A 57671-nucleotide genomic window follows, 5' to 3' on the forward strand; every position below is an offset into this window, starting at 1 on the left:
CCGCTTGTCGTTATTATGGACAGAATGGAACGAACTGTCATCCTTCTTGAAGCTGGATCAGCAAGCCTGAAAACCTACCTCCCCTCCTGCCAAGAGGTGCGCCGCATCGTGTTCGTACAAGGACAGGGAGTGAGTGAATCGATTGATTTCGACGGGAAGGATGAAACGTGCGATCACCTTCTGCTCCTGATCGACCGTGAACCGGTAGGGACTTTGAGAATACGGAAAACCGAGGAAGGGACCAAGTTGGAACGGATAGCCATCCTTCCGTCTTTTCGGAAGCAGGGTTTGGGCGAACTGATGGTTCGCTGTGCCCTCAGCATGGTTTCAGGTCCTTTGTACATCCACGCCCAGGTTCGAAGCATGGGCTTCTATGAACGCCTGGGATTCATTGTCCAAGACCCTTCCGTCTTTTTCGAAGCTGACATTCCCCATAAAACCATGATTTGGCCGCATGGCCAAGGAGAACAGCCTTGCAACATTATAAGACCATCGTAATCGCCGGCGCCGGTGTGTTCGGCACCGCCATGGCGGAACGACTTTCCTGGAATACCACCAATACCGTCATCCTCTGGTCCATTGAGGAGGAAGTGGTTGATGACATCAACAAGAACCACCGCAACACCAAGTATTTTCCCACCCATTTTTTGAATACCAGCATCAGGGCGACGACCGACAAGCAGATCTTCCGTCATGCAGACTGCATTTTGTTGGTCATTCCTTCCAAGGTGATCGTGCCGTTCACCGAGGAAATCAAGAGCCTAACCAAGAGCTCCTGCATGGTCATCAATCTGGCCAAGGGAATGAGCGACGACGGAGCGTTCATCACCGAGCAAATCCCGTTTTCCCATACAGCCAGCATGAAAGGCCCCACCTTTGCCATCGAGGTGCTGCACGGCCTTCCCTCCTCCTTCACCTTTGGAGGCAAACGGGAAGACTATGAGGTATTCAAGCACGAAGTACTCAAGGACACCGGTCTGTATCTGGATTATACGTCCGATATCCGTTCGGTGGAGTTGATGAGCATCCTCAAGAATATGTATGCCATCGCCATAGGCTTGGTGAGCGGACGGTTCAATTCACCCAACGTCGACTTTTTGATCTATACCAAGGCGGTCGGTGAGATGCGCCGCTTCCTCTCGCTCTTCGAGTGCGATACCGAAACCATTTTCTGTTATTGCGGACTCGGAGATCTCGGGCTTACCAGCCTCAACGACCTGTCGCGCAACCGTACCCTGGGCTTGTTGATGGGAAAAGGGTTTTCCATCGAAAACAGCGGTGGATCGGCCACCGTCATCGAAGGCAGCAGAACTGTAAAGCTGATGGGTGAGATGACCCGGGAAAAAGGGGTGGCCGATTCATTCCCCTTGGTCCAGGCGCTGTACCGCATCATGTATGAAGGCGCAAGTCTGAACGACTATATGGCATCGGTGTTTGCATAACGGAAGATACCGGTCGATCTTTACCGCTCCTGTATGCCAGGCAACCAATCATGACTCCATATGGGATACGCCAACCCGGTCATCAAAGTCTATCACAGCTCATATCAAGAGGATCTTCCCTCTCGATATGAGCCGGAAAGGAATAATCGTCACACAGATAATCCAAAGATCCTGACACAACTATTCTTTCCTAGAACAGCCTGGTCCTTGTATGCTGATGCGAGAAACCATGATGAACGAATTCTCTTGTGGTTTCCCAAACGTCCGATTACTGCATTCTGGATGATTCGTCGGTCTGGAAGATCACCTCATATCCCGTATCGGTGACTTTGTAGATGATCTCCAGATCCTTCATGACAAATCCAGTATCCCAACCATCTCCTGAAAAATGGGCACAGGTACCGCAGGAAGAAGAGAGAAACCTTGGTACCGGTGCCAATCTGCAAGGAATGTGGTTTTTCTTTGCAAGCTTGAGAAATTGCACCGCCCCATACTGACTAAAGAACGTGGCGATGAAATGGTTCATAGTTTCTGCAAATCCAATTTCCAACCATAATCGGTGACATTCACTACGACATCGTATTGCATCGCTTTGGCAAAACGACTCACATTTTCCTTGGCTGCTATGTTGTCAACAAGAACTGACAGGCCCGCCACTTTCTTGTCGATGACTTTCTTGGTTTCAAGAACCGGTTGCGGACAGGATAATCCCCGTGCATCAATTTCCATATACTACCCCCTTCTTCTGGATTTGGATGACCACCAATGCAATTGTTGTGATCACGATAAAACCGAGAATGGTTGCAATTCTGCCACCGACCGTTGGCCCTTGCGTGGAAGAAGCAAGACCAAAATTGTGAGACATTGCGGCTCCTGCCAGCATTCCAAGTACACTCATGGCACTATCACTGTTTCCTTCCCCTGCCAGAATCGTCTGTCTGAGAGGACAACCACCAAGCAGCACAGACCCATAGCCAACCAAGGCCATCCCCAGAAAATTCCACACCCAATTGGTATGGGCGACACTCTGTCCGACAAACCCAAATTTGAAGAGTCCTGTTGCGAGGTTCATTACCAATGCTGCGACAAATACCATAACCAATCCGATCAGCAAGGTTGTGTCCCGAAACAAGAATACATCCCGGATGCCTCCAGCCATACAGAAGCGATTACGTTGAGCAAGAGATCCTACAATCAAACCCCCAGCCAGAGAGAGAATAATCGGAGCCCGCAAGCTGCCAGGACCGGAAGTACTGAACTTGAGCAGAGAGGGAATAAAAATCAGTATCAACAGGAGTACGAAGAAGACAATGCTGATTGCACCTCCTTCAATCGGAGACTGTTTGATGCTCCGCCCGAGGGTGAACCCCCGATTCAGCAACAACGAACCTGCAATGATTCCTGCAATGAACCCAAACAGTGCAACCAATGCATTCAGGTCCCCCCCGGCAAGCCGGAGTATCATCCTGAACGGACACCCCAGGAACACCAATGCCCCAATCATCACGAAGAAAGAAATGACAAAGCGCAAGACTGGGCTGGATCCCCCTCTTGGCTTAAACTCCTTGCGGGCCATGCTGATGAGCAAGGAGCCAAGAAGCAATCCGATGATTTCAGGCCTTGCATACTGAACCGCTGCAGCACTGTGCAAAGAAAGCGAACCGGCAATATCCCGATAGAAACAGGCAATACAGAACCCCATGTTCGTGGGATTCCCGAACAGAACCAGAGCTACGGAAATTATTCCCGTAATCGTTCCGGCAATAGCAAGCGATTTCTTTTCCTTTAGGATGTCCATAATCCCCCCTTATGGGTATAGATTGTAACCGTTGTGTATTTGAAAATACAATGGGAATTTCAACTTTTTTATGATAGGCTTGCAGTATGAAGACCATATACTTGGACAACGGGGCCACTTCATGGCCCAAGGCTCCGCCTGTTGCATCTGCAATGTTGACATTCATCACCGACCACGCGGTCAACATCGGAAGAGGCGGATATGACCGCGCATACGAAACTGCCGGACTCATTGATGAATGCAGGGATAAACTGGGAACATTTTTCGGGGCTTCCAACAGTCGTAACGTCACCTTCACGCTCAATGTTACGCACGCACTGAACACACTCATTGCAGGATTGTTTACCACTGACGACCATGTACTGGTCAGCGGGATGGAACACAATGCAGTCATGCGGCCGCTCACTCGTCTGGGCATTCCGTATTCCATCATTCCGTGCAACCAAGAAGGGAAGGTACAACTTGAATACATACCTTCGCTCGTCAATAGGAAAACCAAAGCCATCATCATGACCCAAGCGTCCAATGTCACCGGCACCATCCAGCCGGTACAGGAAGCTGCCTTCATAGCCAAGCAATATGGATTACTGATTCTGATAGATGCCGCCCAATTACCCCTATCAAGTACGCTTTCCATACATGAAGATGGTCTTGATGCAATCGCGTTCACCGGCCACAAAAGCCTGCTCGGGCCCCAAGGAGTCGGCGGATTGGTTCTCTCAGATCAACTGGCGCATCTACTTAAACCCTGGGCATGCGGAGGTACGGGAAGTAAAAGCGACCTGCTCGAGATGCCTGAGTTTCTTCCCGATAAATTCGAGGCAGGAACGCAGAATCTTCCGGGAATCATTGGTCTTTCGGCTGCTTTGGACTATATCCAAGAAAACAAGGAATCAATCATCAAGACTGAACACTCCCTAACCCAGTCATTATTAACCTACTTCCTCTCAGATTCACGCATGCAAGTCGTTGGTCCCAAGAATATGGTTGCACGTACGAGTGTAATCAGCGTTGATCTTCCTTCCTTGGACAACGCCCAGTTTGCTGATGCACTGTTTTTGGATGCCGGGATTGAAACAAGGGTCGGACTTCACTGTGCCCCCATAGCGCACAGGACAATAGGTACATTCCCCCGGGGAACCGTACGTTTCAGCCTTGGGCATGCAACTACTGAACAGGAAATCCTGACGACCATTGAGTCATGCAAACGGGTGCTCGATACGCTGCATGCCGAATAAGCAGAATACAAAAGGAACCCATGATGGGTATCATATGAGCACAGAAGAACGCACCGGGGCGAATTACACCAGCGGTTGTGCAACGAAAGCATCAGCATTGTTGCATCAAGTATTGGACAGCCTTCCTATCCTGCACAAAGCTGATGTGTTGGATCAGAGGCCCTACACAGAAATTGATTTGAGCCAAAAAAAAACTCCCTCAAGCTTGCACCCTTGAAGGAGTTCCGCTATAGCGCGGGTCTGTCCCATTCGTTACCTCAGAACTGAGGGGGAAAAAACGAGCAGGACGTACGGTGGGAGGATTCATGACATAAGTCTTTCGCCCATCCGTTCGGACATATACACTATAACAGTAAATAATGTTTCTGTTAAGCCCTTTTTCCGAAAAAGTCTAATTTCTTATACAAAATACAGATAAGCATATTTTCACCGTGATTTCCCATACATTTGGAATACCATGGAGACCGAAGACGTAACTTCCATGCTTCCAGTAGGAATTTCGGTAGCCATGACATATGCGGCGTCATTTGCCAGAGCCATTTTCGGTCGTGGGCTATACGGATTGGAAGCAGTCGAATATTCACTGATGGTAATCGGTTCAGCTACGACCATACCCGCTTCCCGGGCATACAGGGATGCCTTGTCCCGTGCATTCTGCACCGCTTGGGCCCTGGCTTGCTCCAGCGCCTCACGCTTGTCTTCCTTATCCAGGTTGACGGAATTCAGATAGATGCCGCTGACCTGACCCATCTGGTCGATCACCGACCCTAGATCGGAAAGATTGCGGTAGGTCACCGTCAGGCTCTGGCTGGCAACCTGACCGTTGAGAATCTGCTTGCCGTCAATCCAATCGTAACTGGGCCGCAGGCTGACCATCGTGGTCTTGATATCCTTCTCTGCAACGTTGTGGGTGCGCAGCACCGAAAGCAACTGGGCCATCTTCTCATTGGCCAGCTGCTGGGCTTCGCTGGTCGTCTTACCCAGCTCCGACACCTCGATGGAGAATGATGCGATATCGGGCGTCAGCTTCACTGAGGCGGAAGCCGACACCTCGATCGTCCGAACCACATCCTGGGTGGACATGCAAGACGTGAAAAGCAGGGAGGAAACCACCAATACGATACCGATTACCAGACGAATTCGTTTCATTGCATTACTCCTTCTGCGTGGCGATCAAAGAAGGTCGCTTTCGGGCTTCCCTGAGGAAAAATCCCAAGGCGATCATCATGATGCCGTTATCATAGATGCCCGTACCCATCTGCTCCACCACCGTTGCAACCGGAACGGAAAGCACTTCCAGCTGCTCGTTGGCATCCAGCGCCTGAGAATGGACATGTTCTGCCCTTTCAGCAAGATAAAAATAGGAACGATTGGTCATGAATGCAGAATTGGGACTTACATTTCCCAACTCAGTCAAGCGTTGTACGGCCAGACCGGTTTCTTCCTGCAGCTCACGAAGCGCAGCATTACGCGGCAGTTCACCCTTTTCCACCACCCCTGCGGGAAATTCGCGGGTGATGGTGGCAGAGCCATGGCGGAACTGCTCCACCATGACAAAATGGGGAACTCCGTTCGCATCCCTGAACCAAGGAATGACCGTGACCCAATTGGGGCTTTCCACCTCGATGAAGACCGATTGTCTTCCATCGCTGCTTGCCCGATCGATCGTACACACATCGAAGATGGGACCGTGGAACACCGTCTTTCGGGTACCTGATTTCCAAATCAGATGGTCGTTGGTCTTCCCAGAATCCTGGGCGAACGGATCAAACATGCTCAGTCTCCTTTGCGTGAGGCACATGCAGAGCTGCCACAGGTGCTGCATGCCGAGGGGGCACAGGAAGCGGTCCCCGCAAAATCGGTACTCCGGTGGGATGACACCGCCGTACCACTGTTGATCAAGCGTGCTATCTGCTTCATAGCCACAGAAGAAGGACTGTCGGGATTGGTGTGCAGATAACTCTTGCCTGCATCCTCAGCCTCCATCAAGGGTACCTCAAGCGGAACCCTTCCCAAGAAGGGTACGCTCATGTCCTGGGCCATCTTCTTGCCGCCGCCGATCCCGAAAATGGGAATCTCGGTGCTGCAGTGGGGACAGATCAAACCACTCATGTTCTCCACGACCCCAAGGATTGCAACTCCCATCTTGCGGGAGAAGTTCACACTGCGCCGGGCATCAAGAATGGCGACTTCCTGGGGAGTGGTCACAATGATGGTCCCGGTCAATTCAGGAATGGTCTGACAAACGGTAAGCTGTTCATCTCCGGTTCCCGGAGGAGAATCGATCAACAGATAATCCAATTCCCCCCAATCGGCCTGTGCAAGAAACTGACGGATGGCGGCCATCTTCATCGGACCTCGCCAGACGATCGGGCTGTCCCGGTCGGGAATGGCGAATGCCAGGCTCATCACTTTCAAACCGGGTCGTGCTTCGACCGGATAGAAGGTATCGCCGCCATCCTCGGTGGTCAGGATTCCCGCCTCGCAGCCAAGCATCTTCGCTACGTTCGGGCCGTGCAGGTCGGTATCCAGAACGCCGACGGTACAGCCGCTGTCAACCAAGGCATTCGCCAGATTGACCGTGACGGTGGTCTTTCCCACCCCGCCTTTTCCGCTCATGATCAGAATTTTCCGTCCGATCTTATCCATATGGTTCCTGATCGCCTTATCCTCGGCGATCCGTTGTGCAAAATCAACACCTTCAGACATCGATTGTTCTTTCTCCTTGGGCATATCAGCCATCCGGTACCATACGACAAAGCGTAAAAACAGACAAGATAAGGACAAGAAAAGCGCTCTTTGCGGTCTGGGTTGGGATCGAGTTTTCGTACTATACCAAGAGCACCCCAATTTGTTGAAAGTTACATACAAGACGCGGAAAAACGAACACAACTGCTTAAGACAGCTGAAAAAACCTGAATCGCCCGCCTCTAAGAAATTGAGGGGTAACGCATTGATTTGCTTTCCGGACTGAAAGATACCATAATCTTTTGTATTGGAATTACTTGAAACATCCATGGGTATTCCGATATACTTGGTCGAGTGTGTCTCTCGCAGTCTTGGACTGCGGTCACGATAAAAGTATTAGGAGTTCGTATGGTATTCTTAGCGCAACTACCGAAAGAGCAACTTATTACCCAGCTGGAGAACGGAGTCATCCTGATGCTCCTGGGCATGGGAACGGTGTTTGTGTTTCTTACGTTGCTGGTGTTCCTTTCCAAAGGGATGAGTGCCCTTGTCAAGAAATTCGCACCTCAGAAACCTGCTACCGTCGTTAGCAGCCACCCAGCTGCCACCTCTTCTGCAGTACCCTCCGTAAGCGAGGGAGAAATTGCTGCAGCTATTGTGGCCGCGTTCGCCAAGTCGAAAGAATAAGTAACCACCCGGAGGTCATTCTCAAATGAAAAAGCAAGTCAAGTTCATGTGCACCGCGTTCCGTGACGGATTCCAGTCTGTATATGGAGCACGTGTGTTCACCAAGGATTTCATGCCCGCAGTTGCTGCTGCCCGCGAGGCCGGCATCACCCACTTCGAAGCCGGCGGCGGCGCCCGCTTCCAGTCACTGTACTTCTATTCCAATGAAGACGCCTTCGAAATGATGGACGAATTCCGTAAGGTAGCCGGTCCTGATGCGGATCTGCAGACCCTCTCCCGTGGTGTAAACGTAGTCGGTCTCGACTCCCAGCCGCGCGATGTCATCAAGTTGCATGCCAAGCTCTTCAAGAAGCACGGTATTTCCACCATCCGCAATTTCGATGCCCTCAATGACGTCAACAATCTGATCGACAGCGGCAAAGCCATTGTGGATGCAGGGCTTCGCCATGAAGTGGTCGTCACCATGATGAGCCTGCCTCCCAACACCGTCGGCGCCCACGATCCCGATTTCTATGAAGCCACACTGAAGCAGATCATGGATGCAGGCATTGAATTCCAATCCGTCTGTTTCAAGGACGCAAGCGGAACCTCCACCCCGGCCTATGTGCATGAAACCATCAAACGCGCACGCAAGCTCTTGGGCAAGGACATGAACATTGTATTCCACAGCCATGACACTGCCGGTGTTTGCATCCAGCAGTACGTCAGTGCGCTTGACGCCGGAGCAAACCAGGTTGACCTGTCCATGATGCCGGTTTCCGGCGGTACCTGTCAGCCGGACATCATCACCATGTGGCATGCACTGCGCAATACCGACTATGATCTGGGCATCGACATCAAGAAAATCCGCGAAGCGGAAGCCGTATTCCAGGATTGCATGAAAGACTACATCGTTCCCCCCGAAGCCATGACGGTCAACCCGGAGATCCCGTTCTCCCCGCTTCCCGGCGGCGCCTTGACGGCAAACACCCAGATGCTCAGGGACAACAACATGATGGACAAGTATCCTGCCATCGTCGAAGCCATGGCCGAGACGGTAGCCAAGGGTGGATACGGCACCTCCGTCACCCCGGTTTCGCAGTTCTACTTCCAGCAGGCCTTCAACAACGTCATGTTCGGACCTTGGAAGAAGATTGCTGAAGGGTACGGCAAGATGGTCCTCGGCTATTTCGGAAAGACTCCGGTTGCTCCCGATCCAGAGGTCGTGAAAGCCTGCGCAGAACAATTGAAACTCGAACCCACCACCAAGAAGGTTGTGGACATCAATGACGCCGATCCCAAAAAGGGTGTCGCCGTAGCAAAAGCCATGTTGGAGAAGGAAGGACTGCCTCTTACCGATGAGAATATCTTCATTGCTGCTTCCTGCAAGGAAAAGGGTATCCTGTATCTTACCGGCAAAGCTCAGGTGAACGGCATCTACAAGATTGACCGCGAAGAGGAAGCCGCCAAGAAGAAGGGCGAATATACCGTCACGGTAAACGGTAAGGCCTACGGCATCAAGCTGGGCAAGGACAATGCCACCGTCAACGGCGTAAGCTATCCTCTGAACGTTGGCTTTGGGATCGACCAGAAGGCCATCGACGCAACCCAGTCGGTCGCATCTCAGGCTCCTGCTGCCGCTGCTGCTGTTGCACCCTCCCACGAGGCGGTATCGGTAAAGGCTCCGATGCCCGGTCTTGTGCTTCGCATTGAAGTCAAGGAAGGACAGAAAGTTGCCAAGAATCAGAAGGTCATGGTCATGGAAGCCATGAAAATGGAGAACGAGATCTTCGCACCCTGTGATGGCGTAGTAACCAAGATCTGTGTCAGCCAGGGCCAGCAGATGCAGAGTGATGACGAATTGCTCGTCATCGCGTAAAGGAGACATTCTGGTATGATTGCTTCTGCGTTTAATCAGCTCTGGCAGTCCACAGGACTGTTCGGATTCCTAGGGCTGGCCGAAGGGTTCGGCATCGGGAATTTCCTGATGATACTGATCGGCTTTGTCCTCTTGTATCTTGCCATCAAGAAGGGTTTCGAACCCCTCTTGCTCGTCCCGATTGGATTCGGATGCATCCTCTCGAACATTCCGCTTGGTTTTATTGCCGGCGTCGACCCCAATACCGGCGACCCGGGATTCATCAAGCTCCTGTTCGACATGGGTATTGCCTCCGGTCTCTTCCCGATCCTGATCTTCATGGGCGTAGGCGCCATGACGGACTTCGGCCCGCTCATCGCCAATCCCAAGACCCTGATTCTCGGTGCAGCAGCTCAGTTCGGCATTTTCGTCGCTCTGCTTGGTGCACTGGCTCTCAGCTTCATCCCGGGGATCAACTTCAACCTCCATGCAGCCGCATCCATCGGCATCATCGGTGGTGCCGACGGCCCTACGGCCATCTATGTAACCAGCCGACTTGCCCCGGATCTGCTGGGTCCCATTGCCGTTGCAGCATACAGCTACATGGCTCTGGTCCCCATCATCCAACCCCCGATCATGCGTGCCTTGACCACCAAGGAAGAGCGGATGATCAAAATGCAGCAGCTTCGTCCGGTTTCCAAGCTTGAGAAGATATTCTTCCCGATCACCGTTCTGACCACCTGTGCCATCCTGCTTCCCTCCGCCACCCCGCTCATCGGTTCGTTGATGTTCGGCAATCTGGCCAAGGAATGCGGCGTGGTAAACAGGCTGTCCGACACAATGCAGAATGCACTGATGAATATCGTCACCATCTTCCTCGGTCTTTCCGTAGGATCGAAGATGGAGGCCTCACACTTCCTCAACCTCAATACCTTGGGCATCCTGTTCCTCGGTATGATCGCATTCTCCATTGGTACCGGTGCCGGTGTCTTGATCGCCAAGATCATGAACAAGCTCGATCCCAAGCACCCGGTCAATCCCCTGATCGGAAGCGCAGGCGTCTCGGCTGTACCGATGGCCGCCCGTGTTTCCAGCAAGGTCGGCCAGGAATCCGATCCCCAGAACTTCCTGCTCATGCACGCCATGGGTCCGAACGTTGCCGGGGTAATCGGTTCGGCCGTAGCCGCCGGTGTTCTGCTGGCCGTTGTTCCCTTTATGGAAACACTGCTCTAGGCAAACCTGTTCACCTATTCCCAGGACCCGTTTTCGGGTCCTGGTTTTCTTTCCCCTTTTCTTTGGCTACGCTCTCGGCTATAGTGGGGAGTATGTGGATGATCATCATACTCCTATGCATACTCTTCATACTGTGGAACACCACGTTGTTCGGGTATCGCGACAAACGGACCGAACCGCTGGAAGTCGATGAATCGAAGACGTTTTGCGATGATGCAAAGAGCATCATCTACCAAAACCATTCCGATACGGCGATATTGCTCGTCCATGGGTTCCCCTCCACCCCATCCATCTATTATTACAGCGCCAAGCGCTTTTCTGAAGCGGGCATGGATGTGTATGCGCCGTTGCTTCCCGGTTTCGGTACCGATCCAAAGGCGTTCGTATATACCACGTTCACCCAATGGTTTGCCTATCTCTGTACCTATTACGAGCAGCTGCGCATCCGCTATGCAAAGCTGTACGTGTTGGGTACCAGCATGGGAGGAATGATGACGCTCAAACTCGGGCAGACCTACTGCTCGACCGACTTGGCCCCGGACAAACTGGTTACCATCGCAGCCCCCGTAGTCTACAACAGCATCAAGGATGGTATCTTCACCGATGCACGCCAATATGCAGCCAGGACCCTTGCGTTGTTTACACCAGCCATACAGGCAAGGACAATCCAAGGCGATCCGAACGGTGAGGATGGAAGCGAATATTGGATCGGATACGGTGGTCTGTTCGTCAGGGCCGGGTTGAGCCTGGTCCACGCCATGAAACAGGTACGCCGCGACCTGCCTAAAATCACCTGCCCCTTGTTTTCCATCCATGATGTGAACGACCGTACCATCCCCTTCAAGAACCTTTCGATCATAGAGAAGGAGAACGGTAGTAGTGCATTCACCAAGCTGGTCACCCACATGGGCCCTTATAAACACAGCCACCATGCACTGCCGTTGTACCATTCCATCCAGGTTTCCCTGACACAAACGATACTTGAGTATCTAGAGGATAAGGAGAGAACACATGCCCAAACGTAAGGATTACATCAGTTGGGACGAGTATTTCATGGGCGTAGCCGTCCTCTCGTCTATGCGCAGCAAGGACCCCAGCACGCAAGTGGGAGCCTGCATTGTGAACCCCGACCACAAGATCGTAGGGGTCGGCTACAATGGGTTTCCCATCGGGGTGAGTGATGACGACATCCCTTGGGAACGCGAAGGGGACTGGCTTGACACCAAATATCCGTATGTCTGTCACGCCGAGCTGAATGCCATCCTCAACTCCATCAGCAACAGTCTCAAGGGTTGTACGCTCTATGTAGGGTTGTTTCCCTGCAACGAATGTGCAAAAGCAATCATCCAATCGGGGATCAAGGAAGTGGTATTCCTCTCCGACAAATACGCTCAAGAGGACAATACCAAGGCTTCCAAACGGATGTTCGACCAAACAGGGGTCACGTACCGACGCTTGGTTGCGAACCATCCGCTTTTGACGGTGGCGCTGACATGAGAATCCTATCCGTCTGTCTCAACCCGACCTTCCAGGTAACCATGCAGTTTTCCTCGTTCACACTCGGGGAAGTGAACCGATGCAGCGATCATTATCTCGACGCATCGGGAAAGGGGATGAACGCAGCGCGGATTCTAAGCCAGCTTGGAGAGGAAAGCGTGCTGCTCACCCATCTTGGGGGAACAAGAAAACAGGAAATGCTCGATCTTTGCAGCAAGGACAAGGTTGAGATTCTGTGGGCGGACAGCAACAGCGAGATCCGCACCTGCACCACTATCCTGGAAAACGGGAGGATGACCGAACTGGTGCAGGAGCCGTATGCCGTGGATGCCGGCACGGAGCAACCAATCCGTTCCCTCTTTTCCCAAGCCGTAGGAAGCTGTGACGGTGTGATCATCACCGGCACCCGTGCGCCGGGGTACCATACGAACCTGTATGCAGATTTCGTTGCGGAAGCGAAGCTTCAGGGCAAGTTCGTCCTGCTCGATCTGAAGGGTGCCGACCTGTTGGCCTGTCTGCCGTACAGGGTGGATGTGATCAAACCGAATCTCAGCGAGGCAGCGCATACATTCCTTGGCCTGAAGGTCGGAGAACAGGAGGATACGACCAGTCTGGAACGCCGCATCCGTCCGATCCTTGCGGATCTTCAGCGGCAATACGGAACGACGGTGGTGCTCTCCCGGGGCAATCGGGAGACCTGGGTGCAAGGACCGTCGTTCTTTACGGTACCGGTACAACAGGTTGAGGCGCTCAATCCCATCGGCTGCGGAGATGCACTGGGAGCGGCGCTTACCCGCGAGTTGATCATGGGTACAAATCTGCAACAAGCTGCACAACGTGCAACAATTGTTGCAACAATGAATGCAAAATCTATACATCCTGGAAGTATTGTCTAGTTTTTTACCGTATATCAATGGTGCAGTTACGATTTCATACTTTGCGCAATCAATAAATCTGCAACAATAAATACTATCTTTTCTCAAATTTACCACAATAAAATCACAGATAACTCAATTCCTCAAATAATGATATGTTATCTTTCAAGCAATTTCTTTTGACAGGGTTCCCGTTCTACCCCTATACTGAAAAAAGCTTGAACCCCACCATGGTGGGTCGACATTTCCAGAGGAGAACTTGTATGAAAAAGATTCTGACAATCGTGTTCTGTCTCGCGCTTGTAAGCTCTGCAATCTTTGCAGCTGGAAGCACCGAGGCCGCCCCTGCTGCCAAGGCTGACTCCAACGTGATCAAGATTGCCCTGATCATCGAAAACACCATCGACGACAAAGGATGGTGCCAGGCAATGCATGACGGCATCCTCGCTGCCCAGAAGCAGCTTCCCGGACGCATCGAGTACAGCTACACCGAAAAGATGAAGCCGGTTGACGCCGGTTCGGCAGCCCGCCAGTATGTGGCACAGGGATACAACATCATCATCGCCCATGGTGCCCAGTACAAGAACCTCATTCTGGAAATGGCGGAAGAGTATCCTGATGTAACCTTTGCATTCGGAACCAGTGCCGAAATCGGACCTGCGAATGTATTCACCTACATGCCCGAGAGTGAAGAGACCGGCTATCTGTCAGGACTCATTGCAGGCATGACCACCAAGAAGAACATCATCGGCTTGGTTGGACCTGTCGATGCGGGCGACGCAGCCCGGTACAATCGCGGCTTCGTCCTCGGCGTACAGGCGGTCAACCCGAAGGCCAAGATCATGGTCGCCCACTCCGGCTCCTTCAGCGACTTCGTCAAAGCCGGCGAGATCGCCCAGTCCCAGATCAGAAGCGGTGCCGACGTATTGACCGGCTCCAGCCAGCAGGCACTCGGTGCGCTTCGCGCTGTCGCAGACTACCGCGACCAGGACATCTGGTGGGTCGGCCAGGACATCGCTCAGATCAACATCCCCGAAGGCTACAAGGTAATCGCAGCTTCTTCCTACAACTATGCTTCGGTCATCATCGGACTGGTTGAGAAGCATGATGCCGGCATCAAGGGCGGAGAGGTCATTCCGATGAACTTCCATAACGGCGGTTTCGTCTTCGAGTTCAACCCCGCACTCAAGGACAAGTATACCGGCGCCATCGAGAACAAGGTCAACGAGGCGATTGCATCCTTCAAGGCAAAGAGCGGAACCATCAACTATACTTCGGTTGATTATACCAAGCTTTGATCCACACACCACACAGTCATGCATGCATCCTGCATGACTGTGTTCTTTTCCTGATTCCCCACGGAGGATTCCCCCATGGAACTCACAACAAAAAAAATCTCCAGTCTCAGGATGGAGCACATCACCAAGCGTTTCCCCGGCGTATTGGCAAGTGACGATATCACCCTCTCGGTAGGAGAAGGCGAAGTCCTGGCACTGGTAGGAGAGAACGGAGCTGGCAAGACCACTCTCATGAACATTCTCATGGGTCTGTACCAGCCTGATGAGGGAAGAATCCTCATCAACGGAGAGGAAATGCATTTCCGCTCCCCCAACGACGCATTCTCAGCTGGGCTCGGCATGGTGCATCAACAGTACATGCTCGTTCCCAATATGACGGTATTGGAGAACATCGCCCTCGGCTTCAAACAGGCTTGGTCAGCATTCAAACTCGATTTGCAAATGGTTCGTGACCGAATTACTGAAGTATCGAAGAAATACGGGCTCCTGGTTGATCCCGACGCATATATCTGGCAGCTCTCCGTGGGAGAGCAACAACGGGTTGAACTGGTAAAGACGCTCTGTCTTGGTGCGCGGTTCCTCATTCTCGACGAACCAACCAGCGCACTGACCCCGCAGGAAACCGATGAGTTGATCGTATTACTGAAACGGATGAGCAGTGAACTTTCCATCATTTTCATCAGCCACAAGCTGCAGGAGGTCAAGGACCTTTCCGATAAAATCGCCATCCTGCGCCATGGGGCGGTGGTCTTTGAGGGAAACACCAACGAGCACTCCCCTTCCGATATCGCCGCGCTGATGACCGGTCATGAAGTCGAACTCCCCCAGAATGAGGAAGCATCCTGTGAAGGGACACCCGTCCTTGAGATCAAGAACCTGAATGTGAAAAGCGACCGTGGTTTCCTTGCCTTGAAGGACCTGAATCTGACGATCCGCTGCGGCGAGATCATCGGACTTGCCGGGGTCTCGGGCAATGGACAGCGTGAACTTGCCGAAGTCATAAACGGCCTGCGGAAGGTGGAAAGCGGTGAGATCCTTTTCTTTGGGGAGAACATCGCCAACAAGAGCCCCCATTACATCATCGAGGCGGGCATGGGCTATATCCCCGAGGAACGGAATACCGAGGGTATCGTCCCATCCTTCTCACTTCGGGAAAACCTGATTCTCAAGGATTCGGACCGTAGCGAATTCGCCAACCACTCCTTTTTGAAGAACAAGATCATCGACAAGAACGCCAATGACCTGCGGGTGAAATTTGATATCCGAAGCCCGAACATCGCCGTGGCCGCAGGATCACTTTCCGGAGGAAACATCCAGAAGGTCATCCTTGCCCGTGAGATCTCGAGAAAACCGAAGTTTCTGATCGCCGTCTATCCCATCCGAGGATTGGACCTCGGGGCAGCAGAGTTCATCCACAAACAGCTGCTTGAGATCCGAAAGGAAGGAATCGGCATCCTGTTGGTCAGTGAGGAACTGGATGAGATCCTTGACCTGTCCGATAGGGTGGCTGTCATTTTCAAGGGACAGATCCAGAAGGTACTGGAACGCAGCGAGGCCAATCGCAGAAGCCTCGGTATTCTGATGGCAGGAGTCAAAGATGACCAAACAGTTTAGATTACTCTACAAGGTTACCATCATCATCCTGGCCATTCTGGCTGCGATGTTGATCGGATCGATCATTCTGATGACCATTGGGGCCGACGTATTGAAAACCTACCTGGTCATTCTTTTGGAGCCACTGAAAACCACCCTCCAGCTCAGTGAGGTGCTCCTCAGGGCGATACCGCTTACCATCATCGCCTTGGGCATTTCAGTGGCGTATCGCAGCGGCATCATCAATATCGGTGCGGAAGGCCAGATGGCCATGGGAATCCTGGGGACCACCGCCGTGGCCCTCGCCTTCCCTGAGCTTCCCAAGGTAGTGTTGCTGCCGATGGCCATTCTCGCCGGAGCGATCAGCGGCGGAATCTGGGGCTTCATCCCCGGATTTTTGAAAGCGAAGCTTCAGGTCAGTGAATTACTCTCCACGGTGATGCTCAACTACATTGCCGCACAGTTCTACACGTTCTTGCTCCGCGGTCCGATGCTCGACCCTGCAGAGATCAGCATGGGAAGCGGTACACCGCAATCGATGCGACTTACCAAGAACATTTGGCTTGACCGATTTTTGCATGGTACACGGTTGCATACCGGACTGTTCTTCGCACTCCTCTTGGCGTTGCTGATTTACTTCCTGCTTTGGAAGACCAGCTACGGCTACAAGATGCGGGCGGCAGGAGCAAGTTCGCGCGCCGCCCGGTACGGAGGCATCAACGTGACTTGGTATCTGGTCATCGCAATGGTCATCAGCGGTGCATTCGCAGGAATGGCAGGAGCCATTGAGATTGCAGGCGTACATCGTCGGGCCATCGAAGGGATCACTGGAGGGTATGGTTTCAGCGGAATTGTCGTCGCGCTCTTCGGAGGCCTGCATCCGGCGGGTATCATACCTGCATCCTTCTTCTTCGGTCTGTTGATCGTAGGGGCTGACATGACCCAGCGAATGGTCGGCGTCCCGGCAAACATGGTCAATGTGCTGCAGGGCGTCATCATCCTGGTCATCGTTGCCACCAAGATGATCTTGGCCGACCCCTATCTCATGGAGAAGATGTGGCGCAAATATCAGAATCTGGGCAAGAAATCCAAGGAGGTGGAAGCATGAACTTCATCGTAAACATCCTGAGTCTGGGTATTCCCTTTTCCGTCGCCCTGCTCATCGCTTCCTTGGGGGAAATGTTCAACCAACGGGCGGGTATCTTCAATCTCGGCTGTGAGGGCATCATGGCGATGGGAGCATTCCTGGGCATGTTGATCCCCTACAGCGTAGGACACGGAGCCGATACTCCGGGCATCTACAACCTCCTGGGATTGTTGGTCGCCATGGGAGTGGGGGCATTGTTCGGCTTGTTGTTCGGCTTCGTCGTCGTAACGTTCCGCGCTCCGCAGGGTATTGCGGGCATTGGACTGCAGATGTTCGGCGTCGGAACGGCAGGGACCTTGTTCCGCCATTTCATCGGTGGTACGCAATCGGTTCCCGGCATCGACAGCTTTCCGATCCCGGTCCTTTCCAAGATTCCCATCCTCGGCCCGATCTTCTTCTCACACAATGTGTTGGTATATCTTGCCTTCCTGTTCGTCCCGACCGCGTGGTACATCCTCTTCAAGACCCCCTGGGGCCTGAGGGTACGGGCTGTGGGAACCAATCCCCGGGCTGCAGACTCCATCGGCATCCAGGTGAACCGGGTACGCTTCGAAGCCTTGGCCGTCGGCGGTGCGTTGGCTGGTCTGGCAGGCGCATACCTGAGCCTGTGCCAGGCAAAAATGTTCAGCGATGAGATCATCGCCGGACGCGGCTTCATCGCCGTTGCCTTGGTTTATTTCGGTCACTGGCATCCGGTGAAGATCATGGGGGGAGCTCTCTTGTTCAGTCTGGCCCAATCCTTGCAGCTGGCCATCCAGGGACAAGGGATCAACTTCCCCTATGAGTTTGCTGTCATGCTTCCCTATGTATTGGTCATCGTGGTGCTTGCCTTCAGCAGGGAAAGCCAACTGCTCGGGCCTACCGCACTCGGTCAACCCTTCAATCGGGAAAAGCGAATCTAGTGCCTGTGAAACAAAGGCGGAGGTGTTTGTTGCGCATTTCCGCCTTTGTTATTATTTTTTCGATTTTTTATGGATTTCGCAACTTATAATGCAACAAATTATGTCTTTACGCAACAAGCAGTTGACTTTTTGCGCTTTGACAGAGAAAATGTGGATGTATAGCATCACAGACCGTGGTATCCTTCACTGGATGCTGACGCTAAGCGGCTAGCACCTGTTCCCACCCTTTCAAGAGACACGTCCCCCCCAAAGAGGATGTGATGGAGAGCACAGCTATGTATGCATTCAGCGTAAATGGGAATCCCATCACCTATGATGGTGAAGATAAGAAGCTCCTTCGATTTCTCCGGGAAAACCTGAATCTCACCGGTACGAAGGACGGATGCAGTGAAGGAGCCTGCGGGACTTGCACGGTATTGGTCGACGGGGTCAAGATGAAAGCATGCGCCATCTCCCTTTCCCGTCTGCAAGGAAAATCGGTCACCACCATCGAGGGGCTGAGTGAACGGGAAAAGGAAGTCTATGCTTTCTGTTTCGCCGAAGCCGGGGCTGTACAGTGCGGCTACTGCACCCCGGGGATGATCATCAGTGCAAAAAGTTTGCTTGATACCAACCTGAAGCCGAGCTTCGAGGAAGTGCGTAAAGCCATCAAAGGCAACATCTGCCGTTGTACCGGATACAAAAAAATCGAACAGGCCATCCTGATGGCTGCCGAATACCTGAGGGAAGAACGGGCAGTCCCCACGGAGGAAGAGGAACCGAGGCTGGACAAACGGTATAGGCGCATCGATGCAGAGCCCAAGGCGTTGGGAAAAGGCCTCTATGCCGATGATATCCGCATTCCCGGAATGCTGTACGGTAAAGCCGTCCGGTCCGCCTACCCCCGTGCACGCGTGGTGAGCGTGGATGCAACGAAGGCTATACAGCATCCTGATTTTGTGCGTCTCTTCACCAGTGATGATGTGCCCCACAACATCATCGGGCACGTCAAGCAGGATTGGCCGGTATTCATCCCCATCGGATCGGTCACCCGTTACACCGGGGATGCGATCTGCCTGGTCGTCGGCAGATCGGTGGAAAGTCTCGAACACCTGGCAAGTCTGGTCCAGGTTTCCTATGAGGTGCTGGAACCGGTGCTCGACATCCATAAGGCCCTTGAAATCGATTCCCCCAAAGTCCATGAGGACGGAAACTTGCTTTCCCTGGAACACATCAAGCGGGGAAACGTGGATGAGGCGATCAAGCAAAGCAAGCATGTCATTACCAAGACCTACACCACCCCGTATACAGAGCATGCCTTCATGGAACCTGAGTGTGCGGTGGCGCTTCCCGAAGGTGAGCAGGGGGTGTTGGTCCATACCTCCGGCCAATCGATCTATGATGAACAGCATGAGATTTGCGAAATGCTCCAACTCCCCCAAGAGATGGTGCACTGCCACAGCATGCTCGTCGGCGGCGGTTTCGGCGGCAAGGAGGATATGAGCGTCCAGCACCATGCAGCTCTTGCTGCATGGATTCTCAAGCAACCGGTGAAGGTCAAACTCAGCAGGCAGGAAAGCCTGACCGTCCATCCCAAACGGCATCCGATGGAAATCGAGTTGACCACCGCCTGTGACGAAAACGGCAGGCTGACTGCCATGAAAGCAATCATATTGGCCAATACGGGTGCATATGCATCCCTCGGGGGACCGGTGCTCCAACGGGCCTGCACCCATGCATCAGGGCCATATAATTTCCAGAATTTCGAAGTTTTGGGCAAAGCCATCTACACCAATATGGTTCCCGCCGGAGCCTTTCGCGGATTCGGTGTCACCCAAAGCTGTTTTGCCGTGGAGTCGAACATCAACCTGCTCTCGGATGCGGTGGGTATGGACTATTACCAGTTCAGACGCTTGAATGCCCTCAAGAGCGGAGATACGATGCCCAACGGACAGATAGCCGGCGTGGATACGGGCATCATTGAATGTTTGGAAGCGGTCAAGGATGCCTATTACGCATCACCAAGAGCAGGAATTGCCTGCGGGTTCAAGAACAGCGGACTGGGTGTCGGATTCCCCGATACCGGAAGATGCATCCTCTCCATCGAGCAAGGAATCGTGCATATCAGGACAAGTGCGGCTTGCATGGGGCAAGGAGTCGCCACCGTCTGCATCCAGATGCTCGGTCAGACGTGTTCACTCTCTTCCGACCAAATTGTGGTGGAGGATCCGGACACCACCCGCACTCCTGACAGCGGTACCAGTACCGCCAGCCGCCAGTCGGTGTTCACCGGAGAGGCGGTACGCCGTGCGGCGATCAAGCTGAACGAGGAATTGAAGAAGCATACCTTGCAGGAACTTGAAGGCAGGGAATTCTCTGGGGAGTATACATCGATCACCGACCCAATCAACTCAACAAAGGAACACCCGGTCAGTCATGTAGCCTACAGCTATTCGGCTCAGGTGGTCATCCTTGATGAACAAGGCAAGCTTGAGAAAGTGGTTGCGGCCTGTGACGTCGGTCAGGTGGTCAACCATCAGGCGTTGACCGGACAGATCGAAGGCGGGGTGACCATGGGATTGGGGTACGGACTTACCGAGGATTTCCCGATCGAGGAAGGGCAGTTGAAGGTGCGCTACGGGACGCTGGGACTGCTGCGTTCCACCGATGTCCCCCCCATTGAGGTACACCTTGTCGAAGGACCGGGCAAGCATCCCATCGCCTACGGAGTGAAAGGTGTCGGAGAATTGACCACCATCCCGACCGCCCCGGCCTGTCAAAACGCCTATTACCGCTATGACGGCAAGTTCAGGACATCCCTGCCGCTCGAAGGCACTGCATATCGGAAGGAGAAATCGTAAAAAGGAGGTACCGATGAGGGAACGCAAGGTCAGTACAGGTCTTTTCAATTTCATCGCTCCGGTCTACGGCTTGTTCTTCACCTATCAAAGGAAACGATATGGGAAAACGCTGGAAGCCATGCATGATCTGTTTACCACCGATTCCGTTGCAACCATCCTTGATGTAGGCTGTGGGACCGGAGCCTTGTGCAGAGCGTTCGCTGATTTGGGTTTCCGTGTTACCGGGGTGGACCCTGCCCTTAGGATGCTCCAGATTGCCAGAAACAAGAACCAAGGCAAACCGATGGAATTCATTGAAGCAGACGCAACCCAAGGCCTCCCCTTCGCCGATCGACAGTTCGACGTGGTCATCGCCAGCTATGTCGCCCATGGAATGAAAAGCGAGCAACGCAAGAAGCTGTATCACCAGATGAGTAGGGTCGCGAAGCACCATGTCATCATCCATGACTACAACGCCAAACGATCGCCTTTCACCAGCTTCATTGAGTATCTGGAAGGAGGCGATTATTTTCATTTCATCGGTCATGCACAAACGGAAATGGAAACATGCATCCATGATTTGCAACGCTGCTTTGCAAAGGTTGAAGTGATCCAGGTAGGCAAACGAGCCAACTGGTACCTCTGTACACCCGAGGTGTCCGACTAGGACGTTCGCAGTACTTCCTTAAGAAAATGGATCGGGGAATCAGAAATTTTCCAGTATCACCGGGTGATGAGAAACAAGGTTCGTTTTTTATCGATATACATATGATCGGCTTGCCCTCCCTTGATGGCACACAGAGTCTACCGATGTGCTGTCCCCAGCGTGAGGATGACCAGGATCGTCAACCAAAAGCACGAACCACCTTTCCCCACTGATTGGGTGGCATGGTTTTGCACACGAGCCTTGCAAAGCTCGCAGCATTGTGCATCATGGAAGAGGAAACATACGACTATCCTGGACATACTTATCGTGAGGTCAGAACGATGCAATGGATTGAACGATTGAATGAAGCGCTGCTCTATATCGAAGATCATTTGGAAGGCGACATATCCTATGCACAAGCATCACGGTTGGCGAATTGCTCGACCTACCACTTCCAACGGATGTTCACCTATATTGCAGGGGTCCCGCTGGGAGAGTATATCCGTAGACGCAGGCTCACCAAGGCCGCCCTGGCGTTGCAACGAGGCGCCAAAGTCTTGGATGTCGCCCTGTTGTATGGATACGACTCCCCCACCTCCTTCAACCGGGCGTTCCAGGCTGTGCACGGCCTGACGCCGTCTGAGGCGAAGAAGGAAGGAGCGGCACTGAAAGCCTATCCGAAGATCAGCTTCAGTTTGACCATCAAAGGAGAACAGGAAATGGAGTATCGGATTGAACGCAAAGATGCGTTTCGCGTAGTAGGGGCTTCCTGCTCCCTTCCCAAGGACATGGAGGAGAGCATGCAAGTGGTCCCCCGCTTCTGGAATGAGAAAGCCAAGGATGGAACCATCGCAAAACTTTGCTCCCTCCTTGGAGAAGGACAGGGATTGCTGGGCATCTGCACGAATTCAGATGAAGAGAAGCAGATGATGTATACCATCGGTGTCGCATTACCCGAAGGCATGATCGAAGGTATGGAAAGCAGAATGATTGATGCATCCCTCTGGGCGGTTTTTCCCGGGCGTGGCCCGATGCCCGGAACCATTCAAGCGGTGGAACGGCGCATCATGACCGAATGGCTTCCATCCAGCGGGTACGAGTTCGCAAATGGGGTCGACATGGAGGTCTACCTCGATGACGACCCGTCAAACCAGAGTTTCGAAGTCTGGATGCCAATCAAACAGCAAGCCTAAAACGGACAAAGAGGAAGAAGGGGCCGAATTCGTTCCCTTCTTCCTTGTTCCAGACGTCGCATGCCCTTCAAATTCACTTCTGCTCTGTGGTATCCTTGGACATGCTGCTTACCAACACCCGTTTTCTGGACGAAACGTTTCACCTCAGATACGCTGATATCAGGATCCATGATGCACACATAGTGGAAATTGACGAGCAACTCGAGCCGCTGGCAAATGAAGCGGTCATCGACTGCTCCTCCTACCTGCTTTACCCGGGCCTGATCGACGCACACGTCCATACCCCGGATACACTTCTGCGTGGAATTTTCTGTGATATGAGCCTGCACCAATGGGGTGATCAAAGCGAGCAAGGGCAATTGCAGCAACGGCTCTTCGACTATCTTGATCAACATGCATCCAAGACTGAATTCCTCACGCTTGTCCAATATGCCTATCTGCAATATCTGAAAAACGGGGTGGTATGCATCATTGAGACCGGACAAGCCGATGATTCATGCCTGATGCTGGAAAAAGGGGCCTTGCAGGTTGGCATAAAGGCCTTGGTCGACTGGTACGATGAAGCAGTCGCTTCCGACCTAATGCATACGAACCTCAGAAGAGGCACGCATCTTCCCGAGGAAGAGGACCTTGAACAGTATTCCCTTGAGCTGACGGTCAAACGCGTACGGGAAACCGGGTGGCCCTTGATGACCCACTGTCTGGAAACCGAATTCCGCAGGCAGGAAAGCTTGCGTAAATTCGGATGTTCAACGGTAAAACTCCTGGATGAATATCAGTTGCTCGGTCCCAACACCATCCTGTTCCATTGCATTGAAACCGATGAGGAAGACCGCCGGCTGCTTGCAAAAAGCCAGGCACATCTCGTACATTGTCCGGTATCGAACCAGCTGGCAAGTGAACACAGCATGGCGCTGGATGAACTGCTCCAGCGTGGTTCGCATCTCGGTTTGGGCACCGACTTTCTCACCCATGACCTTTGGGAGGTCATGCGATGCACCTACCGAGAGCTCAAGACCTCAGACAATCCAGATCGCTATGATGCGGCGACCGTGTGGAAAATGGCCACCAATTCCCCCTGCCCTGATCTCTATCAGGGATCGATCGCCGTAGGGAATTCCGCCGACCTGCTCTTCATTCGGGACAACAGCAGACTCTCCCCGCTTTTGCAGCTCTCCACGTTCTCCAATGCGGCTTTCAACACGCTCATGTACACACAACAGGATATGATCGAGCATGTGATGATCAGCGGATCATTCGCCCTGTTCCACGGCAAAAGTCCATCCATTGATGAAGTACAGCTGGAAAACGACTACCAGGCATTGCTAGAGACGATTTTCTCCAAGGATCTCATCCAACAAACCGATCGCGAGCTCCAATGATCGGATCCTTCGCTCGAGCAGGGTATGCTGGGGCTTCGCATTACCAAGAGAATCCCGGGAACGGATGATGGTGGGAAGCAGAGCTGACAGTATATCACGGGCAATGGAGAGTTCTGCATACGAATAGGCAACCTTGGAGGGATCCTGGATTACCGCCAACCCGATGCGTGAGGCCTCAAGCCGTTGTTTGGCAACGGCGATCGAGCTGTGATGAATATCCATCGTATTGCAGGCTTTTTCCAGTTTCCTGATGGTTGATGCAAATGAAGCGATCGCTTCGCGCTGCCTATCCTGATCCATACCGGGATTGTACCGGAAGGGTCTTCTCCGGACAAGGATCTGGATACAGGAAAACAAGAAAGTCTTTATCAACACTTTGACATTTTTTGTAAATATGTTAGATTACGAGCAAGGACGGAATAGACCTTCGTCCCCAAGGAAGCATATGAAGAAACCAACCATACAAGCAATCCTCTCTCGCTTAAAACAAGAAGCTCAGGCTTGCAAAGCCTTTCTCCATCTCGAACAAACCCTTGACCGCATTCTCAAGGCAACCACCACCTGGCCTGCCTTGAGAATCGGGGATCTGGTGGCACCCACCCCGATCGTACAAGGGGGTATGGGCGTAGGCATCTCCCTCTCCTCCCTGGCAAGCGCGGTAGCCAACGCCGGAGGCATCGGCGTGGTGGCTGCAAACGGAATCGGGCTGTTGGAGCCCGATTATTACCAGGACGGGCAGCAGGCGAATCTGCGCGCTTTCCGCCGGGAAATCCGCAAGGCCCGCGAATTGAGCAAGGGGATCATCGGCGTGAACATCATGGTGGCCGTCAATGATTTCCACCAACTGCTCGATGTGGCCATCGAGGAAAAAGTCGACATTGTTTTTCTCGGAGCAGGACTTCCGATCAAGAATATTCCGGTACAGAAACTTCGCAGCGCACGGGTGAAAATCGCTCCGATCGTGAGCTCTGCCAGGGCGGTGGATATGATTTTCCGCATGTGGACCAAGCTCTATCAGGATATTCCCGATGCCGTAGTCTTCGAAGGTCCCCTTGCAGGAGGGCATCTGGGCTTTAGTGCCGAACAGTTGGACGATCCTTCCTACCAGCTTGAGGCCATCGTCCCGCAGATCATCGAGACACTCAAAGGTTTTGAATCGGAATATGGACGTTCCATCCCCGTGATTGCCGGCGGCGGCGTCTACAGCGGCAAGGACATCCACCGGGTCCTTTCCTTGGGCGCAAGTGCAGTCCAGATGGCGACCCGATTTGTTGCAACCGAGGAATGCGATGCAGACCGACGGTTCAAACAAGCGTATGTCGATTGCACCAAAGAGCAGATCGGCTTGATCAAGAGCCCGGTCGGGATGCCGGGAAGAGCCATCCGCAATTCCTTCATCCAGGATTCGGAAGACGGGAAACGTCCAGCCTTCACCTGTGCCTGGAAATGCTTGGCCACCTGTAAGGCACAGGCAGCCAACTATTGCATCTCCATCGCCTTGAACAATGCCAGAAGGGGATTGCTCAACAGCGGCTTCGTCTTCGCTGGTGCCAATGCATACCGAGTGAAGAAAATCGTGACCGTACCTTCTTTGGTGCGGGAGCTGGAAATCGGGTACCAACGCTCCGTACAGGCAAGACTTGCACGGGTATTGTCCAGGTTTGAAGTCCTCAAGGATGAATACCAGAAGGCAGAGGCAATGGTAACCGAGTTGGCAAAACGGTACGAGCAGGCGCTGCTCTCACTGCCCCATCAGACGGAGGTGCTGGCAAACCTGAAACGACAATACAGCAAGGCAGCCCTACAACTCGATCGTCTGAAATTGAAGATGACCGAGGCATTTGCCACCTCTTCGATCCTGCTTGCCTAGTGCAATGATTTCGCCCCGCTGTAGATTTCCTGGACATGGAGCACCAATGCACCATGGCCGGGATGCTTGGCGGGATTGAATGCTTTCATGAAGGTGAAATACGGCCCTTCGGTGTGATAACTGACCGTGCCCTTGAGTTGGTAGGAGATGTTGTCATCGGTGATGAAAAGCACCGAAGCCTTGGTCCCCGCCTCCACATTCTGCTTGGTCTTGCAGAAATAGTTATCGGCGACGACAATATCGGTATCCTCGTACAGGGAGATACACGTAACGTAGATGCTGTTCGGCATCCCTTGTGCATCGACGGTGGATAATACCACCGCCTTCTGTCGACGATTCCATGCTTCCTTGATAATTTCCGGCATCATATGGGTTCCTCCTCCCCATTGTAGGAAGAAGCAACGCCTGGCTCAAGAGAAATCCTGCGATTATCTCAAGATTACCCGGCCTTTCTTCCAGGCAAGAGGAATGTCCGCCCCGAATTGGAGGGAGCGGACGCATGCGTACGAGTTGCTCAGCAGAAGGACTTTTGATAGATGGAAAGACAATCCTCATCGGAGAGGGTCATGGGGTCTACGGTAAAGAGTCCCGCCATATTCTCCCTGGCATTCTCAACCATCTTCGCTAGTTCTTCGACCTTGATCCCGTACTCGGACATCTTCAGGGTGTCCACCCCGCACGCCTTCTGTAAATCCACCAGGGCATGCACGAAATCCATCGCCGAAGCGGCATCACTGCGTCCCAATGCCTTGGCCATGGCAATCATCCGCTGATCGCTGACATGGTGTTCTGCAATGTAGGTGTAATAGGCCTTGCTGATCATGATCAAACCGGCGCCGTGGGGCAGATTCGGGTGGAAGGCGCTCATGGCATGCTCCAGTGAGTGCTCGCTGATGCAACCGCTGGTCGACTCAACCATCCCCGCCAAGGTATTCGCCAACGCCACGTCCTCACGAGCCTGGAGATCGGCCCCATCATGGACGGCAGCAGCAAGGCTCTTACCCAACAATCGGATCGCTTCAAGGCTGTACAGGTCGCTGAAGGTATTCGCCGTCTTGTTCAGGTATCCTTCGGTACTATGGAACAATGCATCAAACCCTTGATAGGCGGTGAACGGGGACGGGACCGAGACCATCAAGGTGGGGTCGACGATGCTCAATACCGGGAAGGTAGCATCATTGCCCAAGCCGATCTTCTCCTGAGTTTCTTCCTTGGTGATCACCAACCACGGGTCTGCTTCGGTACCGGTGCCGGCAGTGGTGGTGATGGCAACCACAGGAAGCGGTTTCTCGGTCATCGGCTTTCCCTTACCGCTGCCCCCATTGACATAATCCCACAAATCTCCCGTATTGGTCGCCATGATGGCGATGGCCTTGGCTGAATCGATGACCGAGCCGCCGCCCAAGCCGATGACGAAGTCACACCCTGCTTGATTTGCGAGTTCTGCACCTTCGTTGACATGACGTTTGGCTGGATTTGCCTGAATCTTATCGAAGACCACGAAGGGAACCTGAGCTTGGTTCAATTGCGCTTCCAATTGGTCGAGATACCCGTTGCTTCGCGTCGATTTCCCTTGGGAAATTACAATGAGGGCCTTCTTACCCGGAAGTTTCTGCTCGGAAAGTCGGGAAAGACTATGGTTTCCGAACACAATCCTCGTAGGAATGTAATAGGTACTTTGCATCGTATCCTCCTTCATCAGTTTCTTCGAAAGTACTGCGTTTCTCCGTGGGAGGCAAGCAGAAAAAACCCTGCCATCGGTTAAGAAGGCAGGGCTTTCCGTACAAGAAATCGATTGATCAAGCCATCATGGCACCAGGGAGGAACATCGTCATCGCAGGCACAAAGGTCACCAGCATCAGATCGACGACCATCATGATGTAGAACGGCAGGATCGCCTTGGTGGCGGATTCGATGGAGATCTTACCGATCGAGCAACCGACGAAGAGTGCCGAACCCACAGGAGGCGTGGTCAGGCCGATGGCCAGGTTGAGGATCATCATGACACCGAACTGAATCGGGTCCATACCCAAGTGGGTCACCACGACCGGGTAGAGGATCGGGGTGGTGATGATGATCAGCGGAGCCATGTCCATGATGGTTCCCAATACCAGGAGCATCAGGTTGATCAACAGCAGCAGGACCACCCGGTTGTCACTGATGGCGAGCAACCCATTGGTGACTGCCTGCGGGATGCGCAAAAATGCCATCAGATACCCGAACGAGGAAGCGGCTGCAATCAGGCTCATGACCATGGCCAAGGTTCTGAGTGAGTTTCTTAGGATCGGACCCATCTGCTTCAGCGGAATCTCACGATACACAAAGAAGGTGATGATGAAGGCGTATACCGCCGCAACGGCTGCAGACTCGGTGGCGGTGAACACACCGCTGACGACACCACCCATGATGATGAGGATGGTAAACAGCCCGAAGAAGGCGTCGCGTGCAATCTTGAGGGTCTTTCTCCACCCGTTGCCCTTTTCCTTCGGATACCCGCGCTTGTAGGCAAGAATGGCCGTAGGGATCATCAAGAGCAGGCCAAGACCGACACCGGGGAAGAACCCGCCGAGGAAGAGCTTGCCAACGGAAACACCACCGCCGGCTGCCATGGCGAAAATGATCATATTGTGACTCGGAGGAATCAAGACACCCTCACAGGCACTGGTAACAGTGACGGCCACGGCGAAGTCGGCATCATAGCCGTCATCCACCATCATGGGGATCAGCATGGCCCCGATGGAGGACACGTCCGCAACCGCAGAACCGCTGATGCCTCCGAAGAACATCGAGGCAAGGATGTTCACCTGTGCCAAGCCGCCGCGTACACGGCCGATCAAAGCATTGGCGAAAGCAACCAATCGGCGGGAAATGCCGCCCTGGCTCATGATCTCACCGCTGAGGATGAAGAACGGGATGGCCAAAAGGCTGAAGGAGTTCACCCCGCTGACCAGACGCTGTACGATGGACATCATCGGCAGGTGCAGGTACATGGCGGTGAATACCGAGGAAATGAACAGGGAGAAGGTAATAGGGAACTTGATGATCAACAGACCGACGAACGTACCGATCAGGATCAGGATTCCCATGCTGGTATTCATCATGATTTTGCTCCTCCCTTGAATTTCTTAAGATCCTGTATACAGTAGATGAGCGCATACAGAATGATGAAAATGCCTGCAATCGGAAGCACTGCATAGTTGATGGAATTGGGAAGCTCGGTGGCGGGGAGGAATGATTTCGCACCATTGAGCGTGAGCTTCCAACCATATACGATCAGAATGAATCCGATCACGATCTCAAGCAAATACTTGATGATATCCAGTACATTGAAGAACATGACCGGCAGTTTTCTGGGCAATACCGATACATTGATATGCAGGTTCTCCTTGACACCGAGGGCCATGGAGATGAATGTAAACCAAATGACGATGACAAGGGAAATCTCTTCGGCCCAGCGGATTCCTGACTTAAATCCATACCGCAGGACGACGTTGAGGAAAACGATGACCACCATCGCCATCAACATCACCATGGCCAGCTTGAGAACCCATACAAATAAGGAGTCAAGTATTTTCTTGAACTGCTCCATGGGATACCTCCAATTCGAGTGATACGGCAAAAAGCGTGGGGTTTTTGCAAACCCCACACTCATTGTAAATGCAGACTACGTTATTTGACAGCCTTGATCTTCTCAACCCAAGCTCTTTGTGCATCATTGAGCTGGCTCTGATAGAGAGGAGCCATGGCAGCGGCAAACTCGGCCTGATTATTGATCTTGTTGATCTCGCAACCGGCTGCACGAACTTTGGCTTCACTCTTCTTCTCCATCTCGGCCCATGCAGCAACCTGCTTGGCCTGGGATTCCTTGGCAGCCTTCTTGATGATCGCCTGATCTTCGGCGGAAAGCTTGTCCATGGTGATCTTGGAAGCAATGATCATCTCAGGAACACGGGTGTGCTCGTCGATGGAATAGTACTTGGCAACTTCATAGTGGCTGGAAGAGTCATAGGAAGGCCAGTTGTTCTCTGCACCGTCAATGACGCCGGTCTGCAAGGCACTGTATACGTCGCCGTATGCCATCGGGGTGGGAACTGCACCGAGAGCCTGGACCAGACCCATCATCAGAGCGGATTCCTGAACACGGATCTTCATACCCTTGAGGTCTGCAACCGTGTAGATCGGCTTCTTGGTGTTGTAGAAGGAGCGGGCGCCGCTATCATAGTAGACCAGACCAACGAAACCTTTCTCCTGCATGGAATCAAGGAAGAACTGGCCGATGTCACCATTGAGAACCTTCCACATATGATCTGCATCGCGATAGAGGTACGGCATCTGCAGTGCATTCAACAGAGGCTGGAAAGAAGCCAGCGGGGAGATGGAAACACGAGTGAAGTCGATGCCGCCGAACTGAACCTGCTCGATGGCGCTCTTCTCGTCAGCCAACTGGCCCTGGGGATATACTTCAATCTTGATGCGACCATTGGTATACTCACCAACCAAGCGTGCAAATTCCTCGTCACCGACGACGGTGGGATAGCCGATGGGCTGGTTGTCTGCGAGGCGAAGTACAATCTGCTTCTGAGCAGTTGCAGCGGTTTCCTGACCACCCTGTGCGAAAGCCGGAGCTACCAGCAGAGCGACCAAAAGAAGGCTTAACATTACTTTCTTCATAGGTTCCTCCTTAAGGAACAAATTGGATTGGATTCTGTTATAGTATGGGCGACCTTATTCGATGCCGAAAGCCGGAAAAATCAGGAAACTTAGGCAATTTTTTACCTTTTGTCCTACTAAAACCGCATCATTGGTATAATATGTAATACTTTAGGACCAGAATCAAAGGCATTGGGAAGCACGCTCCTCCAAACCCTCGGAGCGTGGTATACTTTCACATCATGCACGACGACCAAACGGCTACCCGACAAATCCAAACCGGTACGCTCCGCACCTGGATGCTTTCCTACAACCTCGCCATGCTCAGTATCATCCTGGCCTTGGTCATCATACTCTTCAGCCTGGTGTTCTCCTTGCTGGCCCAGATGCAATACCGGAACAGCCGGTTCGAAGCCATCAACACGCTGTCCACCCAGCTGGGCCAAAGCCGTTCCCTGTTCCGCTCCATCACCGACGAACTGGACAGTGCAAAACGCGATGCATTGCTCGCTGACTATGCACTTCTGGACCGGGAATTGCAGATCACCTATCTGCGGCTTGCCGTCGATCATGACACCGACAGCAACCGATATTTCCTCTTTCGGGGAATCGGGAACGGTTTGAGTTTCATCGATGAATCCATGGAAAAACTCAAAACCATGAACCGGCAGACCCAAAGCCTTGAGTATTTCAACCTGTACTATACGGTTGATCGTGTCTTCAGCTATTTGCAGGACTACACGTTCAACCGCTATCTCTCCGCCGTAGTTGAGGCTGAAATCTCCTGGATGCGCATGGTCCAACACCAGATCACCAACTACCGGAACCTTTCCATCCTCCTGTTCCTGCTTATAGCCGTCGCCTACACCATCGCTGTCTACAAAATGACCATGCGCTTGGTCAAACCGGTCAACACCATGGTAACCATGGCCACCCAGATTTTCCACGGGCAGTTTGATGGGCAACCCGTACCCATCTCCGGTCCCGAGGAAATGCAGTACTTGGAGCAAAGTATGAACCGGATGCGGGACAGCCTGCGTGAACGCATGGAGATGATTGAAGCCAATGCAAATCTGGAAAAAATGGTGCACGCCCAGGAATTGGAACAAATGCGCACCACCAGAGAATTGGAAAAAGCACGGTACAAGGCATTGCAATCGCAGATTAATCCGCATTTTCTGTTCAACACCCTGAACATCATCAGCAGAACCGCTTTATTCGAGAATGCAAATGCCACCGTCGATCTGATCGACAACCTGGCATCCATCTTCCGCTACACCCTGGAGTATCATGATGATGTCTCGCTCAAGGATGAACTCCAATTTGTCCGTGAATACCTGACCATCCAACAATTCCGTTTCAAGGAGCGATTGACGTTTTCCATCGACTGTCCGCAGGAGTTCGAGGAATTGCGGATTCCACCCCTGGTGATCCAACCCTTGGTTGAGAATGCCATGATCCATGGGTTGGAACCGAAAGTGGAAGGGGGTTCGATCACCATCAAGGTGGAAAAAAACAACCGGCGGATATCCATCAGCATCGAGGATAGCGGAGTGGGAATTGATGTGACAAAATTGAACGAGCAGAAACCGGAAGGCAAGCAACATATCGGGATCAAGAATATTGCCGACCGTCTCAAGCTGTACTACAAAGGTCGGTCGGATGTGACCATCGTCCGCGCGAGCGAGGAAGGAGGGACGGTGGTGACCCTGTCCATCCCCAACCGCACAGGAGGCAAGAAGCATGTACACCCTGCTGATCGCTGATGACGAACCCCTGGAATGTGATGCCATCGAGCTGTTGGTGACACGGGCGAACCTTCCGCTTCGCGTCATCAAGGCGCGCAACGGAAAACAGGCGGTGGAACTTGCCGAACACTACAGCCCGCACCTGGCCTTTCTTGACATCCGTATGCCCGGTATGGACGGGCTGGAAGCGGCCAAACAAATCAGGGGGATCAAACCCGACTGCCACATCGTATTCCTTACCGCGTGGAGCACTTTTGAATTCGCCCAACAGGCCATCAGGCTGGGGGCCAGCGAATACTTGGTCAAACCGGTTCAACGCAAGGAAGTATATGACTTGCTCGATCGTCTGATCAGTGATCTGGATCAAAAGAAAGAGGATAAATTGCAGCAAACCCAGGAAATCAGGGAGGTACTGAACCTTTTTTCCCGGGAATTCTTTGCCGCGCTCAAATTCGGAAGGATCAATGAAGAAGCGATGCGAAGTTATTTCTCCATGCAAGGCATCACGATGGAAGAGGGAGTCGCATTGGTCATCGGAGGATTGACCGAAGAACAGATACCCCCGTTCTTCCAGCAAGGACGGACATGGGGGAAGCTGCAGATCAGCTACTTCCCTTCGATCGACCGCATCACCGTCCTGCTTTTCACCGTGCAGAACGTAAAAGTGGTGGAACAAATCGTCGGTTCGGTGGACGACTATGATTTGGTCGTCGGTTCGGGTATTCCGTTCACCTCATTTGCGCAGATTCCCCAATCCATCGCCACTGCATCGATCGCCTACTCCTATGCATATCGCCACCACACCCGCCTGCAGCGCTATAGTGAGGTGCTTCGCATGCCCAAGGACATCCAGAAGACCAGCGAACTGAATATGCAGATCATCAGCGATACGTTGGCCGGAAAGGTTGAAGCGGCACGGACGGCGGCACACCAATTGATCGACACCATCAACACCACCAATGAAACGGAAGAGGCGGGCATAGATGAGTTCCATCAACTTTTGACGGTCTTCACCTATGAACTGCACAAGGAAGTGCCACTGCTTAGACACGCTCCCATTCCCAAAAGCTCAGTGATGGAGCAGGAAATCTATTTGATGGACATGATCGACACTGCCTGCCAAGCCATCAAGCTCGATCGCAGGGACCGCTATGACCGTCCGTTCAAGTATGTGAAACAGTACCTCGATGAGCACATGGACAGCATCCTTTCTGTGGAGGACATGGCCAAGTTGGTGGGTATCAACAGCAAGTACTTCAGCCAACTGTGCAAGACATACCTCGGATCCACCTTCGTCGAGTACCTGACGAAAATCAGGATGGAAAAGGCTCATCAGCTCTTGGGGGAAGGCATCTATACGGTGCGCGAAGTCGCCCAACAGACCGGTTTTACCGACGGCAACTATTTTTCCCGGGTTTTCCGTCAATATTACGGATATAGTCCCTCTTCCTTGAAGGATGCTGTATCAGAGGATTCGAACGGCCACTGACGTGCCTGGACCAGAATGGTTGACTGGGGGATATCGGGTTTCTCGATATGCTCTAGCAATAAGGAAGCCGCGGTATAGCCGATATGGTAGAGCGGCTGGATGACCGAGTATTCATTGACCACTTCAAGCTCCGATGCGCTGACCCCGGCGGTAATGATCTGGGAATGACAATTTTTGGCCAGGCGCACCGCCACTTTGGAGAGGACTTGGTTCAAGGCAATGAACGCATCGTACGCTTCCAACTTCATTGCTTTCGGGTCAAGGAAGGTAATCGACTGCTCCTGATAATAGGCCACTTCATCGACCAATACCGTGGAAACACTGATACCCTGCTCGCTGCAGGCTCTCCTCACCCCTTCCAGCCGTTCTTCGGTGCTGCTGGTGGAAATACCGGAAAGCACCAAGGGACGGCGGATGCCGAGCTTGATCAATCGTTGCATCATGCGGTACATGGCATCGGTGTTGTCGCATTGGACTTTGCTCGAGTGGTTGTCCCAGACATATCGATCCAACTGGACCACGGGAATGGAGGCCTGTTTGGCCAAGGCAAGAACCTTACGGCTCACCACGGTTCCCGAATCGGTCAGAAGCGGGGAGAAGATCAACCCTTTCACCCCTTCCTGGATGAAGGATGCTATTTTCTGGACGACCGTCTCATCCCCCAGATGGGTATTGCAATACAGGGTATGGTAGTTGCGCTTCCATAGCGAATCATGGATGCCTTCCAGCAGAAAGGAGGCGAATGCAGGGGTGTAGTTGTCCAGAGCAATGCCGATGAGACCGGCATCCTCATTCTGCTTTTCACACGGAACTGCTGCCACGAATGTACCCAGACGCCCCTGGCGGTATTCGAGCACCCCTTCCCCAACCAATTGGCTGATCGCATTCCGTACGGTCACCCTGCTGACGGAAAACAGGCTGGAGAGCTGACGCTCAGAGAGAATCTGCTCTCCACTCTTCCAGAATCCTTCTTGAATGCGCGCCACAATGGCTTGATAGACAGCTTCAGATTTCACCAACTCACCCCTCTGGTCATTGTAGTGTACGCACCTTGATCAGAAAAGTCTTTACTTCAAAGGGCTTGAACCGGAATAAAGCTTCGCCTTCGATGCTCTCTTCCAGCATATTCGCCAAAACCAAGCTTTCCGGATCCAACACGTCGCTGAACCGAAGGTGGGCTTGTACACTGCTCCCCATCCATTCGCGCAACCGCAGGACCAGACTACCGCCGTCCTCGCTGACCTTCACTGTATGCACCACCACCTGCGCTTCAAGCACTTCCACCAATGGTTCATGCATATCAGCCATATGCACCAAGGGATGATTGATTGCATTGGCATGTTCCTGGATGGGAAGCAGCCCCTCGTCACTGACGACGAATGCATAGGTGAAACTGTGGTTGCCGGCATCTCCCGATGGATCGGGCGCGGTGGGGGATCGCAGGAGGGATACCGAGAGCGTCCCGTTGGTTGCATGATACCCGTATTTGGAATCCGTACATAAAGCGACCGCCAGACTGCGGTCATCCAGGGCCGCCCATGCATGGGCTGGAACCTCGAACTTTGCACGTTCCAACGTTGTATTGGTATGCGTGGGACGGCTGATCATACCGAACGGGACATCATACCATGCCTGCTGTGATCGCACCGTAGTGGGGAACGTCACCCTGAGCAGCTGATGCTGCTCCTGCCAATCTACCTCGGTAGCAAAATCGATGCGTGACATCTTCTTGTAACAGACAAGACGCTGGTGCAAGCGAGAGGCTTTCCCCAAAGCGAACCAACTATCCACTACGTACTGGTGATCATTCTCCGCATATTCCTGCCGTTCAGGTTTTCCGATGGGCTTCTGCAGTGCAAGCGTATCCCTTTCGAGGTCCCAGGCATCCCAGAACACCGGATAATCCTCTCCGATGGTCAGCGTATTGAGGCTGCAATTCGGTTCGACGAGCTGGCGTCCATCCTTTTTTCGTATCAAGGAGGAAATTCCCCCGTTCCCGTCCAAGCTTACTATAGCCCACTCGGTATCCAGATGCCGCTGCGCCGGAACGGCCTGAAGCGGAACGTCGGTATCCAGCAATCGGGTATGATGGCTCGGCAGTCTCGACCCATCGGGCAGCGGGAAGGCAAATGGACTGACATTCAGGGCGTATGGGCCTGAAAAGGGACTGAAGGTTTGGTGTAAACGAGCATACGCCTGTTCGTAGGCAGCGCATGCCTGCACGTTGACCACCTGCACACTCGATCCAGGCAGAATATCATGGAATTGGTTGATCAGTACTTGCTTCCAAACGGCATCCAGGCAAGCTTTCAAGGTATCGAAGGGATGCGCCGTGGCGAATTGCAGGCTGGTCACATACTCATAGGCACCCAGCAGGTGTTCCATAGTCCGGTTCCACCACTTCAGTTTCGCTTGGCTCGTATAGGTCCCCCGATGCAACTCCAAATAGAGTTCCCCTGTATAGACGGGCAGATCGGATGTATCGCGGAATATGGTCTGCATCGCTTCTGAAAGCGTACACCAACGATTTTTCGGCAACCCCTGCAGATCCGCTTCCCGCCGCATGAGCTCAAGATCGGAACGCAGTGTCCCGCCTCCCCCATCACCTTCCCCGACCGGGCGGAACAATGCCGGTTGGATATCCTTGTGTTGGACGGATGCATAGGCTTTGCAGAGATCCTCCGGCTCGTTTGTTCCCTCATAGGCGCCTTGGATCATATGGGCCGGGATGCGTGTCCCATCAAGCGATTCCCAAAGGAACGCATCGTAAGGGAAGCGGTTGGTGTCATTCCAACTCAATTTGCTGGTAACGAAATACTTGACCCTGCATCCCACCAGAATCTGGGGGAGAGCCGCCGTAAAACCGAAGGAATCAGGAAGATAAAACACATCCCCCTCATACCCGTCGAACAAGCTGGCGGTCACCTGACGTCCCACCAGGTTCTGTCGTATCAACGATTCACCCGAGGGCAGCATGCAATCAGGTTCGACATAACAGACCCCGTTCGGCTCCCAATTGCCCCGCCTGTACGCCTCAAGAACACGTTGATATACCGTCGGATACTCGTTCTTGAGCGCTTCAGTCTGCACACTTTGGCTGAACAGAAACACAAAATCTGGATACTGTTCGGTGAAATTGACCATGTTCAGCACGGTTCTGGCTGCTTTTCTGGTCGTCTCGGCGATCGGCCAGAGCCAGGCATGGTCAAGATGGGCGCTTCCTACCGAAAAAATCGAAGCGGCAACGCTTCCGTTGTGCGCCTCCAGCAACACGCTGAGCCCGGCACGCACCGACTCTGCCATAGCGGAGGGATCTTCGCTCAAGCTGAGCTGTTGCAGCGCCCCAAGCATATGGGAAATCAGATGCTGATACGCCAGGCTCTCTCGGTCCAAGGTCTTGGACAAGCCTCTGAGGACCAAGACATCATAGTACAGCTGATAGACCGATTCCTGTCGGCAGAGCAGCAACGGTTGCTTGAACACCAACGGATAATCATTCTTTTTGACCGCTACACACGCTTGGACCCTGCCCCCTTCCGAAGGATGGTAGCCGGGAAACCGATGGCCTCCCCAGGCCTGGAGGTGCACCTCTACGGTAGAGCCGGCGAACTGTGTCACCTCCAGTTTCCTATGGAATGGATTGGTGGCACCATAGGGGGTGCCGTCGATATACACCAGGGTATCGGTCTCCGTATCCAGCAGCAGAAACAGCCTGTCAGAGGAAGCGGGCAGCACTACCGTGGTGCGGAACCAGTAATCCTTCCATGGCTCGCCATAGGAAAACGGGAACCCAATGCCCTCATATGGCCCTGGATATATGTCAGAGCTGCTGTGCTGCTCGGTCTGGGCATAGCCCATCTCCAATTCCCCGAATGTGCGATAGGCATATTGCTTGAGAAGCTGCAGGTATTGGTCGATCCGTTTCTCAGATTTTTGGTGCAGCATCGTCATATCCTTGTACGGCTTGCAGTGCACCAAGCAAATCCTCCTTAAGCATAGGAAGTTCCTCGATGCCTGCATGCAGACGTATCAGCGTCATTCGATCATGGGGTATGGGGTCGGTATCGGCGAACTTGACTGCCGCTGGGAAAACCAGGCTTTCATACCCGCCCCAGCTTACCGCCCGCTTGAAGTAATGCAGGGCATTGACGAATCGCTTCACATCATCAAGCTTGTCCGTCTTGAGCTGGAAACTGAACAAGCCGCTTCCTCCCCGCATCTGCCGGTTTGCCAACTCGTATTGGTTGAAACTGGGAAGCAGGGGATAGAGTACCTTCTCTACCTTGGGATGCTGTTCGAGCATCGTCGCCAAGGCAAGGGCATTTTGGTAATGCTGGGGCATTTTCAAATGTAAGGTTCTCAGGTTGCGCATGATCAACCAAGCCTGGAACGGGTCGGGTGCAGGACCGAGAGGCAGGAACTGATGGTCGAAGATGACTTTCATATCCTCTGCGTTTCCGGCGATAACCCCTGCGACCACATCGCTGTTTCCCCCGATGTACTTGGAAGCGGAATGGATGACCAAGTCGATGCCCAGATCGATCGGGTTCTGGAAGAAGGGCGTCGCCCACGTGTTGTCGATGACTGTCTTGATCCCCTTCTCTTTTGCCAAGGCGGCCACCTTTGCAAGGTCCTGCAGTTTGAAGGTCAAGGTGGTGGGGCTTTCCAGATAGATGAGACGGGTATTCGGCTTGATGGCACGGGCAAACTCATCAACATCAGTGCCTTCCACATATGTGTGCTCAATATTGAACTTGGCCAGATAGGTATTGAAGAAGTACTGCACCCAGCTGTAGCAGTCTTTGACCACCACTGCATGGTCACCACTTTTCAAGGTGGAGAGAATGGCCAGAGACGATGCGGCCACGCCGCTTGAGACCAGTTTTGCCTTTTCTGCGTGTTCCAGGGAAGCCAGCTTCTCCTCACACAAATTCACCGTGGGGTTGTTTCCCCGGGTATACAGGAAGTGGGTGCTCTCATCGGCCAGGGCATCCCTGAATTCCTCATAGGAAGGAAAACAGAAGATGGAGGTCTGGAAAATGGGAGGGCTCACCGCCTGAAACGGAAGATTGAGCTCGCCTTGATGCAAGAGCGTCTCGGTAATTGGGGTTCTGTCCATATGCATGATACTTATCCTTTCACGCTTCCTTCGGTAAGGCCAGCTACAATGTATTTTTGGCCGAATCCGAACACAATCATAGTGGGAAGCAGTGCGATGACGATGCCTGCACTCATCACATCCCAGCTGATACCAGCTTTGGAAATGAAGGAGTTGAGTGCCACAGGAACGGTCATCTTTTCATTGGACATCAACAACATGACGGCCAAAAAAAGTTCGTTCCAGATATTGATGAACGCAAAACAGAAAATTGCCGCCATCCCCGGCAGGGTGATGGGCAGGATGACCCGGAACAGCGATTGCAGCATGGAACATCCGTCTATCTTGGCCGCTTCTTCCAAACTGGTGGGAATACGGTCGAAAAACCCTTTGCTCATGATGGTCGAAAACGCGATGACGGTCGCCACATAGACCAGCATCAACGTACTGGTGTGGTCAACCCAACCGATCTTGGTGAACATCGTGAAAATGGGGACCATGATCAAAAACGTCGGGATGGTTTGGGTGAAATACAGAGCCAGCTGGATGATACCCTTCGTCCTCTGTACCGGATAGCGGGACAAGGAGAATCCACTGAGAATGGAGACAGCCATAGCCAGCAGGGATGAGAAGAAGGCGACAAACAGGGAATTACGGAAGTACAGCGAAAAGCTGGAAAAGGAAAACAACTTACGATAGCTTTCCAACGTGGGAGAGGACGGGATGTACTGCAAGGGCATGGTATAGATTTCCTTGGGGCCCTTCAGACTCGTCACGACGATCCAATACAAAGGGAAGACCGCCAGTGTCACATATATGGCCAGCAGAAGGAAACGGCCGATGGAAAATATTGGTTTCTTGTTCATAGATTGTCCTGTCCTCCCCGTTCTGCAAGCCTGAGGTAGAGAATGGCATAGGCGAACAGCAAGATCATGATGATGACCCCGATGGCCGAACCCTGCCCGTAGTCATATTCCTTGAACACTTTGTTGATCATCTGGGTGGCCAATATGTTGGTACGGTTGACCGGACCTCCGTTGGTCATTGCATAGATGATATCGGGGAAATTGACGATCCACATGGTGCGTAGCAGGATGGTGCTGACAATGGTGGGTTTCACATAGGGAACGGTGACGGAGAAAAATTGTCTGACCGCCCCTGCCCCGTCCAAGGTTGCGGCTTCATATAATTCACCGGGTACCGACTGCAGGGCAGCAAGCAGCATGATGCCGAAGAACGGAACACCATACCAGACATTCGGTATGATGACCGAGATCATGGCCAGATTGGGAGTGGAGAGAAATCCTATGGGATGCTTGAGCAAACCAAGACGGAGCAATACATCGTTGACCAGCCCGAACTGACCGTTGAACAGCCACGACCAAGTCAACCCGATGGCGAACCCACTCAACGCCCAACCATAGAATACAAAGGCCGTATAGAGACCACGGCCACGGAATGGCTTACGCAGTAAAAGTGCGAGACCGAAGCCGAGCAGAAATTGAAAAAGCAAGGAACCAAACAACCATACCACGGTATTGAGCAGAATCTGGGCGAAATGAATGTTCGGATCGGTCAATACGGTCGTAAAATTCTTCAGTCCATTGAACGCCAGCGCATTCAAATCAAACAGGTTGTAATTCTGGAACGCCATCACGCCTCCCTGAATCACCGGTATGTATATGAATGCCAAAAGAAACAGCAACGCTGGAACCAACATCCAACGATAATATTTATGTTCCATCATCACCACCTGTACACATATGCTTCCGGGACGCAGGTGTGTCCCGGAAGCGAATCATGCATGTTCCTTATTTCCAATACGTTTCCCAGCTCTTGATGGCTTGGTCGACGGTAGTTGTTCCCAGCAGGAGAGACTGCATCGTCTGTTCCTGGACCTGGGCCCAAGCAGGATACTTGGGACTGTCAAGCGGATACTTCACAAACACATAGGTGGAAGGATCGCTCATTTCCGTCTCCCAGGACTTGTAGACGCCGCTGGAGAAGTATGGATCGTTCGCATAGGTGGAAGTATGCACCGGAAGCGGTCCATAGGTGCGGCAGAATTCAGCGTTGTTCTGGGCATTCACCATGAAGGAGATGAAATCCCAAGCTTCGTCCTGATGCTTGCTGGTGGTCGGAATCCCCAGACCGGCGAATCCGTAGTCCAGATACATCTTTCCGCTTGCACCCACCGGCATGGGAATGACGGTGTACTGGGAAGGATCGAGTGCCTGGGCGACCATGCTCACGGTATCAGGATCCTGAACCAGGAAAGGAGTCGTCCCGCTGATGAAGGCGTTGACCTGTTCATTGAAGCCCCAGTTGATGCCATCGGACGGAACGGCTTGCTTGTACAAGTCCACATACGCTTGCACCGCCTTCTTGGCGGCCGGATCATTGAATGCGAAGTTGCCGTCATCGGTGAAGTAGATGTTGTCCTTGGAAATATTGGCGACGTCACTGAGGATCATGATGTCGGAAATCTTGAAAGCACTGCCTTTGCCCCTGAAACCGAATCCGTACTGGTTCGGTGCCTTGCCGGTAATGGTCTTTGCCATCTCATACATTTCAGCAATGGTCTTCGGCATCTTGGTAATACCATACTTCGCCAGAATGTCGGTGCGGACGAACAAGCCCTTCACAAAGAAGAACTGGGGGATCAAGTAGGGAGTGTCATTGACGGTCTTGGCTGCGGTCATAGTCAAGGGCAGCAAGTCGTTTCCTTCGCTCCAGCTGTTCAGGTAGTTGGTCAAGTCGACCAATTTGTTGTTGTTGACGAATTGTTTGACCGTATGGTCGCGGACTTCAACGACATCCAACGGCTGGTTGCTGTTGAGCATCAAGGTAAGCTTGTTATCAGCCTGTTCGTAGGGAGGTGAGACCAAGTTGATCTTCACATTTGGATTCTGAGCTTCATACTTGGCAATCAAAGCTTGGATCTGCTCTGTTCGGGAAGGGCTGGTCATCGTCTCGACGAATGTGAGGGTAACCGGACCGGTGGTTGCTTCTTCCTTGGTACCCGCAGCAAATGCCGGGGAAAGGAGCAGCAATACCGCCGCAATCATGAACCAGAATGGAGAACGCATCTTCATAATCATAACTCCTGGATTCGGTATAACCAAGTATACACTTGGTAATACCAATTGTAGCACCATATATTCCCTTGTCAAGAAAAAATCTCACATCACTCACAGAGTAGATTTCTGATCAATTTGCATTCCTGCAGAGAATTGGAAGTGGTTTGCGGTATGTAATGCACCAGAGGCCCTTCATAATAAATGGCGTCCAGCCCCTGTTTGACGGCATGCCAATCCAGACTGCCGCTGCCGACAGGACCTCCGGTATTGTCCCGAATATGCAGGCAGTGCAGATACGGCCCCACCTTGCGGATGGTATCGCCCAGATCCGGCTCCTCAATGTTCATGCTGAATGTATCCAGATCGATTCCACAGTTGCTGTGGTTGACCATATGCAGCAATGAAAGCGCATCATCGGCGGTATTGAGCAAAAAATGCTCGAACCGATGCACCGGCCGCAGGTTCAGCATCACATCTTCATCTTCACAATGCTGCATCAAGGAGCGGAGGCTCAATACACTCTGCTCAAGCAACCGTTGCTTATCCCCACCGCTGGGGCCCAGAGGGGGAAAAGATCCGGCCAAAGGTCCGTTCAAGGATCCACCGCCCATTTCCCCGATTGCATGAATGACGTTCTGGATACACAAAATCCCGGCTTTGCGGGTATCTTCCTCCAAGGAAGACACATCACAACCGGGATTAGGCGACAGACTGTAGGAGAGATCAATCTGATGGTTTCTTGCCTCAAACCCGAGGCGTTTGCGCCCCCACTGACTCATGCGCTGAAGCGTGAGAGCATCCACCTCGAGTTGGTCGTAACCCAGGGCTTTGGCCTTGCTGACGAACGGGACGAAATCGTCAAGCTCCTTGCAAGGCCACCTGGTGTAGTGTATGCCGACAAGTCTCATGCCACTACCGTCCTTACCCAAAGTATACCAGAGGGTATCCAGGGATGCTAGCCTTTTACTGCTCCCATGGTAAGTCCCTTTACCACATACTTTTGGAAGAACATCGTCAAAATGATCGCCGGAGCCATGATGGTTACCGCAGCCGCCATGACCGCACCCCAGTCGACCTCGACATAGGAGAGGAAGTTGTAGACCGCTATCGGAAGCGTCCTTGTCTTCTGCTGACTCAACACCTGGCTGAACATGAAGTTGTTCCAACTGAAAATGAAGCTCAGGGTGGTTGCCGTCACAATGCCGGGACCGCTGAGGGGAAGCAGGATCTTCAAAAATGCACGTTGTTGCGTCAACCCGTCAACCATGGAAGCTTCCTCAAGCTCACGGGGAACCGAATCGAAGTACGGGGACATTACCCAGACAACCAACGGCAGAGCGATGAGCATGTGACTGAGGATGAGGGCGATATAACTGTCCATCAGGTGCAGTCGGGAAAATACGATGTACCAAGGCATCAGAAAGGAGATACCGGGCATCAAGCGTGCGACCAGAATGAAAATCGAAAGTTTCTTCTGTTTGTACCGAGCAATCGAATACGCGGCGGGAAGCCCCAGAACCAAGGAGAAAAATACACTGACCACCGATACGATCACTGAATTCTTCATGTACTGGAGGAAATTCTGTTCCACGAACACCCGTGCGTAGTTTTGCATCACCGGATGGAAAATGAACCGCGGAGGCCAGCTGATGATATCGACCTGGGTCTTGAAGGAACTCATCAACATCCAGATGAACGGAAAGAGGATGGGGATGATGATCAAAGCCAGCAAGACGGCGAAGAGAATGGAAGCGAGTTGGTTCTTTCGCATGATGGACCTCCTACAACTCAAAAGCTCTGCGCAGTCGCATGACCAACAGACTGAACAACAGGACGATGAGGAACAGGAACACCAGCATTACGGCACTCTGCCCCATCCTGAAATACTCGAAACTGTACTTGAACGCCAACACATTGAGGTTTTCCGAGGAGTACCCGGGCCCTCCCCCGGTCATGGCGTAGATGATGTCATAGGTCTTCAGGGCATCGATGGCCCGGAGAATGACCGCGGTAAGGATGGTAGGCATCAACATGGGCAGGGTGATGAGCGTCAGCACCTGGCGTGCATTCGCCCCATCAACCATGGCCGATTCATAGGGCTCCGAGGACAACCCGGCAAGTCCGGCAAGTACGATGATGGTAATCATCGGCGTCCATTGCCAGATGTCGACGATGATCAAGGACGGCATGACCGTCTTTGCCTCGCTGACCCAACCGCTCTGGGGAAGATGCAGTACGCTCAGCACATAGTTGAGGATACCGATGGTCGGGTCGTAGAACAGGTTCCATACAATACCGATGGCAACCGGTGTCGCTACCAAGGGAAGCAGCAACAATGTCTTCACCACACCCTTTCCCTTGAAGGAGCGGTTGAGGATCAAGGCAAGCACGGTGCCCAGAAGCATTTCAATGATGACCGCCCCGAAGGTGAAATAGAAGGTTCTTCCCAGCGCTTCGAGAAACCTCGGCTCCTGGAGAACCTGCAGATAGCTTTTCAAAGCCACCACGGAAAGGGGTCGTCCGCTGGTGAGCGTCCAGTCGGTAAAACTGAGAAAGAAGGTATACCCTACCGGAAAGACCATGAGGATGACCACGAACAATACAGCAGGCAGCGGGAAAAGATACCGAAGATGTTTTTCAAAGAAACCTTGTCGGATCATAGAGAACTCCTTGGTGCACAATAGGCCGACCGAAACTATCGGTCGGCCTGAAACAATGCGAAAAAGATCAGATGCCGTATTCGCCGTCGGTCTTCAGCAATTCATCAACCGCACGAGCCTTCTCGGTTGCCATTGCGGCAAGCTTGGGAGAGGTTCCCTTGGTATTGATGGATTCGATGATGACTTCTCCGATCAGATCACGGGCCTGTCCGACAGAACTCATGAACGGGCGGTCATACGGATAACCGTTCTTGGCGGCATGCGCCTGGGTTGCAACCAAACCAGGATTCATGACTGCCCGAACCTCAGCATCAGCCCAAGCGGAATTGCGGGCCATGGTGATGTTGGAAAGCATGCCCTGCTTGGCCAATTCCTTGCTGGTTGCCCAGTCGAGGAACTTTTGGGCTGCGTCCTTGTTCTTGCTCTCTGAGGACATTGCCATACCCCAGGAAACCACGATGAACGGAGAATCTCCCTTCGGTCCCTTGGGAAGCTGGGCAACGCCGATATCCTCGGCAGGAATCTGGGTCTTGGTAGGATCGACGATCTGGCCGTAGAAGACAGAAGCATCAGTCCACATGGCCACCTTGCCAGCCTGGAAGACAGGCATGACATTTTCCCACGACATGCTGGTCACACCCTGCGGGCCGTAATTGCCCAAAAGCTTGCCGTAGAAGCGGATGCCATCGAGGGCTGCAGGACTGTCGAAGACTGCCTTGCCGTTCTCAAGATAATTGCCGCCATAGTTATAGATGAAGCTGGACATCTGGGTAACAGCCGCTGCGCCCTTGCCGCGGGAAGCAAAACCGGCAACGCCGTCTTTGTTCATGGCCTTTGCAGCCGCTTCAAGTTCGGCAAAGGTGGTGGGAACTGCAAGTCCGGCCTTCTTCAGGAGGTCCTTGCGATAGTACAGAACCTGCCACTCGGTTACGAGCGGAACAATGTAGGCTTTGCCATTCTTTCTTCCGATATCAACCGAGTTGGTCGGATAGTCGGAGAAATCGTAGTTGTCCAAACCCTGGTACCAACCGTTCTTGATGAACATCAGCCCTTCCTGCAATGGACGGGTCATGAATACATCGACGGTGGAGCTCTTGGTGGCGAACTCAGTGGTCAGCTTGTTGGTCAGCTGGCTTTCCTGCAGGCTCTCAAAATTCACCTTGATTCCGGTCTGAGCCTCAAACTCAGGAATCTTGGTTTTCAGCAGTTCACCATACGGATGGTTTGCCAATAGTACACGAATCTCCTGTTTCGGAGCTTGTTCAGCGGTTCCCTGTGCAAAAATCGGAAGGACCAAGCCGACGAGCAACAACAGTACGACGATACCGTTTCTTGTTTTCATTCGTTTCTCTCCTTTTTGTGACAACATAGTTGACATCCTTTCTCTCAGTATACCCCGTTTTTCCTAGTTGTATAGTAAAATTTGAATATTTTTTTTAATTGCCTGAATATTTATTTCATATTATACTGATCAAAAGAGGACATATCATGCAGGAAGTCAGTGCAATTTATACGATCCGGTCCAAGTACAACACCCTCAGTGCCAAAGAGAAGAAAATCGCTGACTTCATCCTCCAGCATCCAAAGGAATCGGTAAACCCAAGCATTGAGGAACTGGCCGACCAGATCGGCATCAGCGAATCGACGATGGTGCGCTTCGCCCGCAAACTGGGGTACAGCGGCTACCAACGGTTTCGCCTTGCTCTCGCACGGGAAGCAATCCCATCCAATGAACAAGTGTTCGAAACTGAAGTGAATGAGACTGAGGATGCCACCGAGACGGTATTCAAGAATGCTTGCAAGAATCTGGAAGATACGTTTGCAAAACTGAATCGGCAGACAGTTCGCGAAACCGCCCTCTTGCTTGCCGAGGCAAAGACCATCTACCTTATGGGACTGGGAGGGTCGAACATTCTGGCCCAGGATGCATACCACAAGTTGATCAGGACCGGATTGAACTGCCAGTATGCATCGGAATTCCACATGCAGCTGATGCTGGCCAGCCAAGCGAAAAAGGGGGACGTCGCCTTGCTCATCAGCCATACCGGCGTGGGCCATGACACCCTTGCACTGGCCGAGGAGCTGCACAACAACGGGTGCACGCTCATCGTATTGACCAGCAACACCCGTTCTCCGCTTGCAAAAATGGGATCCAAGGTATTGGGCGTGAGTGCAGGATCCTCCCTGGTTGTGGCTGAATCATTTTCCGCCCGTATATCCAGTCTGGTACTCATCGACTCCCTGTATGTCCTCATCTTGGAACACATGGGTGAAAAAGGGGTGGATAATTTGAACAAGATGCGCAGCATCATCGCAAAAAGACGTTTGTAATTGAGGAGAATCATATGAAAGCAACCATCGGCCTGATCGGACTCGCCGTTATGGGAGAGAACCTGGTGCTCAACCTGGAGAGCAAAGGCTTCAGCGTCGCAGTGTATAATCGGAGTACGGAAAAAGTCGATGCCTTCATCCAAGGAAGGGCAAAGGGCAAGAACATCATCGGCACCCACAGCCTTGCCGAATTGGCATCATCCCTCCAATCCCCACGCAAAATCATGATGATGGTCAAAGCAGGACAGCCGGTGGATGATACCATCGAGGCTTTGCTTCCGCTTCTGGACAAGGGAGACATCATCATCGATGGGGGAAACTCCAATTACGAGGACAGCGAACGAAGAACCAGCTATGTGGAAAGCAAAGGCATGCTGTACATCGGAACCGGGGTAAGCGGTGGGGAGGAGGGAGCGCTGAAAGGGCCCTCCATCATGCCCGGGGGTTCCCCGAAAGCCTGGGAGGAGGTCAAACCCATCCTCCAAAGCATTTCCGCCCATGTCAATTCGGTTCCTTGCTGTGATTGGATCGGCAGCGGCGGAGCCGGGCATTTCGTCAAGATGGTACATAACGGCATCGAGTACGGTGACATGCAGATCATCGGAGAAGTCTATGACTTGATGAGACGGCTGGTCGGCATGTCCAACGATGAGATGCATGAAGTCTTCAGTGAATGGAATGAAGGTGAACTGAATTCCTACCTTATTGAAATCACCAAGGACATCCTCGGCTACAAGGAAGCGGATGGGAGCTGTCTTCTGGACAAGATTCTCGATACCGCCGGGCAGAAAGGAACGGGAAAGTGGACGGGAATCAGCGCTCTGCATGAGGGAATCCCCCTCACCCTGATCGTCGAGTCCGTATTCGCCCGAAGCGTATCCAGCCAGAAAGAACAACGGGTTGCAGCAAGCAAGGTATTCCCCGCCTCCCCCATCCATCCGGTGCAGGATCGGAAAGCCTTCATCATGGCCTTGGGGAAAGCCCTGTATGCAGCGAAGATCATCAGCTATGCCCAAGGGTTCTCCTTGATCAAAGCAGCGGGAGAAACCAACCATTGGGATCTCAATCTCGGGGGGATCGCACTCCTTTGGAGAGGCGGTTGCATCATTCGTTCTGCATTCCTGGACAAGATCAGCCAAGCCTTCACCTCCAATCCGGATCTGCAGAATCTGATCCTCGATCCCTATTTCGCCATGATCCTCCAACAGGCTCACCAACAGTTGCGGGAAGTGGTGGCGCAGGCCGTTCTCAACGGGATTCCCACTCCATCCCTAAGTGCAGCGCTCTCTTGGTTCGACAGCTATCGGACAGAGAACCTTCCGGCAAATCTTCTGCAGGCCCAACGCGATTACTTTGGCGCCCATACCTATGAGCGGGTGGACAAAAAGCGAGGGGAATTCTTCCATACCAACTGGACCGGTCGTGGCGGCAATACAGCCTCCACCACCTATACCGTATAAGGAGAGACGTATGACTTCGTCATTGGTGGTACCGAAAGACGGTACAAAACTGGATTTTCTGTCACTCGGAGCCTTGGTGGTCCGTCTGGATCCGGGGATCATCCCCTTTGAATATGCCCAGGATCTCGCCCTGCATGTTTCAGGCGGCGAGTACAATGTGGCGGCCAATCTGAGCAGGGCGTTTGGCCAGAGGACGGGTATCGCAAGCGCCATGGTCGACTACCCGATCGGGTTGAAAATCGAGTCGGAAGTACGGCGTATGGGGGTACAGGCTTTTTACAAGCGCTTCGCCCATGATGGGGTACGCGGCCCCAATATGGCCCAGGTTTACAGCGACCGGGGCCAGGGTCTCCGTGCTCCGGTGGTATTCTACAACCGCAGCAACGAGGCGGCATCCCTGTTGGACGAGAACAGCTTCGACTGGGATGTTTTGCTCAACGGTGGGGTGCGATGGTTCCACAGCGGTGGAATCTTTGCAGCCCTCTCCCCCTCCAACCCTGCTTTGATCATCAAGGCTATGACCAAGGCCAAGGAACAAGGAGCGGTGATTTCCTTTGACCTGAACTACCGGGAAAAACTTTGGAAATCCATTGCCGCCGATCCGCAGGCAGAGGCACAGCGGGTGCTTTCCGAGATCGTGGAACACGTTGATGTCTTGATCGGCAACGAGGAAGACCTGCAGATGGGACTGGGCTTGAAGGGACCGGAGGTCCACAAGGCGGACAAACTCGATCCCTCGGCCTTCTATGCAATGATGGAAACGGTTTCCGATCGATTTCCTGCGATCAAGGCGGTGGCCACCACTATGCGCGAGGTCAAATCGACCAACCGCCACAGCTGGAGCGCCGTATTGTACATGCAGGGCAAAGGATACCAGGCACCACGGTGTGAGTTGGATGTGTATGATCGCGTCGGCGGCGGGGATGGTTTCGCCAGCGGCTTGATCTACGGACTGTTGGAAGGCAAGGATCCGGAAGAAGCACTCCGCCTGGGCTGGGCCCACGGAGCGCTGCTGACCTCCTACCCCGGCGATACGACCATGGCAACCCTTCCGGCTGTCCAGGCACTCGCCCAAGGCGGCAGTGCACGAATTCAGAGGTAAGACATGAAAGCATTGGTTCTGACCGAATACAAGAAACTGGAGATGCAAGAGGTCCCCAAACCCATGATAGCAAGCCCCACACAAGTGTTGGTACGCATCAAGGCTGCGGCGATCTGCGGCAGCGATGTCCATGGGTATGATGGGTCCACCGGCCGGAGAAAACCCCCGGTCATCATGGGCCATGAGGGAAGCGGCATCATCGAGGAAGTGGGAAGTATGGTTTCCCACTTCAAGGTCGGCGATCGAGTCACGTTCGACTCGACCATCTACTGCGGGACCTGCTCCTATTGTCGAGAGGGATTGTTCAATCTCTGTGACAACCGAAGGGTGCTTGGGGTCAGTTGCGATGAATACAAGCAGGATGGGATCTTCGCCGAATATGCGCTCATCGAGGAGCGGGTGTTGTTCCACCTTCCCGAAGGGCTCGACTTCGTACAAGCGGCAATGACCGAACCGGCCGGGGTGGCGGCCCATGCAATTTCTCTCTCGCGCCCCCGTCTGGGTGATGATGTGGCGGTCGTGGGATCCGGCTTGATCGGCCTGCTCTTGATCAAGTTGCTCAGAACCGTGACAAGTGGTAAGATCCTTGCCATCGAGATGGATGCGAATCGCAGAAAAAAGGCGCTGGAGGTCGGAGCCGATGCGGCGCTTGACCCGAATGACCCGGAATTGCCGGGACACGTGAAGCGTCTATGTGGTGGTGATCTGCTGCCCCTCGTCTATGAGGCGGTAGGAGCAAGTGAACCGATCAATACGGCAATCTCTCTGGTACGCAAGGGGGGCACGGTGGTGCTGGTCGGCAACATTCGTCCTACCATCGAACTGCCGCTGCAGAGTGTCGTCACCCGACAGATCAAGCTGCAAGGATCCTGCGCCATCAACGGCGAATATCCCGCGGTCCTGAAGCTCATGGCGGACGGAAAGCTGCAGATCGAGGACATCATCAGCAAAGTCGCCCCGCTTGCGGAAGGCCCGCTTTGGTTTGAGAAGCTCTATAACCGGGAAGACAACCTGCTGAAGGTGGTGTTGGTTCCCTGAGAAGGAAGTACAAGATGGTACGTTATGCATTGATCGGATATGGCAAGGTCGCAGCATTGCATGCAAAAGCCCTTACCCAAGCCAAGGACAGCACCCTGGTGGCCGTCTATGGCAGAAGCATGGAGAAAGCACTGCAGTTCGCAAAAACCTGGAATATCCTTGCCTATACCGACATCAAGACGATGATCGAGGAAGCCAAGGTTGATGCCGTGGTGATCACCACCCCGCATCCCCTGCACAAGGAACACAGTCTCGCCGCCTTGCACTCAGGTGCCCATGTGCTGGTGGAAAAACCGATGGCTTTGACCGTCGATGACTGCGATGTCATGATCGAGACGGCCAAGAAAGAGAAAAAACTGCTGGGTGTCATCAGCCAGAGACGGTGGTACCCTTCCAGTCAGCGCATCAGAAACGCCATCGATTCGGGAAAATTGGGAATACCGATGCTCGGTCAGGTGACCATGCTCGGCTGGCGTGATGAGGCCTATTACCAGAGTGATCCATGGAGAGGCAGCTGGGAACTGGAAGGCGGCGGGGTGCTCATCAACCAAGCACCGCACCAGCTTGATCTGCTGCACTGGTACCTGGGGCCGGTCAAGGAAGTCTACGCCCAATGGGATAATGTGAACCATCCCTATATCGAGGTGGAAGACTCTGCCGTTGCCACCGTTCGGTTTGCAAGCGGGGCGATGGCGTCCATTTTAGTCTCCAACAGTCAGAAACCCGGCATTTATGCAAAAGTGCACATCCATGGCTCTTCGGCATACTCTGCCGGCGTACAGACCGATGGAGGGGCGATGTTCATCGCCGGTCGAAGCGGGATTCTCGAACCGCCGTACAACGATATCTGGACAATTGCAGGAGAAGAGCATCTGCTTGCCCAATGGAAGGAAGAGGATACTGCATTCTTTTCCACCATCGATGCAACCACGTATTTCTTCCGGTTGCAGGAGGAAGACTTCACCCAGGCCATCCTGACCGGAAGTAGTCCCGTCTCCACCGGTGAGGAAGGCAGGGAAACGGTGAAACTCATCGAAGGCATGTATCGCAGCCAACGGGAAGGAAAGCCGATTCAATACAATACCTAGGTTGTGCAAGCCCAAGGAAGCCTCCTCAGGATATCCTGTGGAGGCTTCTTTGCATCCTCACCGAATCAAATCAGCAAGGTCTTCCCCGACTTTCAGGATATCCAGACCCTTGGTGAATTGCAGACAGGTTCCCGAAGGATGCCGCACCTTCTCCACCCAATGGGGAGGAATCGAGGAAAGACCGTATTTGGCACCAAGAATGGCCCCGGCCACCGCAGTGATGGTATCGGCGTCACGGGCAAAGTTGCCTGCCAGAACCAAGGCTGAACGGAAATCTTGATTGCTCAGTCGCAAACAGGCAAACGCCGCAGGAATTGCCTCGGCCGTCGTCGCCCAGGTGCTTGCACGAAGTTCATCGTGCAACTGCATCCAACAATCCAGAACACTGCCATTCGCTGCATCAACGATGTCGAATGCGCGTTGCATATTGTGGTACAGCCAGCTGTCTTTGGGAAGAGGCTGCATAGCCGCTGCAAAAATCTGGTCGAAGCTTCCATCCACCATGGCCACCGCCACGGCACTTGCAACCGCCTGGGCTCCCCAGATGCCGTCTGCATAGTGGCTGATCGATGCATCGATTGCTGCAAGTTCAGCAGCCCGTCCGGGATCACCGGCGCATACGATTCCCACCGGAGGAATACGCATCGCCGTCCCATCGCTCATGTGGAAGGTATTGAATTTTCCGCTCTGTGGTGGACGAAGTCCTTTGCGTAGGTTGTTCGCAGCGGCGATTTCGCTTGCCCCTCCCCGTTTGAATTCATCCTGGATCACCACATCCTCAAACCAGGCGTCCACCACTGCATCGGTGGTTAAAACACCATGGTGCTTGATCAGTGTCTTCGCCGTAAGAAGTGCAAACTCCGTATCATCCGTACTCCAGCTGGCACCGGCATTGAAATCAGTGATGAACCCATAACTCTCCCGATTCGCCTGCATTCTTGCGGCATCACCGAACGAATCCCCGATCGCCAATCCGATCAACGAACCCAAAGCCCGATCCCGGACCAAGGCACGATTGGCTACAAACTCAGAACGCTCTGTCATGTTCATACCTCATGTACATCAAAATTGGAAAAACCTACCCGCCCGCGCGTAAACAAACCACAGCCGATCATCCCAGAGGAGAATGCGGCATCATCGACTGCAACAGGGGCGAAATCATCGGATGCAAGCACCAGGTGTGTTCCCTCTGCACGGAACCTGAGTGTATATTCCCGATCAAGTTCACACACAACGTCAATACAGGACAAAGGATACAACAATCCTTTCTCCTGCTTGAAAATGCCAAACTGTCCTTGATGGAATCCACCATAGTATCCTCTCCGGGTTCCCTGTATTCGAAGTGCAAGAAGCGCGGAGGTTCCCCCATGCAATACCACCGAGGTACCTACCTGTACATCACGAGTGTAATAGGAGCCTGTCATCGCCTGCGCGAAATCGAGGGTCATCACTTCCATCCATACGCGATTGTCCGCAGCATGCACCAAGTCCCAGGATCCATGGTTATGACTGAAAGGAATAATCGAGGCAAACTCCTTTTTCAGGAGCGCTGCATCTATGAAGTACCGACTTTTTCCTGTGACAAAGAAACGGGAGAGATGGAGCACTCCAAAATCCCTGTTCTTTGCCGGGGAGTTTGCCTCGAAACATAACCCGACTTCATCGATCATCGCGCCCTTGAGCGCAGGATGATCGGGATCAATGGTGAATTCCACCACATGGGTGTCCTGGTCATACACCACCTGCGAGGAAAACACCACCAACTCACCTGTGAACGTGTTCCTGACATATCCGGAAATCAGAACCGATTCACCACTGAATTTCTCCAAGCGATAGGTTATATGCACGGTCTGACCAGGATAGATGGTAGGAGAAAATACCGGCATATACCGCTCATCATCAAAATCAGCGCGGCGGTAAAATGGTTTGTAGAAGAGCCGACAACTCTGCGGCCTGACCATTCGGTCATAAAGCATTTCCAATTCCCCATTGGTATTGGAAAGCGTGCATGCATTGGAATTTGAGACGCCAAATCCATGGGTGGAACCGGGAAGCGAGAAATCAAAATCGATCACCCCGTCCTCAACCATACATTCCTGCGGTACGGTTTGGTTTTTCAGCCGATAGCCGAGGGCGCAAACCTGTTTCGCATAGGTGGGAATATCCAGGATATTGAGATATCCGGATATACCGCTGAGCACCACCATGTCGTTCACCGGCCTTCGGTACGCTTCGCTGATCTGCTCAAGCCCACCGGCCACACCAAGGATGGATCCGACATTCCCTGCATTGCAATCGGTATCCCAGCCGGCCATCGTAGCTATTTCCACCGCACGGCCGAACGTACGGCCATACAGCATTGCCATCACACAAACCCCGGCATTGGGGATGATGTGGCACACTCCGGGATAGCGGTCGTACCCCCAGAATTCCTGGAGATACCGAAGACAGGAACGCCAGGAATCGGGATGGTCCGCATGATATGCACGAACAGCCTTGACGACCTTGGTGTAGGTCGAGTCACCGGAAAGGCAATGCAATGCGGCATCCAGAATTTCATCAATATCCTCGGTCACAAACGCCTTGGCTATCGATGCGGCGATGAAGGCAGCTCCTTCCAACCCTTCCCCATCGTGGCTGACGCTGGCGGCTGTCCGTGCATACAGCGCGGCAGTTTCACAATCGCCGGGGAACAACAGCGCCCACGTATCGATGAAGATCTGTCCACCGATCTGTTCGGCCAGGGTCTTTCCCTGCAATGCGATTGATCCGGACTCGGGGGCGGGGATGCCGGATTTCAGATGCAGGTAGGCGGTATGTTCGGTACTGACACCATATCCACCCCACCAGAACATTCCGACTCCTTCACGGGCATAGTTCAACCAGGCTTCAGCAACGTCCGAGGCCTGCAGGTTCCCCCTCAGATCCCCATCCTGCAATGCCCTGAGAAAATAGACTGGACCATTCACATCATCATCTGCGGCAAAATGCTTGAAGTCCTTGATGTAGGAATGAATATCCCCATAAAACCGTTCGATCCGTTCACTCGTCCATTGGCTCGGCTCAACCGGAGCACCAAGACGGATCCCGATGTTCATTCCCAGGAATCCGGCATACACCCGATTCAGATATTCCTTGTCCGTCATACAAGTTCCTTATACGGGGCCGGAGTGGTGCTCCGACCCCCGATCGGCGCAAATTACTTCAATACCGTTGCAAGATAGTCGCTGATGCGAGTCCCGCCTGCAGCGTTCCACTTGGTCACGAATTCATCGAAATCGGAAATGGGGCGAACTCCCCGAATAATGTCGGTGGAATATTCCCGGTACAGCTTATCCATTGCATCCTTCAACGGAAGCAAATCCTCAGGAAGCAGTACATTGGTGTCGGGAGCGAAATACTTGGCAGCCGCATCCAGTGAAGCTATTGCAGGACTGGAAAGAACTTCTCCCACCACCTTCGAGGTATCGAGGCCGTTCATGGTCGGCCAGAATTTGGCCCACCAGGAGGGGAACTGCTTGGTCAGGACATATTTGCCGTTCTCCATCGTGTAATGAATGCCTTCCAATCCAAGCTTGTCCAGGACTCTTCCTTCCGGTCCAGCCATGTACTCCAAGACCGCCCATGCGGCATCCTTTACCTTGGAATCTGCATTCATGGCAAACCCTCTGCTCTCCTTGGTGACATCGATGCTCTGATACGCCTGGCTTACCCCTTTTGCAGGAGGCAACACGGCCAACTCGACTCCCTGGGCTTCCTTCATCTTGTTGTTATAGACGTTCACGACATCTCCGGCAGTCCCGGCTACGAAGCCCGCAGTTCCTTCATAGAAGGCTTGCTCCATCGTTTCCCAGGTCTTGGTGACATATTCATTGTCGAGCAGTCCGTCTTTGTAGAGCTTTGCATAGAAAGCGAGCTTGTTCTTGGTCGCATCAGTCGCTTGCGAGTACACCCACTTCCCGTTTTCCTTGATGATGGTAGCGGTGATGCCGAATGCATGGTTGAAGACGGAGTCCAGCTTCAGGATTCCCCCGTCGGTGGTGATGGGCCACTTCGCCAAACCCTTATCCTTGATTTCCTTGAACAGGGCATAGTAGTTGTCCACACTGGGATTTGCCAGCAAGGCCTTGCTGCTCTGAAGGGAAGCGAACCAGTCGGAGCGCATGACCGGAATCTGGACCCTCGCCGGAGCAAGCCACAGCAAGTAGGGATAATTCTTCATGGCGGCCTTGTTGTGATCGGCCATGATTGCTTTCACATTAGTGGATTTCTCAATGTAGGGAGTCAAATCCTCAAGCAGTCCTTCCTGGGCCAACGGCTGGTCGTTGCCCTGGAAATAGATCAAGTCAGGATTGATCTGACCCGTCCTGAATGCAATGGGAACCACCGTGGCATAGCTTCCGGTAGGAGCAGACAGAATGACCAAATCGACATAGGTCCCCTGCTTGGCAAGGCCTTCTTCGATATCCTTTTCCAAAATCCCCAGTTGCTGGGCATCGGTCACCGGGTCAACATCCTTGCAGAGATAGGTTACGGTAACCGGTTTGTCCGGTGTGCCGATTCCAGCCGTTGCAGGAACCGTCGCGCTTTCCTTGGACCCTGCAGCCATTACCATGCCTGCACAGAGCAGGAACACAATACAAAGCACCAATCCTTTTTTGTTCATAGACAACCTCCAATTTTATTCCTTGATTCCACCTGAGAGCACATCCCTCGCATAGAACCGTAGTACAAAGGGATACAACACCAGAATAGGGATGATCGCAACAATGATCGTAGCCCCTTTCAAAGCGCTGTAGTCTGCACGCGCCAGTGCATTATAGTCATAGACATTCTGTTGACCGAGAATGGAGACAGTGTCTCCGAGGACCACAAACTGCCGCAGAATCACCTGCAGGACTGTGTCGGTGGACTTTCTGGTCAGATAAATGCCTGCCCGGAAATATTCATTCCATCGGACCACTGCATAGAACATCGTGATGGTCGCAACCCCGGCCTTGCTCAACGGCAGGAATATCTTGCTCAGCATCTGCAGGTGGTTCGCCCCATCAATGGTTGCTGCTTCCACAATGGAATCGGGAACCTTCTCGAAGTACCGCATCATGATGATCAAGTAATACACGTTCACCGCCGTAACCAGGATGACCGACCATTTGCTGCCCATCAGCCCAAGCTTCTGCACCACCAGGTATTCTGGGACCAGTCCGGGATCGAAAAGCATCATGATGATCAAGAAGACCATGATCGGACGCTTGAGCGTCAGATGCGGTCGGGTAAGTGCATAGGCAGCACTTGCGGTCAACACGATGTTCACCAAGGTCCCGACCACGGTGATGATGATGGAATTGATCAAGGAAGGCACCAGAATGGGATGGCTGAACACAATGCGATAATTCACCAGGTCGAAGGATTCAGGCCAGATCGCCAAACCACCCATCGTCACCGAACGGGTCGGACCGGAAAGGGACTTTGCCAGGATATTGAGCAACGGCACAAGCATAGTCAGGGTCAGAAAAAGCAAGAAGAGAGTGAGCAGGATCTGGGATAGGGAAATACGTCGGTTTCTCTGCATCACCACACCCCCGAACCGGTCGTTCGTTTGGATACGACATGGGTGGTATAGACCAAGGCCACACCAACCAATCCCTTGATCAGACTGACGGCAGTCGCAAGAGAATATTGGCCCCCCTCGATGCCGATGCGATAAATATAGGTGTCCAGGATATCTATCGTACTCTCCACCGCCTGGTTGGAGAAGTTGAACACCTGGTCGAAGCCGGCG

General features: G+C 52.9%; 52 protein-coding genes (1 of these 52 running past the window's edge). 25 read left to right on the forward strand and 27 right to left on the reverse strand.

The features are described 5' to 3' along the window. Together AB7C91_RS08350 and AB7C91_RS08355 are read left to right on the forward strand one after the other, a co-directional pair. Positions 1-498 (forward strand): GNAT family N-acetyltransferase (locus AB7C91_RS08350; protein ID WP_428590544.1); only part of this gene is annotated, 498 nt, incomplete at its 5' end. Then, a complete protein-coding gene (locus tag AB7C91_RS08355; RefSeq protein WP_332446045.1) occupies positions 474-1442 on the forward strand; it encodes an NAD(P)H-dependent glycerol-3-phosphate dehydrogenase in 969 nt (322 codons plus the stop codon). The genes AB7C91_RS08350 and AB7C91_RS08355, both read left to right, overlap by 25 nt. A 268-nt stretch (positions 1443-1710) precedes the next feature. On the opposite strand, the gene AB7C91_RS08360 is transcribed toward AB7C91_RS08355, so the two are convergent. Genes AB7C91_RS08360 through yedE form a run of 3 tightly spaced genes read right to left on the reverse strand, consistent with a single transcriptional unit; the run spans position 1711 to position 3240 of the window. Further along, positions 1711-1968 carry a DUF3343 domain-containing protein gene (locus AB7C91_RS08360; protein ID WP_428590548.1) on the reverse strand — a complete coding sequence of 86 codons (258 nt, stop codon included), beginning with the start codon at positions 1966-1968 and terminating at the stop codon, positions 1711-1713. Beyond that, a complete protein-coding gene (locus AB7C91_RS08365) occupies positions 1965-2171 on the reverse strand; it encodes a sulfurtransferase TusA family protein (RefSeq protein ID WP_332446043.1) in 207 nt (68 codons plus the stop codon). Before AB7C91_RS08365 ends, AB7C91_RS08360 begins: the two co-directional genes overlap by 4 nt. After that, positions 2161-3240 carry a YedE family putative selenium transporter gene (gene yedE / locus AB7C91_RS08370; protein WP_428590552.1) on the reverse strand — a complete coding sequence of 360 codons (1080 nt, stop codon included), beginning with the start codon at positions 3238-3240 and terminating at the stop codon, positions 2161-2163. Before yedE ends, AB7C91_RS08365 begins: the two co-directional genes overlap by 11 nt. A gap of 86 nt (positions 3241-3326) precedes the next feature. Between yedE and AB7C91_RS08375 the strand changes: the two genes are divergently transcribed. Continuing rightward, positions 3327-4478, forward strand: a complete 1152-nt coding sequence (locus AB7C91_RS08375; protein ID WP_428590555.1) for an aminotransferase class V-fold PLP-dependent enzyme — start codon at positions 3327-3329, stop codon at positions 4476-4478. Positions 4479-4904: 426 nt separating this feature from the next. On the opposite strand, the gene AB7C91_RS08380 is transcribed toward AB7C91_RS08375, so the two are convergent. Genes AB7C91_RS08380 through AB7C91_RS08390 form a run of 3 tightly spaced genes read right to left on the reverse strand, consistent with a single transcriptional unit; the run spans position 4905 to position 7187 of the window. Next, entirely contained in the window at positions 4905-5627 is a 723-nt protein-coding gene (locus AB7C91_RS08380; protein WP_428590558.1) for an SIMPL domain-containing protein, read from the reverse strand. A 4-nt stretch (positions 5628-5631) separates the two neighbouring features. Then, a complete protein-coding gene (locus AB7C91_RS08385; protein WP_332446039.1) occupies positions 5632-6252 on the reverse strand; it encodes an NUDIX hydrolase in 621 nt (206 codons plus the stop codon). A gap of 2 nt (positions 6253-6254) precedes the next feature. Continuing rightward, positions 6255-7187, reverse strand: a complete 933-nt coding sequence (locus AB7C91_RS08390) for an Mrp/NBP35 family ATP-binding protein (RefSeq protein WP_332446038.1) — start codon at positions 7185-7187, stop codon at positions 6255-6257. 387 nt (positions 7188-7574) lie between these two features. Between AB7C91_RS08390 and AB7C91_RS08395 the strand changes: the two genes are divergently transcribed. The 14 genes from AB7C91_RS08395 to AB7C91_RS08460 all read left to right on the forward strand — a co-directional run bounded on the left by AB7C91_RS08395 (position 7575) and on the right by AB7C91_RS08460 (position 24275). After that, positions 7575-7853 carry an OadG family protein gene (locus tag AB7C91_RS08395; RefSeq protein ID WP_332446037.1) on the forward strand — a complete coding sequence of 93 codons (279 nt, stop codon included), beginning with the start codon at positions 7575-7577 and terminating at the stop codon, positions 7851-7853. 25 nt (positions 7854-7878) lie between these two features. After that, a complete protein-coding gene (locus AB7C91_RS08400) occupies positions 7879-9711 on the forward strand; it encodes a biotin/lipoyl-containing protein (RefSeq protein ID WP_332446036.1) in 1833 nt (610 codons plus the stop codon). 15 nt (positions 9712-9726) lie between these two features. Then, the gene (locus tag AB7C91_RS08405) at positions 9727-10923 is read left to right on the forward strand and encodes a sodium ion-translocating decarboxylase subunit beta (protein ID WP_332446035.1); all 1197 of its coding nucleotides are present in this window, start codon (positions 9727-9729) and stop codon (positions 10921-10923) included. A gap of 98 nt (positions 10924-11021) precedes the next feature. Beyond that, positions 11022-11948, forward strand: coding sequence for an alpha/beta hydrolase (locus tag AB7C91_RS08410; RefSeq protein WP_428590563.1), 927 nt, complete (start codon positions 11022-11024; stop codon positions 11946-11948). Continuing rightward, a complete protein-coding gene (locus AB7C91_RS08415) occupies positions 11935-12420 on the forward strand; it encodes a dCMP deaminase family protein (protein ID WP_332446033.1) in 486 nt (161 codons plus the stop codon). The genes AB7C91_RS08410 and AB7C91_RS08415 overlap by 14 nt, the downstream gene beginning before the upstream one ends. Continuing rightward, complete coding sequence (locus AB7C91_RS08420; protein WP_428590566.1) at positions 12417-13316, forward strand: 1-phosphofructokinase family hexose kinase; 900 nt, start codon at positions 12417-12419, stop codon at positions 13314-13316. Before AB7C91_RS08415 ends, AB7C91_RS08420 begins: the two co-directional genes overlap by 4 nt. A gap of 242 nt (positions 13317-13558) precedes the next feature. Then, positions 13559-14593 (forward strand): BMP family protein, encoded by a 1035-nt coding sequence (locus AB7C91_RS08425; protein WP_332446031.1) that lies wholly within the window; start codon positions 13559-13561, stop codon positions 14591-14593. Between the two features lie 75 nt (positions 14594-14668). Beyond that, the gene (locus AB7C91_RS08430) at positions 14669-16207 is read left to right on the forward strand and encodes an ABC transporter ATP-binding protein (RefSeq protein WP_332446030.1); all 1539 of its coding nucleotides are present in this window, start codon (positions 14669-14671) and stop codon (positions 16205-16207) included. After that, a complete protein-coding gene (locus AB7C91_RS08435) occupies positions 16191-17294 on the forward strand; it encodes an ABC transporter permease (RefSeq protein WP_332446029.1) in 1104 nt (367 codons plus the stop codon). Before AB7C91_RS08430 ends, AB7C91_RS08435 begins: the two co-directional genes overlap by 17 nt. Next, positions 17291-18235 (forward strand): ABC transporter permease, encoded by a 945-nt coding sequence (locus AB7C91_RS08440; RefSeq protein WP_332446028.1) that lies wholly within the window; start codon positions 17291-17293, stop codon positions 18233-18235. The genes AB7C91_RS08435 and AB7C91_RS08440 overlap by 4 nt, the downstream gene beginning before the upstream one ends. A gap of 260 nt (positions 18236-18495) precedes the next feature. Next, positions 18496-21075 (forward strand): selenium-dependent xanthine dehydrogenase, encoded by a 2580-nt coding sequence (xdh, locus tag AB7C91_RS08445; protein ID WP_332446027.1) that lies wholly within the window; start codon positions 18496-18498, stop codon positions 21073-21075. A gap of 13 nt (positions 21076-21088) precedes the next feature. Next, the gene (locus AB7C91_RS08450) at positions 21089-21721 is read left to right on the forward strand and encodes a class I SAM-dependent methyltransferase (protein WP_332446026.1); all 633 of its coding nucleotides are present in this window, start codon (positions 21089-21091) and stop codon (positions 21719-21721) included. 266 nt (positions 21722-21987) lie between these two features. Then, entirely contained in the window at positions 21988-22893 is a 906-nt protein-coding gene (locus AB7C91_RS08455) for an AraC family transcriptional regulator (protein ID WP_428590573.1), read from the forward strand. A gap of 101 nt (positions 22894-22994) precedes the next feature. Continuing rightward, positions 22995-24275: an amidohydrolase family protein gene (locus AB7C91_RS08460; protein ID WP_428590576.1), complete on the forward strand. Its 1281-nt coding sequence runs from the start codon at positions 22995-22997 to the stop codon at positions 24273-24275. Here the strand turns inward: AB7C91_RS08460 and AB7C91_RS08465 are convergent. Then, positions 24219-24575 carry a hypothetical protein gene (locus tag AB7C91_RS08465; protein WP_332446023.1) on the reverse strand — a complete coding sequence of 119 codons (357 nt, stop codon included), beginning with the start codon at positions 24573-24575 and terminating at the stop codon, positions 24219-24221. The genes AB7C91_RS08460 and AB7C91_RS08465 overlap by 57 nt on opposite strands. Positions 24576-24720: 145 nt before the next feature. Between AB7C91_RS08465 and AB7C91_RS08470 the strand changes: the two genes are divergently transcribed. After that, the gene (locus tag AB7C91_RS08470) at positions 24721-26145 is read left to right on the forward strand and encodes a nitronate monooxygenase (protein ID WP_332446022.1); all 1425 of its coding nucleotides are present in this window, start codon (positions 24721-24723) and stop codon (positions 26143-26145) included. Here AB7C91_RS08470 and AB7C91_RS08475 read toward each other — a convergent pair. From AB7C91_RS08475 to AB7C91_RS08495, 5 genes are all read right to left on the reverse strand, one after another. Then, positions 26142-26513: a pyridoxamine 5'-phosphate oxidase family protein gene (locus AB7C91_RS08475; protein ID WP_428590580.1), complete on the reverse strand. Its 372-nt coding sequence runs from the start codon at positions 26511-26513 to the stop codon at positions 26142-26144. The genes AB7C91_RS08470 and AB7C91_RS08475 overlap by 4 nt on opposite strands. 146 nt (positions 26514-26659) lie before the next feature. After that, on the reverse strand, positions 26660-27829 hold the full coding sequence (locus AB7C91_RS08480) for an iron-containing alcohol dehydrogenase (RefSeq protein WP_428590583.1): 1170 nt from the start codon (positions 27827-27829) through the stop codon (positions 26660-26662). Positions 27830-27944: 115 nt separating this feature from the next. Next, a complete protein-coding gene (locus tag AB7C91_RS08485; protein ID WP_428590586.1) occupies positions 27945-29246 on the reverse strand; it encodes a TRAP transporter large permease in 1302 nt (433 codons plus the stop codon). Next, on the reverse strand, positions 29243-29734 hold the full coding sequence (locus AB7C91_RS08490) for a TRAP transporter small permease (RefSeq protein ID WP_332446018.1): 492 nt from the start codon (positions 29732-29734) through the stop codon (positions 29243-29245). The genes AB7C91_RS08485 and AB7C91_RS08490 overlap by 4 nt, the downstream gene beginning before the upstream one ends. Positions 29735-29814: 80 nt before the next feature. Next, positions 29815-30816 carry a TRAP transporter substrate-binding protein gene (locus AB7C91_RS08495; RefSeq protein ID WP_332446017.1) on the reverse strand — a complete coding sequence of 334 codons (1002 nt, stop codon included), beginning with the start codon at positions 30814-30816 and terminating at the stop codon, positions 29815-29817. Positions 30817-31037: 221 nt separating this feature from the next. Here AB7C91_RS08495 and AB7C91_RS08500 point away from each other — a divergent pair, with 221 nt between their 5' ends. Further along, complete coding sequence (locus AB7C91_RS08500) at positions 31038-32561, forward strand: sensor histidine kinase (protein ID WP_332446016.1); 1524 nt, start codon at positions 31038-31040, stop codon at positions 32559-32561. Next, a complete protein-coding gene (locus tag AB7C91_RS08505) occupies positions 32539-34032 on the forward strand; it encodes a response regulator (RefSeq protein ID WP_332446015.1) in 1494 nt (497 codons plus the stop codon). Before AB7C91_RS08500 ends, AB7C91_RS08505 begins: the two co-directional genes overlap by 23 nt. Here AB7C91_RS08505 and AB7C91_RS08510 read toward each other — a convergent pair. The 10 genes from AB7C91_RS08510 to AB7C91_RS08555 all read right to left on the reverse strand — a co-directional run bounded on the left by AB7C91_RS08510 (position 33972) and on the right by AB7C91_RS08555 (position 46212). Continuing rightward, positions 33972-35048: a GntR family transcriptional regulator gene (locus AB7C91_RS08510; protein ID WP_428590592.1), complete on the reverse strand. Its 1077-nt coding sequence runs from the start codon at positions 35046-35048 to the stop codon at positions 33972-33974. The two genes, AB7C91_RS08505 and AB7C91_RS08510, sit on opposite strands and share 61 nt — an antisense overlap. Positions 35049-35064: 16 nt before the next feature. Further along, complete coding sequence (locus tag AB7C91_RS08515; protein WP_428590630.1) at positions 35065-38007, reverse strand: alpha-mannosidase; 2943 nt, start codon at positions 38005-38007, stop codon at positions 35065-35067. Next, on the reverse strand, positions 37958-39151 hold the full coding sequence (locus AB7C91_RS08520) for an aminotransferase class I/II-fold pyridoxal phosphate-dependent enzyme (protein WP_332446013.1): 1194 nt from the start codon (positions 39149-39151) through the stop codon (positions 37958-37960). The genes AB7C91_RS08515 and AB7C91_RS08520 overlap by 50 nt, the downstream gene beginning before the upstream one ends. Before the next feature lie 11 nt (positions 39152-39162). Next, entirely contained in the window at positions 39163-39996 is an 834-nt protein-coding gene (locus AB7C91_RS08525) for a carbohydrate ABC transporter permease (protein WP_332446012.1), read from the reverse strand. After that, positions 39993-40874, reverse strand: coding sequence for a sugar ABC transporter permease (locus AB7C91_RS08530; RefSeq protein WP_332446011.1), 882 nt, complete (start codon positions 40872-40874; stop codon positions 39993-39995). Before AB7C91_RS08530 ends, AB7C91_RS08525 begins: the two co-directional genes overlap by 4 nt. A gap of 67 nt (positions 40875-40941) precedes the next feature. Then, positions 40942-42225 (reverse strand): sugar ABC transporter substrate-binding protein, encoded by a 1284-nt coding sequence (locus AB7C91_RS08535; RefSeq protein ID WP_332446010.1) that lies wholly within the window; start codon positions 42223-42225, stop codon positions 40942-40944. 92 nt (positions 42226-42317) lie between these two features. Beyond that, positions 42318-43118, reverse strand: a complete 801-nt coding sequence (locus AB7C91_RS08540) for a sugar phosphate isomerase/epimerase family protein (protein WP_428590597.1) — start codon at positions 43116-43118, stop codon at positions 42318-42320. 47 nt (positions 43119-43165) lie between these two features. Beyond that, on the reverse strand, positions 43166-43981 hold the full coding sequence (locus AB7C91_RS08545) for a carbohydrate ABC transporter permease (protein ID WP_428590600.1): 816 nt from the start codon (positions 43979-43981) through the stop codon (positions 43166-43168). A 10-nt stretch (positions 43982-43991) separates the two neighbouring features. Then, a complete protein-coding gene (locus AB7C91_RS08550; protein WP_332446007.1) occupies positions 43992-44870 on the reverse strand; it encodes a sugar ABC transporter permease in 879 nt (292 codons plus the stop codon). A 67-nt stretch (positions 44871-44937) separates the two neighbouring features. Next, positions 44938-46212, reverse strand: coding sequence for a sugar ABC transporter substrate-binding protein (locus AB7C91_RS08555; protein ID WP_332446006.1), 1275 nt, complete (start codon positions 46210-46212; stop codon positions 44938-44940). Between the two features lie 146 nt (positions 46213-46358). Between AB7C91_RS08555 and AB7C91_RS08560 the strand changes: the two genes are divergently transcribed. Genes AB7C91_RS08560 through AB7C91_RS08580 form a run of 5 tightly spaced genes read left to right on the forward strand, consistent with a single transcriptional unit; the run spans position 46359 to position 51889 of the window. Next, positions 46359-47201: a MurR/RpiR family transcriptional regulator gene (locus AB7C91_RS08560; RefSeq protein ID WP_332446005.1), complete on the forward strand. Its 843-nt coding sequence runs from the start codon at positions 46359-46361 to the stop codon at positions 47199-47201. Positions 47202-47215: 14 nt separating this feature from the next. Beyond that, entirely contained in the window at positions 47216-48661 is a 1446-nt protein-coding gene (gene gnd, locus AB7C91_RS08565; RefSeq protein ID WP_428590605.1) for a decarboxylating NADP(+)-dependent phosphogluconate dehydrogenase, read from the forward strand. Between the two features lie 10 nt (positions 48662-48671). Further along, positions 48672-49763: a sugar kinase gene (locus AB7C91_RS08570; RefSeq protein ID WP_332446003.1), complete on the forward strand. Its 1092-nt coding sequence runs from the start codon at positions 48672-48674 to the stop codon at positions 49761-49763. A 3-nt stretch (positions 49764-49766) separates the two neighbouring features. Beyond that, complete coding sequence (locus AB7C91_RS08575) at positions 49767-50801, forward strand: zinc-dependent alcohol dehydrogenase (RefSeq protein WP_428590608.1); 1035 nt, start codon at positions 49767-49769, stop codon at positions 50799-50801. A gap of 14 nt (positions 50802-50815) precedes the next feature. Further along, positions 50816-51889 (forward strand): Gfo/Idh/MocA family oxidoreductase, encoded by a 1074-nt coding sequence (locus tag AB7C91_RS08580; RefSeq protein WP_332446001.1) that lies wholly within the window; start codon positions 50816-50818, stop codon positions 51887-51889. A gap of 57 nt (positions 51890-51946) precedes the next feature. Here AB7C91_RS08580 and AB7C91_RS08585 read toward each other — a convergent pair whose 3' ends face one another. The 5 genes in view from AB7C91_RS08585 to AB7C91_RS08605 are tightly spaced (at most 53 nt apart) and all read right to left on the reverse strand, a layout consistent with a single transcriptional unit that may run on beyond the window. Beyond that, the gene (locus AB7C91_RS08585) at positions 51947-52933 is read right to left on the reverse strand and encodes an ADP-ribosylglycohydrolase family protein (RefSeq protein ID WP_428590611.1); all 987 of its coding nucleotides are present in this window, start codon (positions 52931-52933) and stop codon (positions 51947-51949) included. 2 nt (positions 52934-52935) lie between these two features. Then, positions 52936-55035: an ADP-ribosylglycohydrolase family protein gene (locus tag AB7C91_RS08590; protein WP_428590614.1), complete on the reverse strand. Its 2100-nt coding sequence runs from the start codon at positions 55033-55035 to the stop codon at positions 52936-52938. A 53-nt stretch (positions 55036-55088) separates the two neighbouring features. After that, entirely contained in the window at positions 55089-56555 is a 1467-nt protein-coding gene (locus tag AB7C91_RS08595; RefSeq protein WP_428590617.1) for an extracellular solute-binding protein, read from the reverse strand. A 15-nt stretch (positions 56556-56570) separates the two neighbouring features. Beyond that, complete coding sequence (locus tag AB7C91_RS08600; RefSeq protein ID WP_332445997.1) at positions 56571-57461, reverse strand: carbohydrate ABC transporter permease; 891 nt, start codon at positions 57459-57461, stop codon at positions 56571-56573. Further along, a protein-coding gene (locus AB7C91_RS08605) for an ABC transporter permease (protein ID WP_332445996.1) crosses the window boundary here: on the reverse strand, positions 57461-57671 show its 3' portion. Its footprint extends 689 nt past the window's final position; 211 of the gene's 900 nt are visible here — the last part of the coding sequence; its start codon lies off the right edge, out of view — the gene reads right to left on this strand; the stop codon is at positions 57461-57463. Before AB7C91_RS08605 ends, AB7C91_RS08600 begins: the two co-directional genes overlap by 1 nt.

This window comes from Sphaerochaeta sp. (assembly GCF_050256055.1).
In the GTDB taxonomy this organism is placed as follows: Bacteria; Spirochaetota; Spirochaetia; order Sphaerochaetales; family Sphaerochaetaceae; genus Sphaerochaeta.

Excerpts from the sequence above, each read along its gene's own strand:
- AB7C91_RS08360 (WP_428590548.1), bottom strand. The coding sequence starts at position 1,968 with ATGAACCATTTCATCGCCACGTTCTTTAGTCAGTATGGGGCGGTGCAA.
- AB7C91_RS08365 (WP_332446043.1), bottom strand. The coding sequence starts at position 2,171 with ATGGAAATTGATGCACGGGGATTATCCTGTCCGCAACCGGTTCTTGAA.
- yedE (WP_428590552.1), bottom strand. The coding sequence starts at position 3,240 with ATGGACATCCTAAAGGAAAAGAAATCGCTTGCTATTGCCGGAACGATT.
- AB7C91_RS08375 (WP_428590555.1), top strand. The coding sequence starts at position 3,327 with ATGAAGACCATATACTTGGACAACGGGGCCACTTCATGGCCCAAGGCT.
- AB7C91_RS08380 (WP_428590558.1), bottom strand. The coding sequence starts at position 5,627 with ATGAAACGAATTCGTCTGGTAATCGGTATCGTATTGGTGGTTTCCTCC.
- AB7C91_RS08385 (WP_332446039.1), bottom strand. The coding sequence starts at position 6,252 with ATGTTTGATCCGTTCGCCCAGGATTCTGGGAAGACCAACGACCATCTG.
- AB7C91_RS08390 (WP_332446038.1), bottom strand. The coding sequence starts at position 7,187 with ATGTCTGAAGGTGTTGATTTTGCACAACGGATCGCCGAGGATAAGGCG.
- AB7C91_RS08395 (WP_332446037.1), top strand. The coding sequence starts at position 7,575 with ATGGTATTCTTAGCGCAACTACCGAAAGAGCAACTTATTACCCAGCTG.
- AB7C91_RS08400 (WP_332446036.1), top strand. The coding sequence starts at position 7,879 with ATGAAAAAGCAAGTCAAGTTCATGTGCACCGCGTTCCGTGACGGATTC.
- AB7C91_RS08405 (WP_332446035.1), top strand. The coding sequence starts at position 9,727 with ATGATTGCTTCTGCGTTTAATCAGCTCTGGCAGTCCACAGGACTGTTC.
- AB7C91_RS08410 (WP_428590563.1), top strand. The coding sequence starts at position 11,022 with ATGATCATCATACTCCTATGCATACTCTTCATACTGTGGAACACCACG.
- AB7C91_RS08415 (WP_332446033.1), top strand. The coding sequence starts at position 11,935 with ATGCCCAAACGTAAGGATTACATCAGTTGGGACGAGTATTTCATGGGC.
- AB7C91_RS08420 (WP_428590566.1), top strand. The coding sequence starts at position 12,417 with ATGAGAATCCTATCCGTCTGTCTCAACCCGACCTTCCAGGTAACCATG.
- AB7C91_RS08425 (WP_332446031.1), top strand. The coding sequence starts at position 13,559 with ATGAAAAAGATTCTGACAATCGTGTTCTGTCTCGCGCTTGTAAGCTCT.
- AB7C91_RS08430 (WP_332446030.1), top strand. The coding sequence starts at position 14,669 with ATGGAACTCACAACAAAAAAAATCTCCAGTCTCAGGATGGAGCACATC.
- AB7C91_RS08435 (WP_332446029.1), top strand. The coding sequence starts at position 16,191 with ATGACCAAACAGTTTAGATTACTCTACAAGGTTACCATCATCATCCTG.
- AB7C91_RS08440 (WP_332446028.1), top strand. The coding sequence starts at position 17,291 with ATGAACTTCATCGTAAACATCCTGAGTCTGGGTATTCCCTTTTCCGTC.
- xdh (WP_332446027.1), top strand. The coding sequence starts at position 18,496 with ATGGAGAGCACAGCTATGTATGCATTCAGCGTAAATGGGAATCCCATC.
- AB7C91_RS08450 (WP_332446026.1), top strand. The coding sequence starts at position 21,089 with ATGAGGGAACGCAAGGTCAGTACAGGTCTTTTCAATTTCATCGCTCCG.
- AB7C91_RS08455 (WP_428590573.1), top strand. The coding sequence starts at position 21,988 with ATGGAAGAGGAAACATACGACTATCCTGGACATACTTATCGTGAGGTC.
- AB7C91_RS08460 (WP_428590576.1), top strand. The coding sequence starts at position 22,995 with ATGCTGCTTACCAACACCCGTTTTCTGGACGAAACGTTTCACCTCAGA.
- AB7C91_RS08465 (WP_332446023.1), bottom strand. The coding sequence starts at position 24,575 with ATGGATCAGGATAGGCAGCGCGAAGCGATCGCTTCATTTGCATCAACC.
- AB7C91_RS08470 (WP_332446022.1), top strand. The coding sequence starts at position 24,721 with ATGAAGAAACCAACCATACAAGCAATCCTCTCTCGCTTAAAACAAGAA.
- AB7C91_RS08475 (WP_428590580.1), bottom strand. The coding sequence starts at position 26,513 with ATGATGCCGGAAATTATCAAGGAAGCATGGAATCGTCGACAGAAGGCG.
- AB7C91_RS08480 (WP_428590583.1), bottom strand. The coding sequence starts at position 27,829 with ATGCAAAGTACCTATTACATTCCTACGAGGATTGTGTTCGGAAACCAT.
- AB7C91_RS08485 (WP_428590586.1), bottom strand. The coding sequence starts at position 29,246 with ATGATGAATACCAGCATGGGAATCCTGATCCTGATCGGTACGTTCGTC.
- AB7C91_RS08490 (WP_332446018.1), bottom strand. The coding sequence starts at position 29,734 with ATGGAGCAGTTCAAGAAAATACTTGACTCCTTATTTGTATGGGTTCTC.
- AB7C91_RS08495 (WP_332446017.1), bottom strand. The coding sequence starts at position 30,816 with ATGAAGAAAGTAATGTTAAGCCTTCTTTTGGTCGCTCTGCTGGTAGCT.
- AB7C91_RS08500 (WP_332446016.1), top strand. The coding sequence starts at position 31,038 with ATGCACGACGACCAAACGGCTACCCGACAAATCCAAACCGGTACGCTC.
- AB7C91_RS08505 (WP_332446015.1), top strand. The coding sequence starts at position 32,539 with ATGTACACCCTGCTGATCGCTGATGACGAACCCCTGGAATGTGATGCC.
- AB7C91_RS08520 (WP_332446013.1), bottom strand. The coding sequence starts at position 39,151 with ATGGACAGAACCCCAATTACCGAGACGCTCTTGCATCAAGGCGAGCTC.
- AB7C91_RS08525 (WP_332446012.1), bottom strand. The coding sequence starts at position 39,996 with ATGAACAAGAAACCAATATTTTCCATCGGCCGTTTCCTTCTGCTGGCC.
- AB7C91_RS08530 (WP_332446011.1), bottom strand. The coding sequence starts at position 40,874 with ATGGAACATAAATATTATCGTTGGATGTTGGTTCCAGCGTTGCTGTTT.
- AB7C91_RS08535 (WP_332446010.1), bottom strand. The coding sequence starts at position 42,225 with ATGAAGATGCGTTCTCCATTCTGGTTCATGATTGCGGCGGTATTGCTG.
- AB7C91_RS08540 (WP_428590597.1), bottom strand. The coding sequence starts at position 43,118 with ATGAGACTTGTCGGCATACACTACACCAGGTGGCCTTGCAAGGAGCTT.
- AB7C91_RS08545 (WP_428590600.1), bottom strand. The coding sequence starts at position 43,981 with ATGCGAAAGAACCAACTCGCTTCCATTCTCTTCGCCGTCTTGCTGGCT.
- AB7C91_RS08550 (WP_332446007.1), bottom strand. The coding sequence starts at position 44,870 with ATGATCCGACAAGGTTTCTTTGAAAAACATCTTCGGTATCTTTTCCCG.
- AB7C91_RS08555 (WP_332446006.1), bottom strand. The coding sequence starts at position 46,212 with ATGAAAACAAGAAACGGTATCGTCGTACTGTTGTTGCTCGTCGGCTTG.
- AB7C91_RS08560 (WP_332446005.1), top strand. The coding sequence starts at position 46,359 with ATGCAGGAAGTCAGTGCAATTTATACGATCCGGTCCAAGTACAACACC.
- gnd (WP_428590605.1), top strand. The coding sequence starts at position 47,216 with ATGAAAGCAACCATCGGCCTGATCGGACTCGCCGTTATGGGAGAGAAC.
- AB7C91_RS08570 (WP_332446003.1), top strand. The coding sequence starts at position 48,672 with ATGACTTCGTCATTGGTGGTACCGAAAGACGGTACAAAACTGGATTTT.
- AB7C91_RS08575 (WP_428590608.1), top strand. The coding sequence starts at position 49,767 with ATGAAAGCATTGGTTCTGACCGAATACAAGAAACTGGAGATGCAAGAG.
- AB7C91_RS08580 (WP_332446001.1), top strand. The coding sequence starts at position 50,816 with ATGGTACGTTATGCATTGATCGGATATGGCAAGGTCGCAGCATTGCAT.
- AB7C91_RS08585 (WP_428590611.1), bottom strand. The coding sequence starts at position 52,933 with ATGACAGAGCGTTCTGAGTTTGTAGCCAATCGTGCCTTGGTCCGGGAT.
- AB7C91_RS08590 (WP_428590614.1), bottom strand. The coding sequence starts at position 55,035 with ATGACGGACAAGGAATATCTGAATCGGGTGTATGCCGGATTCCTGGGA.
- AB7C91_RS08595 (WP_428590617.1), bottom strand. The coding sequence starts at position 56,555 with ATGAACAAAAAAGGATTGGTGCTTTGTATTGTGTTCCTGCTCTGTGCA.
- AB7C91_RS08600 (WP_332445997.1), bottom strand. The coding sequence starts at position 57,461 with ATGCAGAGAAACCGACGTATTTCCCTATCCCAGATCCTGCTCACTCTC.